This is a genomic window from Providencia sp. JGM181 (assembly GCF_018257375.1).
Classification (GTDB): domain Bacteria; phylum Pseudomonadota; class Gammaproteobacteria; order Enterobacterales; family Enterobacteriaceae; genus Providencia; species Providencia lanzhouensis.
On sequence record NZ_JAERJY010000001.1, the window covers coordinates 57,672 to 107,660 of the forward strand.

The window sequence follows — 49,989 nt, forward strand, 5'->3', positions numbered from 1 at the left end:
TGCTCATTTCAGAGGTGTAACGGAACGGCATCATAACCGCTTGAACTCGCTCTTTACCGATAGCATCTGCCGCAATCGCCACGGTTAATCCTGAATCAATCCCACCGGATAACCCTAAAATCGCCCCATTAAAGCCATTTTTGTTGATGTAATCGCGGGTAGATAAGACTAATGCTTGATATACCTGCGCAATTTGCGGCGCTTCAGGCTGCTTCGTCTGCTCAGTCACTAATTTCACATCTTCAAAGGTGACTGTCGCCACTTGCTCTGCAAATTCAGCCATTTGGTAGACTTGCTTGCCTTTATTTGCCAGCACTTTAGAGCCGCCATCAAACACAAGTTCGTCTTGTCCACCCACTTGGTTCAGATAAACAATCGGCAAACCGGTACGCTGCGCATGTTCCACCAGCAGATCACTACGAATATGCTCTTTATTTAAATCATACGGTGAAGCATTAATGGTGAGAACCAACTCAGCCCCCGCCCCTTTCACCGCATCAATTGGCTCGTCATACCAAATATCTTCGCAAATCAGTAAACCGAGCTGATAACCTTTGAATTCCACCACGCACGTTTTTTCCGCCGCCGTGAAGTAACGAGGCTCATCAAAAACGCCGTAATTAGGCAGTTCTTGCTTAAAGTAACGGGCTAATAGCTTGCCTTGGTAGAAAAATGATAATGCGTTATAAATTTCATTATCTTCGTACCACGGGTGACCCACGATGATCCCGCATTGACCGCTAGCTTGTTGTAAACGTTTTAATTGCGCAGTGCATCGCTCTTCAAAATCGTGGCGGAAAAGTAAATCTTCAGGGGAATACCCTGTTAGAGCCAGCTCAGAAAACATGACGATATCAGTGTTTTCAGCCTGTTCTTCAACAGTTTGCAACATACGCTCGCAGTTGCCTTCGATGTCGCCAACCAGCCAGTTAAGTTGTGCCAGTGAGATATTAAGCTTACGGCTCATAACGTGTTTGTTCTCCCTTAATCCTTTAGGCTATAAAGGTTTTATTCTTTAAAATCATTCGCTTCTAAATCGTGACGCCCGAGTAATTTATAAAACTCAGTACGGTTGCGTCCCGCCATGCGTGCAGCTTGGGTCACGTTGCCTTTGGTCATCTGCAATAATTTACGCAGATAATTTAATTCGAATTGGTTACGCGCTTCCACAAAGGTCGGTAGCGCCGTATTTTCACCTTCCAGAGCTTGGCTAACGAGGGCTTCGCTGATCACTGGAGATGTCGTCAATGCAACACACTGCTCAATCACGTTCACTAACTGGCGCACGTTTCCGGGCCAGCTTGCGGTCATCAAGCACTTCATCGCATCGCTCGAAAAACTGCGAACAAATGGTTTATGGCGACTCGCAGCTTCACGTAATAAATGATTAGCTAATAATGGAATATCTTCTGCGCGTTCATTCAACGCAGGGATGCGCAGGTTCACTACATTCAAGCGATAATAGAGATCCTCACGGAACTCGTTTTTTTCCATCGCTTTCGGTAAGTTACGGTGGGTCGCAGAAATAATGCGTACATCAATATCTAAATCGCGGTTGCTACCTAGCGGGCGAACTTTACGTTCTTGTAGAACACGCAGCAATTTGACTTGCAGCGGCATTGGCATATCACCAATTTCGTCTAAAAAGAGCGTTCCTCCGCTGGCTGCAAAAAACAGCCCTTCACGGCTACTGACTGCACCGGTAAACGCGCCTTTAGCATGTCCAAACAGTTCAGACTCCAGCAATTGTTCAGGTAATGCGCCACAGTTAATTGCGATAAACGGTTTATGAGCACGTGGACTCACTTTATGAATCGCTTGTGCTAATACTTCTTTACCCGTCCCACTTTGCCCATTAATCAGCACGCTCACATCCGATTGTGCCACCATATGAGCCTGTTCAAGCAAACGGATCATTAGCGGGCTACGCGTGACAATGCCAGCGCTCCACTCTTCATCGCTAATCGGTGTGGAAGATAATGCTAATGCTTCATCAATGGCTTTATAAAGCGCGTCTTTATCAACGGGTTTGGTTAAGAAACTAAACACTCCGCGCTGCGTTGCCGCAACCGCATCAGGGATCGAACCATGAGCAGTGAGAATAATCACCGGAAGATTAGGATGGGCTTTTTGCACTTCATCAAACAGCGCCATGCCATCCATTTCATCCATTCGTAAATCACTAATCACGAGATCGATTTTTTCTTTCTGGAGTAATTTTAATGCTTCAGGCCCACTTTCCGCTGTTGAGACTTTAAAACCTTCACTACTCAACCGCATACCAAGCAATTTTAGCAGGCTAGGATCATCATCCACCAAAAGTAAGTTAGCTGACTTACGACCAGTCATTGTGCTTTATTCTCCGAGGAATTCTGTTCGGCTGAAGCTGGCTTCGCTTCTGTTGGCGCAGCAACAGCGGCTTCATCTTCTTTTTCAACTTCATTCGCATTTTTCTTGCGAGAAGAGAGCTGGCGTTCAATATCCGTCAAGTTTTCTAACTTGCGGGAAGTGTTATTAAGCTCAAAACGCAACTTGGCATTATCTTCTTTTAGACGGTCAAGCTTTGCATCCATCTCTTGCTGCATACGTTTATAACGTGCATTCGCATCTGCAAGGTTGATCGCTTGAACCTGCTGCTCGCGCCACAATTGCAATAATGGGCGAATTGGTGTTGGGAAGCTCAAACTATAGGTGTTGATGCTATCGAGCATTTGGCGACGTTCAGCGATTGTTGGCTCCGCTGAACCTAATAGAATATTTTTAGTAAATGAAGTAGACCAATCATTCACTTCAATCTTTTTCGCTTCAGCGCGCGCTTTGTCAGCATCCATTCTGTCCACACAGCCCATCATGCGTAACCAATAGAGGGCATTTTCCTGTGACACAGGTTCTTGATTTTCCCAAATTGATTCACAAGAAGCGTAACGGTAATCCGTGGTTTTCACTTCAGGGATAACAACTTTGGCTAGCGTTTCTAATGGTGATTGACCGTTCTTCGCCACACACCCCGTTAAAATGAGCGAGAATAGAATTATTCCCAAAGGAGTACCCGCGCGGGAAGACTTAATACTTGTCCCACGGCGAATTGAGATTGTTTTTGTCTTCAACAGTACTGCATTACACAATACTGCCAAGAAATCTGTAGACCTGTTTTGCATTATTATTCGTTCTCTGCGGTTAAAGGCAGTTCAATTCGGAAGCAAACATCCGCTGATTTATGTGGTACTAATGATAATTCACCACCCATCTGCTTAATACAATCTTGCGCGATACTAAGCCCTAACCCACTTCCTTTGACGGCGCCTTTTCTTTGGAGGCTGCCTTGATAGAAAGGTTCAAAAATCATATTTTGCTCAGACTCAGGGATAGGCGTGCCTGTATTGGCAACCTCAATGAGTAATTTATTCCCTATTCTGCGGCTTGAGATCCAAATATTACCTGATTCGCCACCATAGTGCACCGCATTGGAGTAGATATTATCAATAACCCTTCCGAGTAAGGTCGGTTCTGCAAGGCAGCTGTCCACTTTTAAGCGAACATCCGTGGTAATATCTTTCGCTCTTGCGGGTAAATTATGGGCATTAACAATATCTTCAATAAGCTTTTTCAAATCGACTTGCTGGGCAACGGGCGGCTCATCGACTAATTTCCGATTATAGTCAAGAAGCTGTTCAATAAGTTGCTGAAGATGCTTACTGCTCTGATCAAGAATATCAACCACCTCTTTTTGCGAGCTAGTTAACGGGCCTGCAACCTCATCTGCCAATAATTCCGTTCCTTCTCGCATACTGGCTAATGGCGTTTTCAGCTCATGGGAAATATGACGTAAAAACTCATGGCGCTGGGATTCTAACCAAGCCAACCGCTCACTTAACCATATAATTCGCTGAGCAATGATCCTCAGCTCTCTTGGGCCTTTAAAGCGGTCAGTATTATTTTCCAGAGTCAGTCCCGTTCCTAAACGATTAATCATACGCTCAATGATTTTAACCGGACCGATAATCATACGAGTAAATAAGGTCACCAACAGCGCGCTCAGCAAGAAGAGGATCAGTGTTTGCCAACCAAATAATTGTCCTTTATTGGCAATGGCTTTTTGAAGCTGTTCACCGCGGCTAAAAATCACCTCTCGAGTTTGCTGAACGACAGCCGTATTTTGCGCGGAGAATTGCTCTAACACTTTGGTCGTGGCTTCCATCGGCTCATTATTTTCACAACTAATCGCTTTTAGCTTTTGCAGCCCAGTAAAGAGCCCCAGCACTTCAGGAGTCTCTGGCAAAATAGTTTTTTGACGTTCCAGCATCTGTTCATAATCAGCAAACTGCTTTTGATACTGCGTCTGTAAGGCTTTGTCTTGCAATACACAATACTGGCGATAACTGCGCTCCATTTCCAGTGCGAGGCTACTCATCGCTTCACTGCGCCGAGCATCAAGCAGCGTAGTTTTATTGATATCTGCCGCTTGGTTGCTCAATTGTTCTAGACTTTGATAAGCCTGATAAGCCAGTACCAGTAATGGCAAAAGGACTAACCAAAAAGCCATGACCACTAGCTGCCGCAATGAGCGCGGAAAAAGGCGCAATTTACTCAACGCATTCATCTCTTACCTATTTATATGTAATTCAATGGTAGCAGAACTCCCGTTAATGCGAAAAGTGCTGTTTACATTGATGATAGATAAACCAATAGACAGATAGATAGCAATGAACATGCCAAGAAAGTGAGCTAAACGTGAATGATTTCAGATAAATAGATTAAATATACTATGATTGAATGGAAGGATTAATTCGATAGAAAGAATAAACTTGATAGAAAGGAATATTGATGCCCCAGAAATGGGAAGGCGGAGGGAAGAATTGCTTCTCACCTCCGCCAGCGATACTCGGCATTACGCTTGAATGTCGATTTTTTTCATATGACTATGTCTTTCATTAAAGATAATCATATAGGTGGTGCCTCACTCCACGTGTCGCCCTGTGTTTGATAAAGCTCGAAAGCGAATATCGATGATTTGGACGGTAGGCACCTTACTTTGGCATCATTCGGGTTTTATGTGGTATGTTCCCATTTGCTAGGTTTCCCCAAGCTTGGACCTACATAAGCAATTGAATGAGCAACTGATGGATATTATGCACAACCCGTGCCAACCTTTCAATAAAATTTTTATATAACTGATTTTTATATAAATTTATTTTCTTACTTGTTTATATCATTTTTGAATTGTTATGAGTGATGAAAAATACCACTAACTCACCATGAATCTGTCTCCAATTTAAGACAGTGAATCCCATCATTTTCAAATCACTTGTTTATCAATAAGATAAATGTCTCCTTTTGGAGACACTAGCAAACCCTATTTGTCGCGAATAGTAGACACTCCAGAAAATTTACCTATCTTCTATTATTTATATTCTCTTTAAACCTATCTATTTAGCGTTGAATGGACGGTATATATCGATTCTTGAAGCCCAAATAAAATATTGCCATCCTATTTATTATCGCTATGATCCTGCGCGTTTCATTTCTGATGTACGTCAGAATTTTATGTTATTCCGCTAGCTTATCCATCCCTATATTGATATAAGACTGGCAAATGGTCTCCTACTTACTCTTGACATTACAATGATAAAAATAGCCCTTATTGATGACCATATTGTTGTTCGCTCCGGATTTGCCCAATTACTGACGTTAGAACCTGACATTAGTATTGTGGGGCAATATGCGAGTGCGCAAGAAGCATGGCCGCACCTAATTAGCCTCGATATTGACGTGGCAATTATGGATATTTCAATGCCAGATGAGAGCGGTTTACAACTGCTAACCCGTTTACGTAAAAAAAAGCCCGACTTTCGTACCATTATTTTAAGCATCTATGACACTCCTGCTTTCGTACAAAGTGCGCTCGATGCCGGTGCCAGCGCCTATCTCACCAAATGCTGCGGACCTGAAGAATTAGTTCAGGCGGTACGCTCTGTTTACCAAGGTGGATGCTACCTGTGCGCTGATGCAATGCGAGCCTTACGCCAAACACCGCAGCAAAAACAAGGTGTTCAAGAGCTTACTAACCGTGAGCGTGAAGTCTTTGATTTACTGGTAGCAGGTCTCAGTGTGAAAGTCATTGCGGAACAATTAAACCTCAGCCATAAAACAGTGCATGTACATCGCGCGAATGTTCTCGGGAAATTACAATGCGAAAACACCATTGATTTAGTGCACTATGCCTTAGAACATAACATCATTTCTCGATAGACAGACTTTCTTTCCAGTAAGGTAACGCCCTAACAAGGTAAATAGTAATGAACAAAGCGGCTCGTTTAGGATTACAGTCTCTATTCCTATTATTTACCTACTCACTGATTTGGGTGGGATTATGGATCATCGGCTTTTATCTTAGCCAAAATAGCTTCCAAGCCACTCTATTTCTACCACAAGCCTTACGACTCACCTTGATGATCTTATTATGGCGACGCTACTGGCCAACCGTTTTACTCGCTGAAGGCCTGCTGACCTACTGGCTTGCAGAAGAACAATTACTCACTCAACCTATCTTGCTGTTATCCCCAATATTGAGCCTGCTGGTTGCGATGGTCATCCAAAATATTTGGTGGCGATATACACTTTATTGGCAACGACTTATTTTGTTATTGGCAGGCGTCGCCGCCAACAGCATACTCAATGCCTTGCTGTTTGGGCTGTTATCTCAATATTCCATTAGCCAATTATTCTTAACGACATTTACAGGCGGAATTCTCCTCTCCCCCTTTGTTTATCTTATCTATGAATACTTGCACGAGCAGCACTATCATATGCTGCTCGACTACGGAACCACGGATAAGCAATTACGTACTTCATTGATTATTTGGTGTTTTCTCTTCTGCCTCGTCGGCTTAAGTGCTCAAATTTTCTTTGCCCCAGAAATTGAGCAACTGATTGTTTTGTTGGTCTTTATTCCCAATATTTTCATGGCATATCGTTATGGCTGGCAAGGCGGCGTGTTATCCGCATTACTTGGAAGCTTAATCATCACCTTCGCAAGACAGTTCCAAGGTGCCTTTGATGATCTCCAAGAACTACAGCTCTTTTTAAGCTCTCAAGCGTTGATTGGTATTGGATTAGGTATCGCTATCAGCCGCCAAAAGCAACTCTCAAGTAACTTACAACGCTACCGCCAGCGATTAGAAGAAGAGCTTCACGCCCGCCGAGACTTGATGCGCCAATTAGTGCACACCGAAGAAGATGTGAAGAAAGATATCGCCCGTGAACTTCATGATGAAATTGGACAAAATATTACCGCAATCCAAATCCAATCGATGCTGGTGAAGAAAACCGCGGCTAACGATTTAAGCTATAACGCCGCTAGCCAAATCAACGAATTGGCACTACAGATCCACCAAGCCACCCGCCATCTATTGCGCCAATTACGTCCGCCCGTGCTCGATGAAATGTCCCTCGAAAACGCACTCACCCATTTAATCGGTGAATTTGCTTTCAAGGAAAATAATATTCAATGTGACTTTCATTACGGATTAACTGAAACTCCAGCCAATGAAACGGTGTTATTCACCCTTTACCGTTTGGTTCAAGAGCTACTGAACAATATCAGTAAGCACGCCAAAGCCACAAAAATCCACATCTCACTAAATCAACAAGGTGACTCGATACAGCTAATTGTTGATGATAATGGCGTGGGCATTCCTTTTAGCAAACGCACATCAGGCTTTGGTTTGCGTGGAATTGAGGAGCGAGTCAGAGCCTTAGGTGGCGACTGGACGCTAACAACCCAAAGTGGTACCAAAATAATTGTTAACTTGCCCACATTTTGAAATGAAATAGTGAAAAACTAGGAATAATTCTTAGCCTCCTAATACCTTATCTCATCCTTTTATTTAAAAACTTCATTACATTCTGCCAAACGGGAGAAACACAATCATGACGGGTACAAGCAAACTGGATCTGGATAACAATTACCGTTTCTGGCGTCGCCGCCTGATGTTTTCCATGATCATCGGTTATGCCGCTTTTTACCTTACCCGTAAAAGCTTTAATTTTGTGATGCCCGTTATGCAGGCAGAATTGTTTTTAGACAAAAGTGATATTGGTTGGATCGCCTCAGCATTTTACCTTGCGTATGGTCTATCCAAGTTTATATCCGGTATTTTCCATGACATTACAGGCTACCGTTGGTTTATGGGGGTTGGTCTCGTAATGACAGGGATCCTCAATATCATTTTTGCCTACTGTTTATCGTTCCCTGCACTGTTAATCGTTTGGACGTTAAACGGATTTTTCCAAGGCTGGGGTTGGCCGCCCTGTGCGCGTATTCTCACTCATTGGTACTCACGTAATGAGCGGGGCTTTTGGTGGGGACTGTGGAATATCTCCATCAATCTCGGGGGAATGGCGCTACCGCTGTTAACGGCGCTGTTGGCGACCCATTACAGTTGGCAAATAGCGCTGATCGTTCCCGGAATTATTGGGGTTATTTTAGGATTATGGCTATGTCGCCAGCTTCGGGGTACGCCCAAAGAAGAACATTTACCCACCGTGGGGCAGTGGCGATATGATGCATTAGAGTTACGCCAAGAGCAGCTTTCTCCCCCGCAATCCATGTGGGTGATTTTAAAACAAACTATTGTGTTTAACCCAATGATTTGGCTGCTCGGTTTCACCTACATTTTGGTTTATCTCATCCGTATTGGGATAAACGATTGGGGAAATTTATGGCTAACCGAAACACACGGAAGCAATTTATTAAGTGCCAATGCCACGTTAGCTCTGTTTGAATTAGGTGGTTTATTAGGTGCATTGTGCGCAGGTTGGGGTTCCGACCTCCTGTTTCGAGGACAACGCGCACCGATGATTTTGCTGTTTTCCTTAGGTCTATTCATTTCTGTGAATGCCCTATGGTTAATTCCAATTCATCACTACGGGCTATTAGCTGCATGCTTCTTAGCCAACGGTTTCTTTGTATTTGGACCACAGATGTTAGTCGGTCTAGCTGCTACAGAATATTGTCATAAAAAGGCAGCTGGAACGGTAACTGGTTATCTTGGATTGTACGCTTATCTAGGGGCTGCAATCGCAGGATGGCCGCTCTCTCAAGTGATTGCCAATTATGGTTGGTCAGGGATGTTTACCTTACTTGCCAGTGCAGCTGCTTTGATGGGGCTACTACTGATGCCTCTTTTAATTGCCAATGTCAGTAAAAGAGAGCATTTAGCCGGTGCAGTTTCACCGACACATAATAATAGTTAATCCGAAAACGTGAATAAAGGACTGACAATGAAACTTAAGACTCTCTCTACACTAGTTGCAGCAGGTTTATCCCTTGCCGCTATTACGACCACTGCAAACGCAGCTGGCCGTTTAGTGGTTTACTGTAGTGCCACCAACGCGATGTGTGAAGCGGAAACGCAAGCATTCGCCAAGAAATACGACGTTAAAACCACGTTCGTTCGCAACGGTTCAGGCAGTACTTTAGCAAAAATAGAAGCTGAAAAACGTAACCCACAAGCAGACGTTTGGTATGGCGGAACCTTAGATCCACATTCACAAGCTGGTGAAATGGATCTGCTAGAGCCGTACAAATCCCCTAACCTGTCTCAAATCATGCCGCAATTCCAAGATCCAGCTAAACGCAAAGGTAACTACTCTTCTGCGGTTTACATCGGTATCTTAGGTTTTGGTGTGAATAAAGATCGCTTAAAAGAGAAAGGCTTACCAATTCCTACTTGCTGGAAAGATCTGACTAAGCCTGAATATAAAGGCGAAATTCAAATCGCGGATCCACAAAGTTCAGGGACTGCTTACACTGCGTTGGCAACCTTTGACCAACTGTGGGGTAACGAGCAAGCTTTTGATTACCTGAAAAAACTGAACGCTAACATCTCCCAATACACCAAATCAGGTATTGCCCCAGCACGTAACGCGGCTCGTGGCGAATCTGCTATCGGTATCGGCTTCCTGCATGACTACTCTTTAGAAGTTGAAAATGGTGCACCATTAGAGTTAATCGCGCCATGCGAAGGGACAGGCTATGAAATCGGCGGGATCAGTATTCTGAAAAACGCACGTAACATGGACAACGCAAAACTGTTCGTAGATTTCGTTCTGTCTAAAGAAGCCCAAGAGCTGAGCTGGAAACAAGGTCAGTCTTACCAAATCCTGACTAACACCACCGCAGAATCTTCTCCACTGTCTCTGAAACTCAAAGACTTAAACTTAATCAACTACGATATGGATAAATACGGTGACGCTGAAGTCCGTAAGAATCTGATCAACAAGTGGGTTACTGAAGTTAAAATGAGTAAATAAGATGTTGGGTGCGGCGCCTGTCGCCGCACTTTACCTGATTGACTCACGTACGACTCGCGAGCTTCGCGATTTAGTGTATTAGCTACTTACTATAAAAAATGATGCCAAATAAAAGAGTGTCTGCACCACGCAGACGGCTCCAGCTTGGCTCACTCATTAGAACGATAATATTAATTAAGTTTAAAATTATTTTCGTTATAAATCATTCCATTAACCCAATGATTAATTAACTCAATAATAATAAACTTAGGGGAAAAACAATGCCTCAGACCTTAACCCTCACAGCCTCGAAGAAAAAGGACAGCATCTTCCTTTGGATTCTGATAGCGTGGCTGGGCTTCGCTCTGCTACCCTCATGGAGCCTCGACTACGGCTTATTCGACTCAACCCAAGATGAGATCTTAGCTGCGTACGGCTGGAGCAGTGTCAATATTAGTTGGCTATGGTATTTATTGCCTTCTATTTTACTGTTAAGACCAATCACGCCAGCCGATCGTAATCAAAAATCCCGCCACTATCTTGATATCGCGGTTGCCGCTATCACGGCAGTTCTCGTGATTATTACTGCTTATTTAGAGGGTAAGGGATTAGGCTATTCCGCCATCACCTTATTTATCGCCCTTGGAATGATAATGACCCACGCCCTGACTCGATTAGAGTGGCTGGGTGGCGACCAATTTGTTATTGGCTCCCTTATCACCGTCGTCGCACTGATTGCGCTATTTATCGTCTTTCCCAGTGTGGCAATTTTTATTCCGATGTTTACTGACGGGAACGGAGATTTTGCACCATTTGCATTTGTGGCTATTTTAACCCAGTCGCATATTGTTCAGGTCATCATCAACTCCATATTCCTCTCACTAGCAGTGGGTGTTGGGTGTACCTTCTTTGGTTTAATCCTGGCGATTTACACCACTCGAATTGCTAAGCGCTCCGCGATTATTGGTCGCGTATTCTCGATTTTACCGATTGTGACCCCGCCGTTTGTTGTCGGTTTAGGCGTCACCTTAATGATGGGTCGCTCAGGCTATATTACTGAGTTTTTAGCTACCTATATGGGGCTAGAAAATACTAACTGGCTATATGGCTTTACCGGTATTTGGTTAGCGCAGGTTCTCGCGTTCACCCCGATGTCCTTTATGATCCTTGATGGTGCGATTAAAACTATCCATCCATCACTGGAAGAAGCGTCATACACCTTACGCGCTAACCGCTACCAGACATTCTTCAACGTGTTTATGCCACTGTTGAAACCGGCACTGGCGAACGCCTTCTTAATCGTGATTGTGCAATCCCTTGCTGACTTCAGTAACCCATTAGTATTAGGGGGTAACTTCGACGTTCTGGCGACACAAATCTATTTCTATATCACCGGTTCCCAGCTTGATTACCAAGCGGCCAGTACGTTAGGTGCATCCTTACTTGTCTTCTCATTGCTGGTTTTCTGTGTGCAATACATGTGGATTGGTAAACGTTCTTACGTCACCGTTTCCGGTAAATCATATCGTGGCGATGTTCAACCGCTGCCCGTTTCTCTTGTCGCAACAGTGACAACAATTCTCGGTATTTGGGTCGCGTTTAACGTCTTACTGTACGGCAGCATCTTCTACGGAAGCTTCACAGTGAACTGGGGCGTGGACTACACCTTAACACTGGACAACTTTATCAAACTGTTTGGTCAAGGTTTTGATGATGGTGCATGGCCGTCACTGTTAGACACCCTGTTATATGCGGGTATCGCTGCACCAATCACGGCGATTTTAGGTCTGCTTATCGCGTATATTGTGGTTCGCCAAGATTTCCGTGGTAAGAAAACCATCGAATTTACCACTATGTTGTGCTTTGCCGTACCAGGTACTGTGGCTGGGGTTTCTTACATCCTCGCCTTTAACGATACACCGTTCTATTTAACCGGTACCGCGGCGATTGTGATTATCTCCATGACCATGCGTAACGTACCAGTGGGTATTCGTGCGGGTATCGCAGGATTAGGGCAAATTGACAAATCGTTAGATGAGGCTTCCCTCAGCTTGCGTGCAGGTTCAATGCGGACAATTTTCCACATCCTGCTGCCATTGTTACGCCCAGCAATTTTATCGGCGCTGATCTACAGCTTTGTCCGTGCTATCACCACCGTAAGCGCTATTGTGTTCTTGGTTACGCCAGATACCCGCGTTGCGACAGCGTATATCTTGAACCGTGTTGAAGATGGTGAATACGGTGTGGCGATTGCTTACGGTTCTATTCTGATCGTGGTCATGCTCGCGATTATCTTCTTATTTGACTATTTAATTGGCGAAGCCCGTGTTTCACGTTCCAAAGCCAAAAATGCACAGTAATCATGGAGTCACTGACATGACACAGAAAAGTTTCGTTGAATTAAAAAATATAACTAAGCGCTTTGGCGACAATACGGTCATTGACGATTTAAGCCTTTCTATCCCACAAGGGAGCATGGTCACCCTATTAGGACCATCTGGTTGTGGTAAAACCACTGTACTGCGCTTAGTCGCAGGTTTAGAAAAGCCTACTGAAGGGCGTATGTTTATCGATGGCGAAGATGTCACCGACCGCTCTATTCAACAGCGCGATATTTGTATGGTATTCCAATCCTATGCCCTCTTCCCGCATATGTCGTTAGGGGATAACGTGGGATATGGATTGAAAATGCTTGGCTTGCCAAAGGCTGAAATAAAAAAACGTGTAGAAGAAGCGCTGGAACTGGTGGACTTAGCGGGCTTTGCAGACCGTTTCGTTGACCAAATTTCCGGTGGACAGCAGCAGCGTGTTGCACTAGCACGTGCCTTGATTTTAAAACCAAAGGTACTGTTATTTGATGAGCCATTAAGTAACTTGGATGCTAACTTACGCCGTAGCATGCGTGAAAAAATCCGTGAACTGCAACAGCAATTTAATATTACCTCACTGTACGTGACCCACGACCAGAGTGAAGCTTTTGCGGTTTCGGATATGGTTCTGGTAATGAACAAAGGTAAAATCATGCAGTTAGGTTCACCTCAAGAACTGTACCGCCAACCTGCTTCCAAGTTTATGGCGAGCTTTATGGGTGATGCGAACATTTTCCCTGCTACACTCAGCAGCGATTCCGTGGATATCTTTAATTACCGTTTACCGCGCCCTGCGCTGTTTGCAACAGATAAAACCCAAGTCACTGTCGGCGTTCGCCCTGAAGCCATCACATTAAGCAAACAAGGTGAAGATAGCCAACGCTGTACCATCACTCATGTGGCTTATATGGGGCCGCAATATGAGGTCACAGTAGATTGGCATGGTCAATCAATGCTATTGCAGATCAACGCAACTCAATTGCAACCGTCTGTAGGTGAAGATCTTTACCTGCAAATCCACCCATACGGGATGTTTATTTTAGAATAAAGATTTTCTGTTTTAGATATATCTCAACCGCCCGATTGGGCGGTTTTTTATGGATAACAGATAAAAAAACACCCTATAAATCAGGCGACCTATAGGGTGTTTAGTTTTTAACTTTAAATTAAAACAGGTGTTTTAATCTCAGCCTAATTGCTCACATGTATGATAAAAAATGGCGATACTTGCTATTTTCGTCACTAACACAGAATAAAAAAACGACGATTTAGTGTGACTTAGTATCACCCTTTGCTATAGTGTGACTAAGTTACACCTAATAGATATGCGAGGCTTATATGTCAACAACCAAATTAAGGCAGCAAGGCGGAGCTGTTGTTTTAACTATCCCAATTGAAGTCGCCAATATGGCAGGATGGGTTGTCGGTATGAAATTAAATATTGATGCTGTAGGAGAATCCATTTGCATAAAACCGGTAAAACGCGTGGCTAGAGGAAGAAAATCTATTAATGAGCTACTATCCGGTATTGATAAAGAAGAGATTAAGTTATTAAACAGTGAAGTCGATGATTCTGACCCAGAGGGAAATGAGGTTATTTAATGGTAAACGTGAAAAGGCCCCACAAAGGCCAGATTTGGCACATTAATGGTGATCCAGTCGCAGGTAAGGAATTCAAGGGGCCCCACTACTATTTAGTGATTACAGATTCACAAATCAACACCGCACTTGGTACGTCAATTTGCGTTCCTATTACAAGTGGAGGGAGCCGTGCCAGAACTCAAAATGTCACTGTTTACTTAGATGGTTCAAGTACAGACACGGGGAACATTACTGGCTGTATCTTATGTTATCAACTTCGCTCGTTGGATTTAATCGCCAGAAAAGCCACCTACTCAGCAACCCTAAATGAAGATATTTTCGAAGAAGTTCTCAGTAATATTATTGATATCATTGACCCTCAAATTTGAATCTTTACCATTTTTGATGAAACAAAAAACACCCTATAAATCAAGCGACTTATAGGGTGTTTTGTTTTTAGCTCTAAATTAAAACAGACGTTTTAATCTCAGCCTAATTGCTTACGTGCATTACGGAAAATGCGCATCCATGGACTATCTTCACCCCAGTTTTCTGGGTGCCAAGAGTTGCTTACCGTACGGAATACACGCTCAGGGTGCGGCATCATAATAGTCGCGCGACCATCCATTGATGTTACTGCCGTAATCCCATTCACAGAACCGTTCGGGTTCGCTGGGTATTGCTCCGTCACTTGACCGTAGTTATTCACAAAACGCATTGCCACCAGCGCGTTATTTTCTAACTGAGTTAAGTGAGCAGGTGCACGAGTTTCTACTTGGCCTTCACCGTGAGAAACCGCAATCGGCATACGCGAACCCGCCATATCTTGCAGCAGTAATGATGGGCTGTTTGCAATTTCCACTAAGCTGAAGCGCGCTTCAAAGCGCTCTGAACGGTTACGTACAAAGCGAGGCCAATACTCAGCACCAGGGATCAGGTCATGCAAGTTAGACATCATCTGGCAACCATTACATACACCTAATGATAAAGTGTCTGGGCGGTTGAAGAAGGAGGCAAACTCATCACGAACACGGTTATTGAACAGAATGGACTTCGCCCAACCTTCACCCGCGCCTAATACGTCACCGTATGAGAAACCACCGCATGCCACTAGCGCTTGGAACTGTTCAAGAGACAAGTTACCCGCCAGTAAATCACTCATGTGAACGTCGATAGCATCAAAGCCTGCACGATCCCATGCCGCCGCCATTTCAACGTGGGAGTTAACCCCTTGCTCACGCAGCACAGCCACTTTAGGACGAACACCAGACGCGATATACGGAGCAGCAATATCCTCTGCGATATCGTAAGTCAGCTTCACATTCAGACCTGGATCTTGATTGTCTTTCTTCGCTTCGTGCTCTTGATCTGCGCACTCTTCGTTATCACGTAAACGCTGCATCTGCCATGTAGTTTCAGCCCAGCACTCACGCAGAGCACTACGGGAACCGTTGTAAACTACCGTATCACGGCTATTAATGATCACCGCGTCGTCGTGCGTTGCAGAACCCAGATAGTGAACACAGCCAGCTAAGCCAGCATCGGCAAAACACTGCTCTACGTATTGGCGATCAGCACCTTGGATTTGGATCACTGCACCCAACTCTTCATTAAACAGCGCCGCTAAGGTGTCTTCATCAAATGAACTGATATCCACGTTAATACCGCAATGACCCGCAAATGCCATTTCCACTAACGTGACAAACAACCCACCATCAGAACGGTCATGGTATGCCAGTAGTTTTTGTTCAGATAACAGTTTTTGAATGGTATTAAAGAAGCCTAACAACAGCGCTGGGTCACGAACATCTGGCGCTTTATTACCTAATTGACGATAAACTTGCGCCAGTGCAGAGCCACCAAGCGCATTGTGACCTTGACCAAGGTCGATTAATAACAAGCCGTTATCTGCCGTAGTTTTCAGCTCTGGTGTAACCGTTAGACGAACATCTTCAACGCGACCAAATGCACTGATAATCAATGATAATGGCGACGTCATTTCACGCTCTTCACCATTTTGCTGCCAGCGAGTTTTCATTGACATTGAGTCTTTACCCACTGGGATAGTCAGACCTAATGCTGGACACAACTCTTCACCGACCGCTTTAACCGCTTCGTACAGACCCGCGTCTTCCCCTGGGTGACCCGCCGCAGACATCCAGTTAGCAGACAGCTTCACGCGCTTAAGATCTTGTACATAAGAGCACGCTAAGTTGGTTAATGCTTCACCCACAGCCATACGCGCAGAAGCGGCGAAATCCAACAGAGCCACTGGCGTTCTTTCACCAATAGACATTGATTCACCATAATAGCTATCCAAACTTGCGGTTGTCACCGCGCAGTCAGCCACTGGGATCTGCCAAGGGCCAACCATTTGATCACGAGCAACCATTCCTGTCACAGTGCGGTCACCGATAGTGATTAAGAAGGTTTTTTCTGCCACAGCAGGTAAATGCAGAACGCGCTTAACTGCTTCAGTTAAATCGATGGCGGTTCTATCCAGTGATTCAGGCTCTGCTATCAGTGTTGTCACATCACGCAACATTTTCGGCGTTTTGCCAAGTAGCACATCCAGTGGCATATCGATTGGTTGGTTATCAAAATGCTCATCATTAAGAGTTAAATGACGCTCTTCCGTTGCTTCACCGATCACAGCAAACGGCGCGCGTTCACGCTCACAAATTTCAGTGAATAATGCCAGTTGTTCCGGAGCAACCGCCATCACATAGCGCTCTTGGGATTCGTTACACCACACTTCCAATGGGCTCATTCCTGGTTCATCATTAAGAATTTTACGCAGTTCAAAACGCCCACCACGACCGCCATCGCTCACCAGTTCAGGCATTGCGTTGGATAATCCCCCCGCACCAACATCATGGATAAACAGAATTGGGTTTTTATCACCTAGCTGCCAGCATTTGTCGATCACTTCTTGGCAACGACGCTCCATTTCGGCGTTATCACGTTGAACAGAAGCAAAATCAAGATCCGCCGCAGATTGACCGGATGTCATGGATGATGCAGCCCCGCCCCCTAAACCGATATTCATCGAAGGGCCACCCAAAACGATGAGCTTAGCGCCAACGGTAATTTCACCTTTTTGAACGTGATCCGCACGGATGTTACCAATACCACCCGCTAACATAATTGGCTTATGGTAACCACGTAATTCTTCACCATTATGGCTATTCACTTTCTCTTCATAGGTACGGAAATAACCTAATAATGCGGGACGCCCAAATTCGTTGTTAAATGCCGCCCCGCCTAAAGGACCTTCCGTCATAATATCGAGTGCAGTCACAATACGTTCAGGCTTGCCGAAATCTTCTTCCCAAGGTTGTTCAAAACCCGGAATACGTAAGTTTGAAACGGAGAAGCCCACTAAACCTGCTTTTGGTTTTGCACCGCGACCTGTTGCGCCTTCATCACGAATTTCACCACCAGAACCAGTTGCAGCCCCCGGCCATGGAGAGATTGCCGTTGGGTGGTTGTGGGTTTCCACTTTCATCAAAATATGTGCATCTTCTTGATGATAACGATAAGTACGTCCATCTGGCTCAGGGAAGAAACGACCTACTGAGGAACCTTCCATTACTGCCGCATTATCTTTATAAGCAGACAAGACGTGATCTGGCGTTTTTTCAAAGGTGTTTTTGATCATTTTAAACAGGGATTTTGGCTGTGTTTCCCCGTCAATAATCCAATCCGCATTGAAAATTTTATGGCGGCAATGTTCTGAGTTTGCTTGCGCAAACATATATAGCTCAACATCCGTTGGGTTACGTTTTAACCCTGTGAACGCCTCTAATAGATAATCAATTTCATCGTCGGCTAACGCTAAGCCCATCTCTTTGTTAGCCGTATCGAGTGCTTGGCGTCCGCCTGCGATAATATCAATCACTTTCATTGGGGCAGGCTGCTGCTGAACAAATAGCGCTTCGGCTTGTTCAAAAGAGGCAAAAACCGTTTCCATCATACGGTCATGTAACAGACTGATGACTAAGTCCCACTGCTCGCTTGTCAGTGAATCGGCTTGAATATAGTAGGCAACGCCGCGCTCAATACGTTTAACCTGTGTTAAGCCACAGTTATGTGCGATATCCGTTGCTTTAGAAGACCAAGGAGAGATAGTTCCTGGGCGTGGGGTGACTAAAATCAGTTTTCCAAATGGCTCATGCTCTGCCAGAGAAGGACCATATTTTAATAAACTACTCAGTTTACCTTGCTCACTGCCACTTAATGGGGCTGATAGCTCAGCAAAATGCATATATTCAGCATAGATATCCGTTACTGGGAGCTGTTTTTCAGCAAACAGCGCCAAAAGGCGGGTAATACGAAATGCTGATAGTGCCGGTGAGCCACGCAAAATTTCCATAGTCTTAAATTCTCTCTTTTAAACGCCAGCCCTGATCACGAAAGCAGGGAAACCGGAGTCCATTATAGAGCAATGTTCATCAATACGAAACCGTTTGCGTGACTAAAAATAGAGCGATTAGTTAAATATTAATATGTGCTAAATACGATAATATTAGTTGCACCGATCATCATTGTTAGAGCAAAATACGAAACCACTGGATTTATAACCATGATTAAACAGTTTTTATTAAGCGCACAACACCAGTTCCTACACGAGAAATAATTATTTGAATAACCTAAAAGTTAACTATTTTATTATCGTGGTCATCGCTTTACTTGCCACCATGATCATTGGCTTCAATGTCCGATGGTCTAATACGCAAAACACCCAAATCGACAAAATTATCTCTCGGGGTGAGTTACGTATTAGCGCAGTAAGTTCACCACTCATTTATATTGATGAGCAGCGTCAGCTACGTGGCTTTGACTACGAGCTTGCTCAAGGCTTTGCCACGTACCTAGGCATTAAACTCAAAATTATTATTCGCCCGACTATTGAACAGATTTTCGAAGATCTCGATAACGACGATGCCGACATCGCTGTGGCGGGGCTGCTGTATAATAAAGACCGTTTGGAAACCATGAAAACGGGTCCAAGCTATTTGAGTGTTACTCAGCAATTGGTTTACCGTAAAGGCACTACGCGCCCAAAAACCTTTAATGACCTGAAAGGGAAATTAATGGTTATCGCGGGGAGCACTCATGCAAGCACGTTAAAAGCACTTTCAGCGCAATATCCTAATCTTAAGTGGGAAGAAAGCAGCAACTATACACCAAGTCAATTATTAGAAATGGTGGCCGAAGGTGAAATTGATTACACCCTTGAAGATTCTATTGCGGTCTCTTTGCAGCAACGTATTCATCCTAAAGTCGCCGTGGCATTTGATTTGCGCGATGACCATGCCATTACATGGTATTTAAGCCGCCAACATGACAACAGCCTAGATGCCGCCCTGCTCGATTTTTTTAATCTCAGCAATCAGAACGATCTTCTTGCTCGCTTGATTGAAAAGCATTTCAGCCATGTGGAATCCTTCGATTATTTCGATACCATAACGTTTATTAGCGCCATAAATAATAAACTGCCGGATTATCAACCTCTCTTTGAGAAATATGCTGAGACCGTTGAGAGCATCGATTGGAAATTACTTGCTGCAATAGCTTGGCAAGAATCTCACTGGAATCCTCTTGCAACCTCACCGACTGGCGTTCGTGGGATCATGATGCTCACCAAACCAACGGCTGCAACTATGGGAATTGAAGACAGGTTAGATCCAGAGGGGAGCATTAAAGGTGGGGCTGCGTATTTAGCCTATATTATGAAACGCTTACCCGATTCTATCGCTGAAGATGATCGCATTTGGTTTACCCTTGCTGCCTATAATATGGGTTATGGGCATATGCTGGATGTGCGAAAACTAACGCAAAGACTTGGCGGTAATCCTGACCGCTGGCTTGATGTTAAAGCAAATTTACCCTTGCTAACTCAGCAAAAATATTATTCCCAGCTCACTTATGGTTATGCCCGAGGACACGAAGCTTATCGCTATGTAGAAAATATTCGTCGCTATCATCAAAGCTTAGCGGGTTATTTGCAAAGTCAGGAGAAAAAGCAGAAAACACTCGAAATTGCCAAGAAATCTCACGTTTACGTTGTAGTGCCAAATGAGAACTCGCCGCTTTCATCTTATGTGATGCCTGATGTAGTGTCAGCAAAAGTGGAGATCGCGCCCAAAGCGTCAGCAAATCTCGGTGTGTTTAATGCCAAGGAAAATACTCGTGCACCAAACGACTCTCTAGGGAAATATATTTTGGCAAAACCAACGCGTTCGAGTTCCACCGATAATAACGTAGCCCTACAAAAGGAAACATCAATTGAAGACTAGCTTTCGGGATTTTGAGCCTGTTTTTCTTGACGTCTCTGCTCTTTAATTTGTGCTCTGCGCATTCTAAAAAAATCGCTGAGCATGGATGAGCAAGTTTCTTCAAGTACACCACTCGTCACTTCAACATAGTGGTTTAAACCTGGCTGCGACATGATATTAATGAAGGAGCCACATGCCCCCGTTTTAAAATCGTTCGCGCCATACACCACTCGACCGATGCGGCTATGGATCATCGCCCCTGCACACATAATGCAAGGTTCTAAAGTGACATACAGCGTTGTGTCTAATAAACGGTAATTCTGTAGTGCGGTGCCCGCTTTTTGTAAGGTAATAATTTCGGCATGGGCGGTAGGGTCGTGATTTTCAATGGAGTGGTTCCAGCCTTCTGCTATTAGTTGGTTATCTTTGACCAGTAACGCACCGACAGGAATTTCCCCTGCATCTTGAGCTTTTTTTGCTAGCTCAAGAGCTTGAGCCATCCAATACTCGTCGATTTCTAATTGCGTCACTCTAGCCTCTCATTCATCCACACTCGAAAAGTTGATTATTACGAAATGTTAAAGTGACTGCAAATTGAATCTGATATTAATCAACAACTAATTACTAAAAATGGCAAGTTTTGCTGCGAACCCCATAAAGAATGCACCGACAGTGCAATTTCCCAATTTCGCCAAAATCTGCTTTTCCCGTAAAAAGCGCGCTATCAAGTAGCCACTGAATATCAATAAGCTTAGATACAAGAAGCTAACCGTCTCTAAGATAACCGCTAATACCATGTACGGCACCCAAGCATGGCTATAATTGAAGTCGATAAATTGAATAAAGAACGAGATATAGAACAAAATTGCTTTCGGATTCGTTAAGCTAAGTACCAACGCACGAGTGAAGTAATTTTCTTTTCTTACTTCAATCTGCTCAACCCCTGCTGATAACGATTTTTTCTGCCAAAAAGTTGCATATAAGATTTTGCACCCTAAGTACAAAAGATAAGCTGCCCCTAAGTATCTTACGATGGTAAACAGCGTTGGAGAGGCTTTGATCACCGAGGCAACACCAATGAATGAAAGAAAAATCAGTATTGCATCGCCAGTGAAAACACCGATTGCAGCGCGATATCCCGCTTTTGTCCCATGTGAAGTACTTGATTTTAATACATACAGTGAGTTTGGACCGGGAACAATGATGATAAGCACCAACCCCGCTAAGTAAGTCCAAAAATTCAATACCCCTAGATTTTCAAACATGACCACTTCCTAATTGTTTTTTCTTATTACTATCACAGTTGCGATCCATTGTGAATATTCTACTTTTATTAATTTTTAAATCATTTGAATATATAAAACGAACTAATAATTAACATTATTTTTAAAATCTCTCTCATTAAATATGATTAACCCGCACTTAAGTTTTCATAATTTAAATAAGAGGAATAAACATGGCTTTTATTAGAAGAACCGTGCAATCAAGTATCTTTGAAGAGTTTTACCCAACAACGCTTGCATTCAGCGCTGCTAAGAAAAATTACTTCTTAGGGCATTCAAAAGATAAATCCTACATGATCTATAACATGACAGATGCCGGCAAAATTGAACCTACCGTTGTCGTACAAAAAGGTAAATTAAAAACCTATCTGCAAAATATTCAAGCTTTCTACGATCCAACACAGAACAAACAGTATCTGTACGGTTATAATCTCGATGAGAAAGTTATCGATGTTTATCAAATCGCTGATAATGCCAGCATCGTGCTAATGTATTCTGAGGAGTTCAACGTTGAAGACTCTATAAAATCAGCGACCTTCTTTATCATTAATGGTGTACTGTGCTTCTATACGCAATCTGATAAAACTAAGAGCTGGTATATCTATAACTTAATTAATTATTAATTTAATATTTGCTATTAACTATTAATTGCTTTCTTCCATAAGAGCTTAAATTAAGCTCTTATTCTATTTGTATAAATAGAGCCTTTTTATATTATTAATTCGACTTTATTTACAAACTATCCACTTTAAATAATACTTAGAACTTTCAATTATTCTGCTTGTTTATCACTGTTTTTTAGTTGGTCATCTCCGTTCACTCGCACATAATTCAGTGTCTAATTGATTTACTTCAGTGTAAAATGACGTTCGAAGACGTATACTACTGGTTTAAATCTGATATAACTAATTGAAATGGCACTATTAATTACTAAAAAATGCATTAACTGCGATATGTGTGAACCTGAATGTCCAAATGATGCGATCTTCATGGGGACGGAAATCTATGAAATAGATTCAAGCCTGTGTACTGAATGCGTTGGGCACTATGATAAACCCACTTGCCAATCAGTTTGCCCTATCACTAATACAATTATTACAGATCCTGAACATATTGAATCCCAGGAACAGCTTTGGGATAAATTTGTCATGATCCATCACGCCGATAAAATCTAATTTCATAAAGATGCGGAACAGACTTGTTGAAACGACGATGGTTGAACTCTGCGTTATTTAGCTTTGTTTTACTAAAAACCCATCCGTTGAAGTGCTCTTTCATTAAAAGACTTTTTCATTGAGCTACTATTTCATTGAAACATTGCCGACTGCAGATAAGCCGGCAATGAATAATGACTACAGACTTTCAATAATCACCGTTGCAGCCGCATAGTGTCGTTCATCAGTAATTGAAACATGAAAATGCGTGGCTTTTAAGCTATTGGCTAATTTTAACGCTTCACCGCTCAGTGACAGTAATGGCTTGCCTAGCTCATCGTTTGTGACTTCAAACTGATTAAAAGCCAAACCATTACGGATCCCCGTACCTAATGCCTTAGCCGCCGCTTCTTTCACTGCAAATCGCTTAGCAAGAAAACGCGCAGGCTTAGTTTGTTGCTGGTATTGCGCATATTCATGCTCTGTTAAAATACGCTTCGCTAAGCTATCTGCGGAGCGCTCGATAACAGATTCAATACGCGTAATCTCAACAATATCTGTACCTAAACCTACAATAGCCATTATTTACGTGCTTCTGTGAGTAAGTTTTTCATGTCAGACACCGCTTGAGCTAAACCGCTAAACAGTGCACGCCCAATAATCGCGTGACCGATATTCAGCTCATAAATTTCAGGCAGCGCTGCGATACGTTGAACATTATGGTAAGTCAGTCCATGCCCCGCATTCACTTTAATACCTTTACCTGCAGCATAACTTACGCCATCACGAATACGGCGGAACTCAAGCTCTTGCTCTTGTTCAGTTTTGGCATCCGCATATGCGCCTGTGTGAATTTCAATAAATGGCGCTCCACACTCTTGAGCAGCATCAATTTGTTCATGATCCGCATCGATAAATAAAGAAACTAAAATACCTGCTTCGGTCAGCCGTTTTACTGCGGATGCGACTTTTTGTTTTTGCCCTGCGACATCAAGTCCGCCTTCAGTGGTCACTTCCTCGCGCTTTTCAGGAACCAAACAGCAATAAGTCGGCTTAATACGACAAGCAATGTCAATCATCTCATCTGTGACTGCCATTTCAAGGTTCATACGCGTTTGAATGGTTTGGTTGAGCAGTTCAACGTCTCTATCGGTAATATGACGGCGATCTTCACGTAAGTGAATAGTGATCCCGTCGGCTCCAGCTTGCTCAGCAACAAATGCCGCTTGAACAGGGTCAGGATATTGTGTTCCTCTTGCATTTCTAACAGTTGCAATGTGGTCAATGTTAACGCCCAATAACAGCTCAGCCATGTTTAACTCCCTATGAATAAACAGTCACTTATTTCTTGTCTGCCATATCCTACTGCAATTTATGGTGTTGGGGGAAAAAATATCTCTTTCTTCCTTACTGATTCCAAACTAATAATAATATTTCATCAATTACATTCATTTTTTGGGAAGCGCCTCGAAGAAAGTAAATAGCACAAAAAATTTGTCTCGCTCACCTGCCGTTTTATGGTTACAACAGTTTGGATGACAGCCATTTGCAATTACAACAGATAAAAAATAGCGCCATAAAACAAAATCAAATAATTGCTATGACTTAGCCATGTTCTGAGAAGGGATAGTAAATTGCCTGAAAAGTTCACGGCTTTTAAGAGGTTTACCACCTAGGTAAGGTTTTAGTGCCATGCGGGTAAACCGTTTAGCAGCTTTTAAGGTGTCGGCATCTGGGAATTCTCGGTCGGCTAACGCTCTTAATTGCTTCCCCGTGAACGTGAGTTGGTCAACAACTAGGCTGCCGATAAACCCTTTTTCTTCACGGTAACGGTAAGTCATGGTGTCTGAAACTGGCTCACCACTGCCCGCACAATGTAAAAAATCTACGCCATAACCGAGATAAGACAGCAAAGCGAGCTCGAACTGGCGTAACGCAGATTCAGGCGTGCGTTCACTCCCTGCTAAAACTTGCAAACAATTGAGGTAATCAAAAAATAGAGATGAATAAGGTGTACCGAACTCAATAACCCGAGCGGTAAGTTCATTAAGATATAAACCGCTATATAAAACAGTGCCACTGAGAGGGAGAGCAAGAGAGACAGGGTCAGCATTGATGAGAGTTTTGATTTCACCTTTGCCACTCCAACGGATCAACAAAGGTGTAAAAGGCTGTAAACAGCCTCTTAATGGTGAGCGGTTGCGTCTCGCACCCTTTGCTAGCAAACGAATTTTACCTTCCCCTTCCGTGAAAAAGTCAATTAATAGACTTGTTTCACTGTAAGGACGGGAATGGAGCACAAACGCGCGTTGCCAACCACTCACGGTGTCACCGATTATTTTAAATCGTCAACATAGCCCAGACTGCGCAGTGCTCTTTCATCATCTGCCCAACCGGATTTAACTTTAACCCAAAGCTCTAAGTGAACTTTCGTTTCAAACAGGCGTTCCATATCAATACGAGCTTCTGTACCAATGGTTTTCAGCTTGCTACCTTTATTACCGATAACCATTTTTTTCTGGCCTTCACGCTCAACTAAAATCAGACCGTTGATATGGTAGCCGCCTTTATCCATCTCTTTAAACTGTTCAATTTCAACAGTCACAGAGTACGGTAACTCATCACCTAAGAAACGCATCAGTTTTTCACGGATAATTTCAGAAGCCATAAAACGCTGAGAGCGGTCTGTAATATAGTCTTCAGGGAAGTGGTGAATAGCTTCAGGGATATGCTGTTTCACAATCTTCGCGATGGTATCAACGCCAGTGCCTTTTTCTGCACTGATTGGTACGACATCCAAGAAATTCATTTTTTGGCTGATCATACCGATGTGTGGCAGTAAGCTGGTTTTATCCACCACATTATCAATTTTGTTGATCGCCAAAATAACTGGGCAACGTAAGCTAGATAGCTTGTTCAGCACCATTTCATCATCTGGTGTCCAGTGGGTACCTTCAACCACAAAAATAACCAATTCAACATCGCCAATAGAGCTAGATGCTGCGCGGTTCATCAAACGGTTAATCGCTCTTTTTTCTTCGATGTGAAGACCTGGGGTATCGACATAGATAATTTGGTAATTATCTTCTGTGTGGATCCCCATAATACGGTGGCGAGTTGTCTGCGGCTTTCTCGATGTGATCGAGACTTTTTGCCCCAGTAACTGGTTTAACAGTGTTGATTTCCCAACATTTGGTCGTCCAACTATGGCAACAAAACCACAGTGGGATTGTAATTCACTCATTCAATCTCCAAGATTTTCAATGCTTGTTCTGCTGCGGCTTGCTCCGCTTTACGACGGCTTGAACCTATGCCGTTAATCGGCTCTTCAATGCCGCTCACTTGGCAATGGATCGTAAATTCTTGATCATGAGCTTCACCTTTCACATGTACCACTAAATAGTTTGGCAGTGGAAGATGACGCCCTTGCAGATATTCTTGTAGCCGCGTTTTCGGGTCTTTTTGTTTATCACCCGGACTAATTTCATCCAATCTTACTTTGTACCATGCCAGAATGATCTCTTCGATAGTTTGAATATTACTGTCGAGGAAAATCCCACCAATTAAGGCTTCAACGGTATCCGCTAAGATTGATTCTCGGCGGAAACCGCCACTTTTTAATTCACCCGGTCCTAAACGTAAACATTCACCGAGTTCAAATTCACGGGCAATTTCCGCCAGTGTATTTCCACGCACTAACGTTGCGCGCATACGGCTCATATCACCTTCATCCACCTTAGGAAAACGATGATAGAGATCGTTAGCAATCACAAAACTGAGAATTGAATCACCCAAAAATTCCAGTCTTTCATTATGTTTGCTGCTAGCACTTCTATGAGTTAATGCCTGAATTAATAAATCATTTTGCTGGAATGTATATCCCAGCTTACGCTGTAATTTTTCTAACAAAGAGGGGTTCATGTGCGCCCAACCATTCTACGTTTAATAAAAAAGCACACGCAACAGACCTGTAAAATCAGCTATTTTACAAAACTGTTGCGTTTGCACTGACTTCCGTCGACCATCACTCGTAAGCAATTGATATTCGAAAAATAACTTTTATGAATTATCGGAATTTAACGAGGATAGTTAATAATTAGGAAGTCAATAATGTTTAAAACAACATTATTGTACACTGGGTAAAATAATAATGCTTATGATAATGCGAGTTTTCTAATGAAAACTCGCATTGTCTGAAATGAATTATAGAGGACCAATTCGGCTAAAGCGAATACCTGTAGGCCATTCGTTCTCTTGTTTATCTAAACTTAACCAAATAAACACTGCACGCCCCACTAAATTTTGCTCAGGAACAAAGCCCCACATACGGCTATCAGAACTGTTGTCTCTATTATCACCCATCATAAAATAGTGTTTCTCAGGCACAATCCACTCATTAAGTGGTAAACCTGGTTGTACATATTTTGATTGAGTAATGTAGTTATTAATCGTCAAAATTTGGTGCGTAACGGTATCTAACTTCTCACTTCGACCATATTGACGCAGTGAGTTATTCGGTAACGCTTGGTCTACTGGGATTTGATAATTACCATATTGATTATCAACCACAGAGCTATTTTCAAATACCATTGTCCATTCACTTGGTTCTAATGGACCATAAGTGACCGGCAATTTTTCTGTGCATTTATTGTCTGCACAGTTAGGGTAAATGGTCAGCTCTTTCGCTTCTGGGTTATAAATGATTTTATCCCCCGGCAAACCAATAACGCGTTTCACGAAGTCTACATTTGGCTCTTTCGGATATTTAAATACCGCGATATCTCCACGATTAGGCTTACCCGTTTCGATTAATGTGGTTTGAGTAATAGGATCTTTCAATCCATAAGAAAACTTCTCAACCAGCATAAAATCACCAACTAAGAGCGTTGGCATCATCGAACCTGATGGGATTTGGAACGGCTCATAAATAAACGAACGAACAATCAAAACAATGGCTAACACAGGAAAAATTGAGGTTCCCGTTTCCAGCCACGACGGACGACGAACCGCTTTAGCAAGTTCATCTTCGTTCATTGAGCCGTTTGTTACTTCCCGCAATTTTTTAAGTTTCGCTTTACGTGCTGGCGCAAACTTAAATTTATCTAAGCACCAAATAATCCCTGTCACCAGCGTAGCCAGTGTGAGGATCAGGGCAAATGTGTTAGCCATTAAGACTCCTTGTAAACTTAGCTGTCTTTACCAACGTGCAATATAGCAAGGAACGCTTCTTGTGGGAGTTCAACGTTACCCACTTGCTTCATACGTTTCTTACCGTCCTTTTGCTTCTGTAACAGTTTCTTCTTACGGCTAACGTCACCGCCATAACATTTGGCAAGAACGTTTTTGCGCAGCTGTTTCACTGTAGAACGAGCAATAATGTGGTTACCAATTGCTGCTTGGATAGCAATATCAAACTGTTGACGTGGAATCAGCTCTTTCATTTTTTCCACTAACTCACGTCCGCGGTACTGCGAGTTGCCACGGTGAGTGATCAGCGCTAAAGCGTCGACACGTTCGTTGTTGATTAACACATCCACACGCACCATGTCTGACGTTTGGAAACGCTTGAATGAATAATCTAAAGAAGCATAACCACGAGAGGTTGATTTTAAACGGTCAAAGAAATCCAGTACCACTTCTGACATCGGAATTTCATAGGTAAGAGAAACCTGATTTCCGTGATAAACCATGTTGGTTTGTACGCCACGTTTTTCAATACACAGAGTGATAACGTTACCTAAATACTCTTTAGGCATCAGCATATGACACTCAGCGATAGGCTCTCTTAACTCTTCGATGTTATTCAGCGGTGGTAATTTCGACGGACTATCCACATAAACAATCTCGCCGTTAGTTTGCTGAACTTCATAAACTACCGTTGGTGCCGTGGTGATCAGATCAAGATCGTATTCGCGTTCTAAACGCTCTTGAATGATTTCCATGTGCAGTAAGCCAAGGAAACCACAACGGAAACCGAATCCTAATGCTGTTGACGTTTCTGGTTCATAGAACAAAGAAGCATCGTTCAGGCTTAATTTACCCAATGCATCGCGGAAAGCTTCATAGTCATCAGAGCTAACAGGGAACAGACCCGCATAGACTTGAGGTTTAACTTTTTTGAAGCCTGGTAATGCTTTATCTGCTGGGTTACGAGCACCAGTTAAAGTATCCCCGACAGGTGCGCCAGTGATGTCTTTAATCGCACACACTAACCAGCCTACTTCACCGCAGTTAAGCACATCACGGTCAACTTGTTTTGGTGTGAAAATACCGAGGCGATCCGCGTTATACACATTGCCCGTACTCATCACTTTAACTTTGTCACCTTTTTTCAATGTTCCGCTTTTAATACGGATCAGAGAAACAACGCCTAAATAGTTATCGAACCAAGAGTCGATAATTAGCGCTTGTAACGGTGCATCGCCATCACCTTCTGGCGGTGGGATTTCTTTTACTAAACGTTCGATAACATCTTGGACACCGATACCGGTTTTCGCAGAACAACGAACAGCATCATGGGCATCAAGACCCACAATGTCTTCAATCTCTTCAGCAACACGCTCAGGATCAGCGGCTGGTAAATCAATCTTGTTAAGGACTGGAACGACTTCCAAGTCCATTTCAATTGCGGTATAGCAGTTCGCTAAGGTTTGAGCTTCAACACCTTGCCCTGCATCCACAACTAATAATGCGCCTTCACACGCCGCCAATGAACGAGAAACTTCATAGGAGAAGTCCACGTGTCCTGGAGTGTCGATAAAGTTCAGTTGGTAAGTTTCACCATCCGCTGCTTTATAATCGAGCGTTACGCTTTGTGCTTTAATGGTGATACCACGTTCACGTTCCAGATCCATAGAGTCTAAAACCTGAGCCGCCATTTCACGGTCAGTTAAGCCACCACAGATTTGAATAATACGATCTGACAACGTGGATTTTCCGTGGTCGATATGTGCAATGATCGAAAAGTTTCTAATGTTTTTGATTTTCAAGGTAATATCTTCTTTTAAATTGCCTTACAAAATCAGTTTTGAGCAAATTTTGCCACAAAACTAAAATGCTATGATTATCACAAGATTGCTAATTAGCAGCATTTTACATACAAGAACCCACTAACACAAAGATTCAATGTAAAACAACTGTAAACTAGCTAAAGTTGAATGAGTTACTTATTTCATTTTTCTTCATTTTTGAACGACTAAAAACAAAATCGCCTGTAGTAAAAAGCTTATGTCGTGAAAGCTTAGCTACAGGCGATGATGTGAGACAATGGCATTCAACCATGTGTTTGAACACTGATTTCGCCGGGGGGCAGCCCTATTTGTAAAACGATAGGCTGAAAATCGATTTTATTGCGCCAACGTGAAGCCATTTCTCTCGCAGTGAAAAAGCCAGCAAACCCACCGAAAATGCCTGCTAATGCAACCCATACCTGCTCAAATTCAGCTAATTGAGCCAATGCGGCAAATATAAACAATCCAACCAATGGCGTTAAATAGACTAACATAGCAGAACGTAGCAAGCTTCCTTCAGGAATACCTACTTCAATTTTTTGTCCAACAACCAAAGGCTGTTCAACTTCAATTTCCAATTCGTGCTCTGTGTTAGGTCCTATTTTGTTTAAAGCATATGAACCGCAAGCAGCACGAGCGCTGCAACTTCCACATCCGGCTGAAGAGCCATAACGCAATAACGCTCGCCCTTTCTGCCACCTAACCACCGTTGCCCATTCTTTTACCATGATTTACTCCCGAAACTGAATGCTACTCGCAATTAACTGGGATGTTGATAGCGGTAGCTCCCCTATTATCGTAATCACATTTTGCTTTTGAGTCATGGTGTAAATTGTGCGGCGACCATTTTGTAGCGGCTGATCCAGTAAAGGACCTTTCGATGTTTTTGTCACATTAACCGAAAAGGTGAATAACCCATCGCTGAACATCGCTGTTTCAATGATGTCATCATCACTCAATTTTCGCGTAGAGCGAGACACTTCCTCAAAGCCTGGAGGCAGCATTCCCACCCGCCATTTAAATGATGGGTTTTCATTTTTTGGCGATACCAATAATGGTGGTAAATTCACATTACTGAGGGATTTCAATGAATCTTGTACATTTTTGCTATCTAAAACAGTCGAAATTACCCGGAACTGTTCCAGTGTTTGATTATTGTTGTCGAGCAAATCAACACGCAGTGGCAATTTAGTTTCTTCATCGATTAGTAACACATAATTAAATCGAGAATTATCTTTTGAAATAATACGGATGACTAATGCGGGTCTATCACCAATGTGCGTACGGCCAGCATCAATAAAATTATAATAAGGCTGAATTTTTTGGTAATCAGCAAAAAGGACCGTAGGTAAGTTATCAATGATATGTTCGCCATTCAGGCTAAACGCATCGAATCCCGGTTCAAAATAACTAATTCGGTTGCCATTTTGTACTATTTCTCGGCGAGATGAATCCATTTGGATCATTTGAGAAATAGGAACACCATTGATAATCGCATGGCGATAGCGCACTGGAACGATATTTTGCGGATTGAATGTCATAAACGACATTTCATATGACAGGTTCTGGGCAGCCGTTCCCATTTCTTTGAAAAGAACATCGGCATCCGTAGATGATGCCGATGCTTGATTAGATATAATCAGGCTGCCCGTCAGGCAGAGGACGGATAACCATTTATTCATTATTGCAGTTTAACCCCTGCTGATGCGGTATTTTTATCACTGTCTTGATGTGGCTGATTCAGCATCGAACGTCTTTCAATTTCATACTGTTGCAGCATGGCATTGATACGTTGATTCTGTTGTTCGATTTGCTGAGACTGTTGCTCAGTACCAAACAATTGGCTATCTGAAATATTTAAGCTAACTGGCGCACCACGTCCGACAGGAACAGTATTAAATACAGGATCATCCACAGTAGAATCGACGTTATTGCTTTGATTGTATTGTTGAACACCCACAATTACAGCGAGTGATACACATGCAGCCACACCGATTTGCGTAATTTGGCTAGCCCATGGACGAATTTTGCTCCAAAACGGGAAACCACTCCAGCTTGCAGGTTCTGGTTGTGATTCAACAACTGCTTGAGGATTAATTCGCACCGGTTCATTTTCCAGCGCTGCCGCAACTTTACTTGCAATATCAAAATGAATGACATCGCCTGTATCATTACGCAGAGTATCACGAACAAGATGATAGCTCTCCCAACGTTGCTTTAACGTTGAATCACATGAAATGGTGTTAATAAGTTCTAAATCTAGAGCTTCACCATCCATCATTGCGGAAAGTTTCTCTCTTTGCATGCCCAATTACCTTCAGTTAATTGCTCACAGTTAAATGGTAACTCGCGACCCAACCAATTAATGTTGTTGGATCAACGGCTGAACTTTTTCATCAATTGCTTCCCTTGCTCTAAAGATCCGTGATCGAACGGTACCCACAGGGCAATCCATCACTTCGGCTATCTCTTCGTAGCTTAAGCCATCAAGTTCACGTAGCGTGATTGCCATTCGGAGATCTTCTGGCAGTGACTCAATGGTACGGAAAACAACTCGCTTTAATTCATCAGACAACATTAAGTTCTCTGGGTTCGAAATTTCTTTTAATGCGCCGGCTGATTCGAAGTTTTCTGCGTCGCTTGCTTCCAGATCTGACGCGGGAGGACGTCTATCTTGCGCGACTAAGTAGTTCTTTGCCGTGTTGACAGCAATTCGATAAAGCCAAGTATAAAAGGCACTGTCGCCACGGAACGAGCCGATTGCACGATAAGCCTTAATAAACGACTCTTGTGCAACATCAGGCACATCCGCTTGCGGTACATAACGAGAAACGAGACTTGCAACCTTATGCTGGTATTTAATCACCAGTAAATTGAAAGCTTGTTGATCGCCTTTTTGTACTTTCTCAACCAATATTTGGTCTGTCAGCTGCTCGCTCATTCCAGGAACCATCTCCTGAACACAGATTGATAATGACTTAACTTGTTCATCTTCTCCCTTCCTTAAGCAAGCCTAACTTCGAGTAATAAAAACTGATGAAGTTCAATTTATTCCAAAAATAATCGAAAATAATTTCAAAAAATGGGATCGATATTTCTTAATCGATCCCATTGATCCTTGTGAGCACTACCTAATAGTATACACAAAACAGGCATATCTACGGCATGATTACGTGGAATTTATTCATTCTCATTGGCACTTTTCATTTAGCCAATGGTTTTTCCCAAAATAAATGATGATTTTCCAAATAAACTAAAGTGTCGCTAAATAATATAGTTCTTTAAGAACTCAAAATGCGATTAATACATAGTCACAGGCAGCTCGATAGGCTAACATAAAATTCTCTATAGAAACACAACACACAAACACTTATGAACGCATCCACACAGCATGACACTGATATTTTAATCATTGGAAGTGGTGTCGCAGGATTATCAGCCGCACTCCGGCTTGCACCCTTTCATCAAGTTACTATTCTCAGCAAAAGCACCCTCAGTGATGGTGCATCTTATTACGCTCAGGGCGGAATAGCCGCCGTTTTCGATGACACCGACAGCATAGAATCCCATGTTAATGACACGCTTGTGGCTGGCGCGGGGATCTGCGAAAAGAGCGCCGTAGAGTTTATAGCATCAAACGCCAAACATTGTGTTCAATGGCTGATTGACCAAGGGGTTTTATTTGATACCGAAGTCAACGAAACAGGGGAAACGCAGTATCACCTCACCCGAGAAGGCGGACACAGTCATCGCCGTATTTTGCATCACGCAGATGCCACCGGAAAAGAGGTTGAAACCACCCTTGTTAATCTTGCTTTTAAGCATCCGAATATCCAGATCAAAGAACGCTACAATGCGGTTGATCTGATCCTCGAAGATAAAACCCAAAAGAACGCCCGCTCCCGCATTGTCGGCGCCTATGTTTGGAACCGCCAAAAAGAGCAAGTCGAAACAATCCGAGCAAAAACCATCGTTTTAGCCACGGGTGGCGCTGCGAAGGTTTACCAATACACCACCAACCCCGATATCTCATCCGGTGATGGTATTGCCATGGCATGGCGGGCAGGCTGCCGCGTAGCTAATTTGGAATTTAACCAGTTTCACCCAACTTGTTTATTCCACCCTCAAGCTCGTAATTTCCTACTCACCGAAGCTTTACGCGGTGAAGGCGCCTACTTAAAACGCCCTGATGGCAGCCGATTCATGCCAGATTATGACGCGCGTTGTGAATTAGCGCCGCGGGATATTGTCGCCAGAGCCATCGACCATGAAATGAAACGCCTCGGGGCAGACTGCATGTATCTGGACATCAGCCACAAATCCCCTGAGTTTATTCAGCACCACTTCCCCACCATTTATGCCAAATTACTCACCTTAGGTTTAGATTTAACCCAAGAGCCGATCCCAATCGTTCCCGCAGCCCACTATACCTGCGGCGGCGTCGTTGTTGACCCGACAGGCATGACAGATGTGCCGAATCTTTATGCTATTGGTGAAGTGAGTTATACCGGGCTACATGGTGCCAATCGCATGGCGTCCAACTCATTACTTGAATGCCTAGTTTATGGGTGGGCTGCCGCAGAAAATATCATCAAAACGATCAACCAGATCCCTGAGGTTTCTGAACTCCCTGAATGGGATGAAAGCCGAGTTCATAATTCTGATGAACAAGTTGTCATTCAGCATAACTGGCATGAATTACGCTTATTTATGTGGGATTACATGGGGATAGTAAGAACCACAAAACGCCTTGAACGCGCTTTGCGTCGTATTCATCTACTTCAACAAGAAATTAATGATTACTATGCTAATTTCCGCATCTCCAATAACTTACTGGAACTGCGCAACTTAGTCCAAGTTGCAGAACTAATGGTGCGCTGCGCCTTAGAACGTAAAGAGAGTCGCGGTTTGCACTATACCTTAGACTACCCTGAGCTTTTACCCGATTCTGGTCCAACCGTTTTAACCCGCTAATATTCACCGCCTATCTGTGCATTAGCCGCAGATAGGCTTTTAATACTTAAGATAAAATGGCTGGATCAACGAGATAAACTCATCCGTATAGCTATCATCTGGTTGTTTCAATGTTAAAGACGAAATAACCGGTTCCATCATCTTAATCGTCAACCCTAATAGCATCCGATGATATGGTGTATGGGCTTTATCCTGAACTTGCGCGCGATAGGCTAAATACCAACCACTCGCCATTGCCATCGCTTCGACTTTCTGCCCTACATCATAAGGCAATACCAAACAAAAAATCCCGTCTGGTGCCAAGCATCGTTTCGCGCTATCTAATAATACTTGGTGAGTAAGTGTTCCGGTATAGCGAGCTTGATCGCGTTTTTCATCCCGACACGCTACCGCGGGCTCAAAATAAGGAGGATTACTCACGATTAATTCATACTGATGGTTAGGCTGTTCGCTAAACGTAATAATGTCCTGATGGAGCACTCGCAGCCGTTCAGACCATGGAGATTCATCAAAATTTTCCTGTGCTTGTAACGCCGCAGCGTCATCAAGTTCAACCGCATCAACCTGCACTTGCTCACTACGCTGAGCTAGCATTAAGGCTATTAATCCGCTCCCACTGCCTATGTCCAACGCATATTTTGTTGCATTAAGAGGCGCCCACGCACCGAGTAATACCCCGTCAGTACCGACCTTCATCGCGCAACGATCATGAGCAACAAAAAATTGCTTGAAGGTAAACCCGCCTTTTCGATAACTCTTTTTTTGTTCGCTCATACTGCCACTCTGGTTTAAATAGGATTTACGTGAATATTCTCAATTTCAACCCACAAATCTGCAAATTTAATCTAATTCTAATAATATTATTCTCGCATAATGAGAATGTGATTTGTTAGTGATTTTTTTTACTGCTAAGTTCGAGAAAAAGGAGATGCCATGAACAGTATTAATAGAACACTAGATATCTTATCGTTTGTCACGACTTGCGCGTCTCCAATCACACCGCAAACCATTTCCAAAGAATTAGATATTCCGCTCTCAACGGTTTATCGGCTTTTAACTATTCTCATAAACTGGGAATTTATAACTTACTCTAAGCAATATGGCACTTATACCGTTGGTGCGCAGAGTATCAAAACTCAAGAAAAATACTATCACCACAGTTTGTTGATGACCTCGTCAAAATCAGAGCTTCATGCATTAGCGAAAAAGACCCAAGAAACTGCGGCAATTATCACCGCCAACCTACGGGAAACCATCTGTGTTGATAAAATTGATAGTGAACAAGCCGTACGCTGCTCTTTTATTGTGGGACATGGCAATACCGTGATCCGCGGCGCTAGTGCAAAAACCCTCTTAGCTTACCGTGATGAACAATACCAAGAATTGGTCTTCGAAACCCACGCCAAGCAGCTACACAAAGATAACTATTTACAGAAATTAAAACAGGATCTAATCCAAATCCGTCAACAGGGCTATGGCATTTCTGTTGGTGAAATTGATGCGGGTGTTTTTGGCGCATCAGCACCTGTTTTTAAAGGCAATGATATTTTAGCTGTCGTCTCTGTCATGGCACCCGAATTTCGTGCCATCAACCGCGTCGATGAGCTGATTAAAGCCACATGCCAAACGGCCCAAAATATAACAAAACTGATTAACTTGGAGTAACTATGACACAACCTTTTCAATGGCAGGGTCGTACTGATGGTGAAACACAGGAACATTTACGCATTCACCAAGTCATCAACCAGCGTTTACCTGCGGAGTTTGCCATTATCGGCTTCGCTTCGGACGAAGGTGTTCGCCGCAATAAAGGTCGTCAAGGCGCTAAAGCCGCCCCTGATGCCATCCGCCGTCAACTTGCTGGCCTGCCTATCCACCAGCCACTAGCTATTCGTGATGTGGGAACGGTAAGTTGTGATGATGGTGATCTGGAAGCGGCTCAACGCCGACTGTCCGATGAGATAATCTCAGTGTTAGAACAGCGCCAAAAACCCATTGTTTTAGGTGGCGGTCACGAAGTCGGCTTTGCGAGCTTCCAAGGTGTTTTCGATTTCGTTCAAAAACATCAGCCAGAAAAAAACATTGGGATCATCAATTTTGATGCACACTTTGATTTACGTGAAGCCCCAGAAGCCACATCTGGTACGCCATTTTTACAATCGTCGCAATTGTGCGCTAAGCATCAGCGTCCTTTCAATTACCTGTGTTTAGGCATAGCAGATCACGGTAATACCAAGGTGTTATTCGATACAGCAGACCGCTTAGGTTGCCACTATATTCGCGATAAAGCCTTAACCGCGAGCTTATTACCCCAAGCGATTGAACAGATTAAACAATTTATAAATTCTGTGGATTACCTGTATGTCACTGTGGATTTGGATGTGTTCTCTGCGGGTATCGCACCGGGAGTCAGCGCACCAGCCGCTCGAGGGATTTCTACTGAAACATTTGATGAATTATTTAGTGTCATCAAATCTAGCGGCAAGATTGCACTGTTTGATATCGCTGAGTGCAATCCTGAATTTGATATTGATAACCACACATCAAAACTAGCAGCTTACTTGGTTTACCAATATTTATTCTAAAAACAACAAACACAATAAAACGACTGATAAACAACTTACCTTGTCTTTCAAAATATAAATAAAAGCTTAGTCAACTAAGCAACTAGTTAAAAATAAACAGCATTGTGCCCCTAAAGCTGTAGCACGAAAAACAATTTTATCGTGTCTTTAACAAGACATTTATACCCTTGGATTTCGAGTTACAGCTAGGCGGCTAGAGAGGATATCCCTAGGAGCATACATAAGTATGTGACTAGGGTAGCCGAACGCGGCCAACAACGCTGTAGATTGAAAGACATGGTATAAATAAAGGGAAAAAAATGACATTCCAAATCGACACACTCACCACCCTCTTCCTGACTGTAGTTTGCCTACTGATGGGTGTTCACCTCAAAAAACGTATTGAATGGCTGCAACGTTTCTGTATTCCTTCACCGGTTATTGGTGGTTTTTTGGTCAGCTTGCTTATTTGGGGATTAAAATCTTTCGATCTCGCTGAAATTACGTTCGATACCAGCTTACAAACATTCTTGATGGTGGCGTTCTTTACGACTGTTGGTATTGATGGCAGTTTCCGCGTATTAAAAAGCGGTGGACGCTTACTCATTACTTACCTGTTAATTTGCTGGACATTGGTTATTTTCCAAGACACCTTTGGTGCCGGTCTGGCGCATTTATTAGGTATCGACCCGGTTATCGGGATCATGGCTGGCGGTGTTTCTTTAACAGGTGGACACGGTGGTGCGGCGGCATTTGGTGGTATGGCCGAAGGTCTTGGCGTACAGTCTGCAACTGTTGCGGCGATTGCAGCGGCAACGTTTGGTCTGATTTCAGGAAGCTTATTAGGTGGCCCTATCGCGAGCTATTTAATTAAAAAACACAAAGTCACTATTCAAACCGAAGAACACATTGAAAGCGTGAAAGTTGAAGAGAAATTGGCTGGCAAAATCGACTCTATCGATGCCCATGCATTCTTAAAAATGTTAGCGCTTATTTTAGGTGTAATGGTTGTCGGTCAATTTGCTTCTGCGCAATTTACTAAAGCCACGGGATTCTCTTTACCAAGCTATGTCGGTGCAATGATTATCGCGATTATTGTGCGTAACATTAACGACCAAGTTGAAATTGTTCGTATTAACCAAAAATCCATCAACCTAATTTCAGATGTTTCACTGGGCTTATTCTTAACCATGGCGATGATGTCGCTTAAGATTTGGGAATTGAAAGTCATCGCCCTGCCATTATTCATCATCTTACTGGCGCAAACTATTGCCATCATCCTGTTCGTTGTTTTCGTCGTCTTCAGGCTGTTAGGCAAAAACTACGATGCTGCAGTAATGTGTTCAGGCATGATGGGACATGGTTTAGGGGCTACACCGAACGCAATGGCAAACATGTCATCAGTCTGTGAGCGCTACAAACAAGTTTCTATGAAAGCGTTTATGATTGTGCCATTAAGCGGTGCTGTACTTATCGACCTCGTGGGAATTCCTTACCACACTTGGTTAATTAACATGCTCAGCTAATTCCACTTCATCCCTCTTACCAACCATACGACAGAGTTTGGTAAGAGGGAGCATTATCAGTAAGCCACTTCCTTATATACCCCCCGCCAACAAAAACAGGTAAACTCTGCACAAAGCTGATTTTTGTGGTGAACAATTTTGCTAACCTGTTTATAATCAGCGCCCCAAATAGAGGTATATCATGACTGCATCCACTTTTTCTGAACTTGAGCTTGATGAGAGCCTGATCACCGCGCTGACCAATAAAGGTTACGAGCGCCCGACGGCCATCCAAGAAGCGGCTATCCCTCCTGCAATGGATGGACGCGACGTTTTAGGTTCAGCCCCAACCGGAACAGGTAAAACTGCGGCGTTCTTATTGCCAGCCATTCAACATTTACTTGATTTCCCAAGAAAAAAATCAGGTCCGCCTCGCGTTCTGATTTTAACACCAACTCGCGAACTCGCTATGCAAGTCGCTGATCAAGCTAAAGAGTTGTGTGCACATAATCATTTAGACGTTGCCACCATTACAGGCGGCGTTGCGTATATGAACCACGCTGAGGTTTTCAGCGAAAACCAAGATATCGTCGTCGCAACCACCGGACGTTTGCTGCAATACATTAAAGAAGAAAACTTCGATTGCCGCGCCGTAGAGATTTTGATCCTCGATGAAGCTGACCGTATGCTGGATATGGGTTTTGCGCACGATATCGAAACTATCGCAGGTGAAACCCGCTGGCGCAAGCAAACCATGTTGTTCTCTGCCACTCTTGAAGGTGAAGCAATTCGTGATTTTGCTGAGCGTCTACTCGAAGATCCTATCGAAATTGAAGCAGATCCTTCACGCCGTGAACGCAAGAAAATCCAACAATTTTACTATCGCGCTGACACGTTAGAGCATAAAACTGCGCTGCTGTGTCACCTTATCAAGCAAGAAGACGTCACCAAATCGATTGTCTTTGTGCGTAAGCGTGAACGCGTTCGTGAAGTTGTCCAATGGCTGCGTGAGGCAGGGATTGAACCTTGCTATATCGAAGGTGAAATGGTGCAAGCGAAGCGTAACGAAGCTGTTCGCCGCTTAGTGACTGGACAAGTTAAAGTCCTCGTTGCAACAGACGTGGCTTCTCGTGGATTAGACATTGAAAACGTCAGCCATGTTTTTAACTTTGACTTACCGCGCACCGCGGATGTCTATTTGCACCGTATCGGTCGTACCGGTCGTGCTGGACGCAAAGGAACTGCTCTTTCTTTAGTTGAAGCGCACGATTTCCCTCTACTGGGAAAAATCACTCGCTACATCGAAGACCCAATTAAGATGCGTGTGGTAGATTCATTACGCCCAACAACCAAAGCGCCTTCTGAAGCAATGCTGAATAAGCCAAAACCCTCTAAGAAAGTGCTGGCTAAGCGTAAAGAGAAGAAAAAAGAAGAGCAAAGCAAGAAAAAAGAAAAAGTACGCCATCGCGATAAGAAAAATATCGGTAAACGTCGCACTCCAGCTATATCATCTACAACTACGCCATCTGCAACTGCGTCTGCGCCATCTAAAGCTGCACCGTCTGCAAGCGCAGCAGATAGCAATAAAACCAAGTAAAACTCAATCGAGTGATACTGACAAAAGCGGGCTTCGGCCCGTTTTTCATTTATTAACTTAAGTTCATTAACTTATAGACCTTCTCTCTCATAACCCGACTTTCATTGGTTAACGCTTCTGCTTTTATCATATGATTATCTAAAATATCTCGGCAGTTATAACCCTGATTATTTTCCATTCGCCAATCTGCGCCATTTGATAATAATAATTCAGCAACATCTAAAGAGTGGCTATTTAAAGCATCATGCAACGGGGTATTTCCCAAATTATCTCTCACGTTGACCATTAAACCATTACTCAGCAAAATTTCTGATTGAGCCACTCTCCCGCTTTGAGCCGCTAAATGTAAAACTGTTTTTTGCTGAGCTAACTGCATTTTTTTAATTCCCTGCCCGTATGGAGATTCCAATAATACTTTTATAAATTGGCTATTACCCGCACGAACAGATTGCATTGCGAGTTTATCAATATCGCAGTGCTTATTTTTCATTGAAAGCAGCACTTTAAATTCACTAATATTTTCTTTCTTAATTGAATTTTTACAGCTTTCTTGCCAATTAAAACTTTGTTTCTGCTCTACGTTTGGAAATTCATTCAACATAGAATCCGCTGTTTTATCAAATTCACCTGTAATCGCATTCCAATTATTCCATGGTTTATGTTTGCACATCATCCTAATAATCTTAACCATTGAATGTGCAATAAAGCTCCTGGTCAACAAACGGTGTGGTAACCAGTCTTTCCAAGAATTATGTTCGCTGTAAGCCATTTTGATACGGTTTCCCAACGCAGAAGGGATTGGTAACGTGTTTTGAAGTGCATCAAGCCAATCATATTGAACAGTATAAAAGCGTATCAAACCTTCATCTGCTTGTTGCTTAGCAATGTTATAATCCATTCCAATTTTATGAACTGTGTTTTGAGCAAGCCCTGAAGGACTAAATGAAATACAAGGTGATTGACTCGCCAATGCGGCTATTGATGCAAGACCGCCCCCTAGAGAGTGCCCTGTGCAGATAATATTACCTTTCACGGCTCGATATAGAATATTTGTTAACCCTACCGCCTGAAAGAATTGAGGTTCGTAATATCCTAGGCCTTGCCGAATGTTGGCATAAAAATCGACAATATCATTTGTTCCCGCAAAGCAAATAATATACAGACCATTAAAACAACAAATATTCGATTGAAAACCTGTAAATTCATTATTTAAAAGTTCTGCATCTATACCTAATTCATTAATTTTTGACGTGCTGAGTTTTTCTATTCCTTGAATATCACGCCAATTACTATGATAGGCACCTTGTGATAGTAACGCTAAAAGATAATCTTTATTCTGTGCATCTCTTCCTAGAAACTCCTCTCTCGTAACATTTTTAGACCATTTATCACGGGGGCTACATAATGAATCCGAAAATGTATTTTGTTGATATAAATTTAAACCTTCTTCAACAAAAGAAAGTTCGTCCTTACTTACTGTCTGCTGTATTGCTGTACTGAATGGCATAAATTCTCCCTAACAAATGCTGTATGCTGGAAGAATATTGAAATATAAATAACCAAGGGGGGAAATAATCAACTTTGTTAGGGGTAAATAAAAAAGCCATTGAGAACAATGGCTTTTAGAATTTATTAAGATAAGAGATCTATTGACCCCTTAATGTTTATTACAGGCTTTCAGTGAAAGTACGAGTAATAACGTCACGCTGTTGTTCAGGTGTTAATGAATTAAAACGCACTGCATAACCAGAAACACGGATAGTTAATTGCGGATATTTCTCTGGGTTTTTAACTGCATCTTCTAATGTTTCACGGCTTAATACGTTAACATTTAAGTGCTGACCACCTTCTACGCGAACAGTTGGTTTCATTTCCAAAGGAACTTCGCGGCTCTCAAAAGCCCCCAATTCATCTTTAGGAACAACCTGACCTTCGCTATAATCTGCTTTCGCACACACGCAACGAGCTTCATTTGTCTCGCTATCGATTAGCCAGAAAGAGTTCAGCAGTGCTGCATTATCACTTTTAGTAATTTGAATACCAGTAATCATCTCGACCTCCACGTTCGAATCAGATTTTGATCAATCTTTGCTAACTGTTTTTAATCGCTATTGATTGGATAATTGGTCTAACCAACCTGTTTATCTAATATATACCAGCTAGAACCCCCGGATTCTTTGATATTTATCAAATATTTCGTATGGTAATTAACCATGGCGGCGCATCTTTATGATTTAAATCAATATTCACATTTGGGCTTTTTAATTATTTTTGTAAATTTTCAAATTAATTTGAAGTGCTTTTAGGGAGTTAGCGCGGAACAACACTTTATCTATGCGCCATGAACCAGTAAGCTACGAACTATAAAATACATCACTATGGGATCATTCATGTCAAATACGATGACTTGGCACGACGTAATCGGTGCGGAAAAATCACAAACCTATTTCAAAGAGACTCTCGCGTTTGTCGCGAACGAAAGAGAAAGCGGAAAAGTAATCTACCCACCGCAAGAAGATGTTTTCAATGCGTTTCGCTATACCGAATTAGCGGACATCAAAGTCGTTATCTTGGGACAAGACCCCTATCATGGACCAGGGCAAGCACATGGATTATCATTTTCTGTACGTCCGGGTATTAAAGCGCCGCCTTCACTCGTCAATATGTATAAAGAGCTTGAGAAAGATATTCCAGGATTTGTCCGCCCGGAACATGGATACCTGCTCAGCTGGGCTCAACAAGGGGTTTTACTCCTCAATACGGTATTAACTGTAGAACAAGGCAATGCGCACTCACATGCACACCTAGGCTGGGAAACGTTTACAGATAAAGTGATTCAGGCGATTAATGATCATACTGAGGGCGTGATTTTTCTTTTATGGGGCTCTCATGCACAAAAGAAAGGTCGCATTATCGATACTAAGCGCCACCATGTACTTAAAGCACCTCACCCATCACCACTTTCTGCTCATCGAGGCTTCTTAGGATGTGGCCATTTCTCGAAAGCTAATCAATTGCTTGAACAGCAAGGTCGCGCACCTATTGATTGGTATCCAGTTATTCCTGAATAAATGCATTCTATAGCGATAAAATGTATTGGTGATGAAGTTCTTAGAAGTTCGCAATAGAAAAATGGGATGCTCAGCATCCCATTCTCGTTATATACCCTAAAACTATTTATGCTCTAAACTTATTTAGAAACAATGACCATTGCAGGGCGCAACAGACGGTTATTCAAGGTATAACCCTTTTGCATCACGTTGATCACTTGACCTGCGCTATGGTCAGGAGATTCAATCATGGTCATTGCCTGGTGAACTTCAGGGTTGAATGGCACATTTGCCGCATCAACAGGCTCAATACCAAACTTAGAAACGGCATCTAAGAACGTTTTCAACGTAAGATCTAAGCCTTCTAACATCGCTTTGGATTCTTCGTTGTCACGATCAGCTGCCTCAATTGCACGCTCTAAGTTATCAATAACAGGCAACAATTCATTGGAAAACTTCTCAAGCGCAAACTTGTGGGCTTTTTCAATATCTTGTTCTGTACGACGACGAATGTTTTCGATTTCAGCGTGAGCACGTAACATTGCTTCGCGTTCAGTTTTACGGGAAGCTTCAAGTTGCTGTTCAAGCTCAGCAATACGCGCTGCTAACGCTTGTTCTTCGGCTTGTAAATCTGCTTGTTGAGTATCAACTTCTTGCTCTGCTTGCACTTTTTGTGTTTCATTTTGCTCAGAAGCTTGCTCATCATGCATGTTTTGTTCTTTACTACTCATGAATATCTCCGCGTATTTAGCAATAATTCTATCTATGAGAGTATTATGGGGATCTAATACAGGGATTCAAGGGAAGTCATACAACGAGGAGTTAAAAAAGTATGCAAAAGGCTAAGATGACACCATCTTCACAATTTAAAACTATCGGTATTGTCGGACACCCAAGGCACCCTGAAGCATTGGCAACCCATGAACTTATCTATCATTGGCTGATTTCAAAAAATTACCACGCAATAATTGATAAACAAGTGGCTAAGGATTTGAAATTAAAAGATGCCAATACAGGAACTTTAACAGAAATCGGTCAACAAGCCGATTTAGTCGTTGTGGTTGGCGGCGATGGCAACATGCTTGGAGCTGCGCGAATTTTATCCCGCTATAACAATAAAGTTATTGGTGTCAACCGAGGTAATTTGGGATTTTTAACCGACCTGGACCCCGACAATGCCCTTCAGCAACTGTCCTGTGTTCTTGATGGGGAATATCATGAAGAGCAGCGCTTTTTATTAGAAGCTCAAGTTATCAAGGCGAATCAAAAAGCCCGTAAAAGTAGCGCCATTAATGAAGTGGTTCTTCACCCAGGCAAAGTCGCGCATATGATTGAGTTTGAAGTTTATATTGATGAAAAATTTGCCTTTTCACAACGCTCAGACGGCTTAATTATTGCGACCCCGACAGGCTCAACAGCCTACTCTTTATCCGCTGGGGGACCTATCCTTACGCCGAATCTAGACGCTATTGTACTCGTGCCGATGTTCCCACACACCCTATCGTCTCGCCCATTAGTTATCAGCAGCGACAGCAGTATCCGCTTAAAATTTTTACGGACCAATATTGATTATGAAGTGAGTTGCGACAGTCAAATTATGCTACCTATACAGGATGGCGAAGAGGTGATTATAAAGCGCAGCTCGAAGAGTCTGAATTTAGTTCATCCAAAAGATTACAATTATTTCAATACATTAAGTTCAAAACTCGGTTGGTCTAAAAAAACTTTTTAAATTTTTTGCACTGCCTCTTTACTGTATAAAAAAACAGGTTAAACTGTATGAAAACACAGGTGTGTATTTAAACAGGAGAGCGCAGATGCTAACCCAACTAACCATCAATAATTTTGCTATCGTTCGTGAGTTAGAAATCGATTTTCGTAGCGGTATGACGACAATTACAGGTGAAACCGGTGCGGGTAAATCCATTGCTATCGATGCTCTTGGTTTATGTTTAGGTAACCGAGGTGAAGCCAACATGGTTCGTCCTGGTGCTCAACGTGCCGACTTGTGTGCTCGCTTTTCACTGTCTGACGCTCAAATGGCAGCAAATTGGCTCATTGAGCATCAACTTGATAATCAAAATGAATGCTTACTACGCCGTACTATCGCAACCGATGGTCGTTCTCGAGGCTTTATTAACGGTGTCTCCGTTCCCTTATCGCAATTACGTGAACTTGGCGCATTACTGATCCAAATTCATGGTCAACATGCTCACCAGCTATTATTGGATAATGATCATCAACAATCCCTACTTGATGCCTATGCTAATCAGCAAGCATTACTCGCTCAAATGAAGCAGACGTGGCAAAAGTGGCATGAATCTTGTCAGCAATTAGCTGTATTTCAAAAACAGATGCAAGAGCGTGAATCTCGCCAGCAATTGCTTGATTATCATTTAAAAGAGTTAAATGAGTTCCTACCCGTTCAAGGGGAGTTTGAGGAAATTGATCAAGAATATAAGCAGCTTGCTAATCATGGGCAATTTTTAACTATTGGGCAAACAACAGCACAAATTCTGACAGAAAGTGACGATGCAAACGTCATCAGCCTTCTCAATATGGCAAAAAATGAGCTTTCAGATTTAGTCACTCTGAACCCTAAATTTTCAGGGTTATTGGATATGCTGGAAGAAGCAGCCATCCAAGTTAATGAAGTGAGTGATGAAATTAAACATTACTGCGATCAATATGAATTAGACCCAAATCGTTTATTCGAATTAGAGCAGCGAATTTCCAAACAAATTAGTTTGGCACGTAAGCATCACGTTACGCCTGAAGCACTGCCTGAACTTTTTCAACAATTAGTTGAAGAACAAAATCAGATAGCTAACCAAAATGAAGATTGTGAAGCTTTAAATGCGCAGGCCATTGCTGACCACCAAAAAGCTCTAGAATGTGCGGAACGTTTACATCATGTACGTCTGCATTATGCACAAGAGCTCAGCCAGCTAATTACTAGCAGTATGCACCAACTTTCAATGCCTCATGGCCTTTTCACGATTGATGTAAAATTTGTCCCTGAACATTTACAAATCGATGGCGCCTGCAAAGTCGAATTCAATGTCACTACTAACCCAGGACAGCCACATCAAGCTTTGGCTAAAGTTGCATCAGGTGGTGAGCTATCTCGCATCGCTTTAGCCATTCAAGTGATCACCGCGAAAAAAATGGATACTCCGGCTTTAATTTTTGATGAAGTGGACGTGGGGATCAGTGGTCCAACCGCCGCTATTGTCGGGAAATTACTCCGTGAACTTGGTGAATCCACCCAAGTTATGTGTGTAACTCACTTGCCACAAGTTGCGGGCTGTGGTCATCACCATTTTTATGTTAGTAAAGAAACGAACGGTGTAGAAACCGAGACTCACATGCAATTATTGGATAAAAAATCTAGATTACAAGAGCTTGCACGGTTACTTGCTGGCTCAGAGGTAACGAAAAATACATTGGCTAATGCAAAAGAGTTGCTCGCAGCTTAAATTTCGACAACTTTTTTTATCTCCTGTTGTCTTAGAGTCGATCTGGAAGGTTTTAAATTGTATCAATGTCGATTATCATTGATGTTCTGACTCCAAAAGGAATGAGATATCCATGCGTTATAAATTGTTAACTGCTGCAGCGCTATCATTCGCATTAATGTCCACGGGCTGTTCAATGATGGAACGTCTTGTCTATCATCCGGATATTAACCAAGGTAACTACCTCACGGCGAAAGATGTTGCGAAGATTAAAAAAGGAATGACACAGCAACAGGTTGCTTATGCTTTAGGCACGCCAATGATGACTGACCCGTTTGGTTCTCAGACTTGGTTTTATGTTTTCCGCCAAGAGCTGGGGCATGACCCAGTGAAGCAAGAAACATTGACGCTGACGTTTGATCGCAACGGTATCCTCACAGATATCAAAAATGAGAAAAACCTTGAAGCACAACAAGCCATGGAAGCTGGTGAAGTTAAAGCATCAGAACCAAAAGCAGCGGAATAACACCCTATATAGCGTAATGCTTGAGCGTGTATAACTTGAGTATATAAGTAACTACCTGCCCAATTATATGATGGGATAACAAACAGGTAGTTACTTTAGTGCTTTTATTTATCCCTTTATAGCTTCTCGCCAATACATAAAAGCGCCATCCTCTACGTTCTAGCCTATCAATCGACGCATCCATCGCACCCGCAAAGAAAAAACCTATATATTTGAAACAAAAAAACCGAGCTTTCACTCGGCTTCATATATAATTGATTCGCTCACTGCGCAATATCTTATTTATTATTCTCTTTCGATTTTTCAGCTCGTTTGCGGCGTAGCTCTTTCGGATCGGCAATCAATGGGCGATAAATTTCAATTCTATCCCCTTCTTGAACGACATCACCCAATTTCGCAGGCCGACTATAAATACCCACTTTATTTTTCTTTAAATCGATATCCGAACGCAACGTTAAAATACCCGATGCAATAATTGCATCTTCAATCGTGGTTCCTTCTGCAACTTTTACAGAGAGTAAAAATTGCTTTTCAGGTAACGCATATGTCACTTCAATGTTGATATCAGACACGGTAAACGACCTTAGCACGAGACGTAAATGCTTGAACCATATTGTTGGCCAGCTCTTTGAATATCTTACCGAATGCCAACTCAATCAGCTTATTGGTAAATTCAAAATCGAGATGAAACTCTATTTTACAGGCGTCAGCACTCAAAGGAATAAACTGCCATCCCCCAGATAGAGTTCTAAAAGGGCCTTCCACTAACTGCATTTGGATACGTTTATTATCTTCCAGCGCATTTTTAGTAATGAAGGTTTTGCTAATTCCCGCCTTTGAAACCTCAACTGATGCCGTCATTTCTTCTGAATTTTGGCTAATGATTCGGCTTCCAACGCATCCCGGTAAAAAACTTGGATATGAAATTACATCATTCACAAGTTTATACATTTGTTCTGCGCTAAAAGGAACTAACGCAGAGCGACTAATCTGTGGCATATCAATTCCTATCCCCAAAAACTGCGCATATAATAGCACCATTGATGGGTTACTCAAAAAACAAAACCCGTGCAGGGCAAGAAATGCACAATCGCAAAAATATCAGTGTTGAACGATTTCATTCAACGCATCTTAACGTATAATGAATGAACTATGACAAAGAAAAAACCATATAAACCCGGTTCAGCAACAATTGCTATGAACAAACGTGCTCGCCACGAATATTCTATCGAAGAGGAGTTCGAGGCGGGTTTATCCCTACAAGGTTGGGAAGTTAAATCATTACGCGCGGGCAAAGCCAACATTGGTGATAGCTATGTTTTACTGCGCGATGGTGAAGCCTATCTGTTTGGTGCCAACTTTACACCACTGACAGTCGCATCATCCCATGTTGTCTGCGACCCAACCCGCAGTAGAAAACTACTTCTTAATCAACGTGAATTAGATACCCTTTACGGTAAAGTTAACCGCGAAGGCTATACTGTCATCGCTCTTTCCTTATATTGGAAAAACGCGTGGTGCAAAGTGAAAATTGGCGTAGCCAAAGGTAAAAAAGCCCACGACAAGCGTTCTGATATCAAAGATAGAGAGTGGCAATTAGATAAAGCACGTATAATGAAACATTCTAATCGCTAAGTCCTAGCTTTATAGAGTTATTTTCTGTTATACTGCACTCACAACTTGGGGCTGATTCTGGATTCGACGGGATTTGCGAAACCCAAGGTGCATGCCGAGGGGCGGTTGGCCTCGTAAAAAGCCGCAAAAAAATAGTCGCAAACGACGAAAACTACGCACTAGCAGCTTAATAACCTGCTTAGAGCCTTCTCTCCCTAGCCTCCGCTCTTAGGACGGGGATCAAGAGAAGTCAAACCCAAAAGAGATCGCGTGGATGCCTTGCCTGGGGTTGAAGCGTTAAACTTAATCAGGATAGTTTGTTGGTGGCGTGTCTGTCCGCAGCTGGCAAATGAAATTAAAGACTAGACTAAGCATGTAGTACCGAGGATGTAGAAATTTCGGACGCGGGTTCAACTCCCGCCAGCTCCACCAAATTTTAACTGTCAGTGATGTGACAACAACTTTAAAAACAGTAGGTTAGTAAAGTTGAGCAGACAGTAACATTACCCAGAATGGACTTCGAAATGCACGTGAAATGCACGCGCACTAGAAAAATAGAAAAGCTCACTTCGGTGGGCTTTTTTATTCTCTATCGTACTAAGAGATAAATCTAATGAGAAAGGCTTGTATTGAATTACATTCAACAATGCAATATCGATGAAATAAATTTAATGATTTAAAAACAACAAGTTATCTTAAACAGGTCATTATTTAAACACAATTCTTATAC

The 49,989-nt window shown here is 42.7% G+C and carries 45 protein-coding genes and 1 other RNA gene (1 of these 46 cut by a window edge); 22 read left to right on the forward strand and 24 right to left on the reverse strand.

Annotated elements, in window-relative coordinates; all coding sequences use genetic code 11:
- The 4 genes in view from JK188_RS00265 to JK188_RS00280 are tightly spaced (at most 41 nt apart) and all read right to left on the reverse strand, a layout consistent with a single transcriptional unit that may run on beyond the window.
- On the reverse strand, nt 1–967 hold the 5' portion of the coding sequence (locus JK188_RS00265; RefSeq protein ID WP_211886157.1) for an NAD+ synthase. It extends 656 nt beyond the left edge of the window; the window shows 967 of its 1,623 coding nt (coding positions 1–967); the start codon lies at nt 965–967; the stop codon falls past the left edge of the window.
- Between the two features lie 41 nt (nt 968–1,008).
- Nucleotides 1,009–2,349 (reverse strand): two-component system response regulator GlrR, encoded by a 1,341-nt coding sequence (gene glrR, locus JK188_RS00270; RefSeq protein ID WP_132495578.1) that lies wholly within the window; start codon nt 2,347–2,349, stop codon nt 1,009–1,011.
- Nucleotides 2,346–3,158 (reverse strand): two-component system QseEF-associated lipoprotein QseG, encoded by an 813-nt coding sequence (gene qseG / locus JK188_RS00275; RefSeq protein WP_211886158.1) that lies wholly within the window; start codon nt 3,156–3,158, stop codon nt 2,346–2,348. The genes glrR and qseG overlap by 4 nt, the downstream gene beginning before the upstream one ends.
- Nucleotides 3,159–3,160: 2 nt before the next feature.
- On the reverse strand, nt 3,161–4,600 hold the full coding sequence (locus JK188_RS00280) for a sensor histidine kinase (RefSeq protein ID WP_211886159.1): 1,440 nt from the start codon (nt 4,598–4,600) through the stop codon (nt 3,161–3,163).
- A 1,022-nt stretch (nt 4,601–5,622) separates the two neighbouring features.
- Here JK188_RS00280 and JK188_RS00285 point away from each other — a divergent pair.
- From JK188_RS00285 to JK188_RS00320, 8 genes are all read left to right on the forward strand, one after another.
- On the forward strand, nt 5,623–6,249 hold the full coding sequence (locus JK188_RS00285; RefSeq protein WP_036949460.1) for a response regulator transcription factor: 627 nt from the start codon (nt 5,623–5,625) through the stop codon (nt 6,247–6,249).
- Between the two features lie 47 nt (nt 6,250–6,296).
- Entirely contained in the window at nt 6,297–7,823 is a 1,527-nt protein-coding gene (locus tag JK188_RS00290) for an MASE1 domain-containing sensor histidine kinase (RefSeq protein WP_187129381.1), read from the forward strand.
- 106 nt (nt 7,824–7,929) lie between these two features.
- Nucleotides 7,930–9,255, forward strand: coding sequence for an MFS transporter family glucose-6-phosphate receptor UhpC (uhpC, locus tag JK188_RS00295; protein WP_211886160.1), 1,326 nt, complete (start codon nt 7,930–7,932; stop codon nt 9,253–9,255).
- Nucleotides 9,256–9,282: 27 nt separating this feature from the next.
- On the forward strand, nt 9,283–10,314 hold the full coding sequence (locus tag JK188_RS00300; protein WP_211886161.1) for an ABC transporter substrate-binding protein: 1,032 nt from the start codon (nt 9,283–9,285) through the stop codon (nt 10,312–10,314).
- A 260-nt stretch (nt 10,315–10,574) separates the two neighbouring features.
- A complete protein-coding gene (locus JK188_RS00305) occupies nt 10,575–12,653 on the forward strand; it encodes an ABC transporter permease (RefSeq protein WP_211886162.1) in 2,079 nt (692 codons plus the stop codon).
- 16 nt (nt 12,654–12,669) lie between these two features.
- Entirely contained in the window at nt 12,670–13,710 is a 1,041-nt protein-coding gene (fbpC, locus tag JK188_RS00310; protein ID WP_132495586.1) for a ferric ABC transporter ATP-binding protein, read from the forward strand.
- A 290-nt stretch (nt 13,711–14,000) separates the two neighbouring features.
- Nucleotides 14,001–14,264 (forward strand): AbrB/MazE/SpoVT family DNA-binding domain-containing protein, encoded by a 264-nt coding sequence (locus JK188_RS00315; protein WP_132495588.1) that lies wholly within the window; start codon nt 14,001–14,003, stop codon nt 14,262–14,264.
- Nucleotides 14,264–14,632, forward strand: a complete 369-nt coding sequence (locus JK188_RS00320; RefSeq protein ID WP_211886170.1) for a type II toxin-antitoxin system PemK/MazF family toxin — start codon at nt 14,264–14,266, stop codon at nt 14,630–14,632. Before JK188_RS00315 ends, JK188_RS00320 begins: the two co-directional genes overlap by 1 nt.
- A gap of 98 nt (nt 14,633–14,730) precedes the next feature.
- Here JK188_RS00320 and purL read toward each other — a convergent pair whose 3' ends face one another.
- Nucleotides 14,731–18,618: a phosphoribosylformylglycinamidine synthase gene (gene purL, locus JK188_RS00325; RefSeq protein WP_211886172.1), complete on the reverse strand. Its 3,888-nt coding sequence runs from the start codon at nt 18,616–18,618 to the stop codon at nt 14,731–14,733.
- Nucleotides 18,619–18,886: 268 nt separating this feature from the next.
- Between purL and mltF the strand changes: the two genes are divergently transcribed.
- On the forward strand, nt 18,887–20,545 hold the full coding sequence (mltF, locus tag JK188_RS00330) for a membrane-bound lytic murein transglycosylase MltF (RefSeq protein WP_211886174.1): 1,659 nt from the start codon (nt 18,887–18,889) through the stop codon (nt 20,543–20,545).
- On the opposite strand, the gene tadA is transcribed toward mltF, so the two are convergent.
- Nucleotides 20,542–21,054 (reverse strand): tRNA adenosine(34) deaminase TadA, encoded by a 513-nt coding sequence (tadA, locus tag JK188_RS00335; protein WP_132495596.1) that lies wholly within the window; start codon nt 21,052–21,054, stop codon nt 20,542–20,544. The two genes, mltF and tadA, sit on opposite strands and share 4 nt — an antisense overlap.
- An 87-nt stretch (nt 21,055–21,141) precedes the next feature.
- Nucleotides 21,142–21,789, reverse strand: a complete 648-nt coding sequence (leuE, locus tag JK188_RS00340; protein WP_036949445.1) for a leucine efflux protein LeuE — start codon at nt 21,787–21,789, stop codon at nt 21,142–21,144.
- A gap of 191 nt (nt 21,790–21,980) precedes the next feature.
- Here leuE and JK188_RS00345 point away from each other — a divergent pair, with 191 nt between their 5' ends.
- The gene (locus JK188_RS00345; protein ID WP_108478528.1) at nt 21,981–22,430 is read left to right on the forward strand and encodes an XRE family transcriptional regulator; all 450 of its coding nucleotides are present in this window, start codon (nt 21,981–21,983) and stop codon (nt 22,428–22,430) included.
- A 291-nt stretch (nt 22,431–22,721) separates the two neighbouring features.
- The gene (locus tag JK188_RS00350) at nt 22,722–22,982 is read left to right on the forward strand and encodes a YfhL family 4Fe-4S dicluster ferredoxin (protein ID WP_211886176.1); all 261 of its coding nucleotides are present in this window, start codon (nt 22,722–22,724) and stop codon (nt 22,980–22,982) included.
- A 177-nt stretch (nt 22,983–23,159) separates the two neighbouring features.
- Here JK188_RS00350 and acpS read toward each other — a convergent pair whose 3' ends face one another.
- The 11 genes from acpS to rpoE form a co-directional block, all read right to left on the reverse strand.
- Nucleotides 23,160–23,543 carry a holo-ACP synthase gene (gene acpS / locus JK188_RS00355; protein WP_036949441.1) on the reverse strand — a complete coding sequence of 128 codons (384 nt, stop codon included), beginning with the start codon at nt 23,541–23,543 and terminating at the stop codon, nt 23,160–23,162.
- Nucleotides 23,543–24,274, reverse strand: coding sequence for a pyridoxine 5'-phosphate synthase (pdxJ, locus tag JK188_RS00360; protein ID WP_132495600.1), 732 nt, complete (start codon nt 24,272–24,274; stop codon nt 23,543–23,545). The genes acpS and pdxJ overlap by 1 nt, the downstream gene beginning before the upstream one ends.
- A 285-nt stretch (nt 24,275–24,559) precedes the next feature.
- Nucleotides 24,560–25,285 (reverse strand): DNA repair protein RecO, encoded by a 726-nt coding sequence (gene recO, locus JK188_RS00365; protein WP_132495602.1) that lies wholly within the window; start codon nt 25,283–25,285, stop codon nt 24,560–24,562.
- Nucleotides 25,286–25,296: 11 nt separating this feature from the next.
- Nucleotides 25,297–26,205, reverse strand: a complete 909-nt coding sequence (gene era, locus JK188_RS00370; protein WP_036949437.1) for a GTPase Era — start codon at nt 26,203–26,205, stop codon at nt 25,297–25,299.
- Nucleotides 26,202–26,882 carry a ribonuclease III gene (gene rnc / locus JK188_RS00375; protein WP_036949435.1) on the reverse strand — a complete coding sequence of 227 codons (681 nt, stop codon included), beginning with the start codon at nt 26,880–26,882 and terminating at the stop codon, nt 26,202–26,204. Before rnc ends, era begins: the two co-directional genes overlap by 4 nt.
- Nucleotides 26,883–27,164: 282 nt before the next feature.
- Nucleotides 27,165–28,130 carry a signal peptidase I gene (gene lepB / locus JK188_RS00380; protein WP_036949433.1) on the reverse strand — a complete coding sequence of 322 codons (966 nt, stop codon included), beginning with the start codon at nt 28,128–28,130 and terminating at the stop codon, nt 27,165–27,167.
- Between the two features lie 17 nt (nt 28,131–28,147).
- Nucleotides 28,148–29,944, reverse strand: a complete 1,797-nt coding sequence (lepA, locus tag JK188_RS00385; protein ID WP_211886453.1) for a translation elongation factor 4 — start codon at nt 29,942–29,944, stop codon at nt 28,148–28,150.
- A 290-nt stretch (nt 29,945–30,234) separates the two neighbouring features.
- Nucleotides 30,235–30,699, reverse strand: coding sequence for a SoxR-reducing system protein RseC (rseC, locus tag JK188_RS00390; RefSeq protein WP_036949432.1), 465 nt, complete (start codon nt 30,697–30,699; stop codon nt 30,235–30,237).
- A 3-nt stretch (nt 30,700–30,702) separates the two neighbouring features.
- Complete coding sequence (gene rseB, locus JK188_RS00395) at nt 30,703–31,653, reverse strand: sigma-E factor regulatory protein RseB (protein ID WP_036949430.1); 951 nt, start codon at nt 31,651–31,653, stop codon at nt 30,703–30,705.
- Nucleotides 31,653–32,276 carry an anti-sigma-E factor RseA gene (rseA, locus tag JK188_RS00400; protein ID WP_211886178.1) on the reverse strand — a complete coding sequence of 208 codons (624 nt, stop codon included), beginning with the start codon at nt 32,274–32,276 and terminating at the stop codon, nt 31,653–31,655. The genes rseB and rseA overlap by 1 nt, the downstream gene beginning before the upstream one ends.
- Before the next feature lie 57 nt (nt 32,277–32,333).
- Entirely contained in the window at nt 32,334–32,912 is a 579-nt protein-coding gene (gene rpoE / locus JK188_RS00405; RefSeq protein WP_006661282.1) for an RNA polymerase sigma factor RpoE, read from the reverse strand.
- 431 nt (nt 32,913–33,343) lie between these two features.
- Here rpoE and nadB point away from each other — a divergent pair, with 431 nt between their 5' ends.
- Nucleotides 33,344–34,945, forward strand: coding sequence for an L-aspartate oxidase (gene nadB, locus JK188_RS00410; protein ID WP_211886180.1), 1,602 nt, complete (start codon nt 33,344–33,346; stop codon nt 34,943–34,945).
- Between the two features lie 39 nt (nt 34,946–34,984).
- Here nadB and trmN read toward each other — a convergent pair whose 3' ends face one another.
- Entirely contained in the window at nt 34,985–35,719 is a 735-nt protein-coding gene (gene trmN / locus JK188_RS00415) for a tRNA(1)(Val) (adenine(37)-N(6))-methyltransferase TrmN (protein ID WP_211886182.1), read from the reverse strand.
- 159 nt (nt 35,720–35,878) lie between these two features.
- Here trmN and JK188_RS00420 point away from each other — a divergent pair, with 159 nt between their 5' ends.
- The 4 genes from JK188_RS00420 (at nt 35,879) to srmB (ending at nt 40,611) form a co-directional block, all read left to right on the forward strand.
- Nucleotides 35,879–36,610: an IclR family transcriptional regulator gene (locus JK188_RS00420; RefSeq protein WP_211886183.1), complete on the forward strand. Its 732-nt coding sequence runs from the start codon at nt 35,879–35,881 to the stop codon at nt 36,608–36,610.
- 2 nt (nt 36,611–36,612) lie between these two features.
- Nucleotides 36,613–37,530, forward strand: coding sequence for a formimidoylglutamase (gene hutG / locus JK188_RS00425; protein ID WP_211886184.1), 918 nt, complete (start codon nt 36,613–36,615; stop codon nt 37,528–37,530).
- 299 nt (nt 37,531–37,829) lie between these two features.
- Nucleotides 37,830–39,035 carry a sodium/glutamate symporter gene (gene gltS, locus JK188_RS00430; protein ID WP_211886186.1) on the forward strand — a complete coding sequence of 402 codons (1,206 nt, stop codon included), beginning with the start codon at nt 37,830–37,832 and terminating at the stop codon, nt 39,033–39,035.
- A gap of 181 nt (nt 39,036–39,216) precedes the next feature.
- Nucleotides 39,217–40,611 (forward strand): ATP-dependent RNA helicase SrmB, encoded by a 1,395-nt coding sequence (srmB, locus tag JK188_RS00435; protein WP_230082521.1) that lies wholly within the window; start codon nt 39,217–39,219, stop codon nt 40,609–40,611.
- A 52-nt stretch (nt 40,612–40,663) separates the two neighbouring features.
- Here the strand turns inward: srmB and JK188_RS00440 are convergent, their stop codons facing one another.
- Together JK188_RS00440 and grcA are read right to left on the reverse strand one after the other, a co-directional pair.
- On the reverse strand, nt 40,664–42,118 hold the full coding sequence (locus tag JK188_RS00440) for an ankyrin repeat domain-containing protein (RefSeq protein WP_211886188.1): 1,455 nt from the start codon (nt 42,116–42,118) through the stop codon (nt 40,664–40,666).
- Nucleotides 42,119–42,278: 160 nt separating this feature from the next.
- Entirely contained in the window at nt 42,279–42,662 is a 384-nt protein-coding gene (grcA, locus tag JK188_RS00445) for an autonomous glycyl radical cofactor GrcA (protein ID WP_108478520.1), read from the reverse strand.
- Nucleotides 42,663–43,001: 339 nt separating this feature from the next.
- On the opposite strand from grcA, the gene ung reads away from it, so the two are divergent.
- Nucleotides 43,002–43,682: a uracil-DNA glycosylase gene (gene ung, locus JK188_RS00450; protein ID WP_211886190.1), complete on the forward strand. Its 681-nt coding sequence runs from the start codon at nt 43,002–43,004 to the stop codon at nt 43,680–43,682.
- A gap of 119 nt (nt 43,683–43,801) precedes the next feature.
- Here the strand turns inward: ung and grpE are convergent, their stop codons facing one another.
- Nucleotides 43,802–44,392 carry a nucleotide exchange factor GrpE gene (gene grpE / locus JK188_RS00455; RefSeq protein ID WP_036949413.1) on the reverse strand — a complete coding sequence of 197 codons (591 nt, stop codon included), beginning with the start codon at nt 44,390–44,392 and terminating at the stop codon, nt 43,802–43,804.
- 116 nt (nt 44,393–44,508) lie between these two features.
- Between grpE and nadK the strand changes: the two genes are divergently transcribed.
- The 3 genes from nadK to bamE all read left to right on the forward strand — a co-directional run bounded on the left by nadK (nt 44,509) and on the right by bamE (nt 47,645).
- Nucleotides 44,509–45,393 carry an NAD(+) kinase gene (gene nadK / locus JK188_RS00460; RefSeq protein ID WP_181478775.1) on the forward strand — a complete coding sequence of 295 codons (885 nt, stop codon included), beginning with the start codon at nt 44,509–44,511 and terminating at the stop codon, nt 45,391–45,393.
- 85 nt (nt 45,394–45,478) lie between these two features.
- The gene (gene recN, locus JK188_RS00465) at nt 45,479–47,140 is read left to right on the forward strand and encodes a DNA repair protein RecN (RefSeq protein ID WP_211886191.1); all 1,662 of its coding nucleotides are present in this window, start codon (nt 45,479–45,481) and stop codon (nt 47,138–47,140) included.
- 112 nt (nt 47,141–47,252) lie between these two features.
- Entirely contained in the window at nt 47,253–47,645 is a 393-nt protein-coding gene (bamE, locus tag JK188_RS00470; RefSeq protein WP_036949409.1) for an outer membrane protein assembly factor BamE, read from the forward strand.
- Nucleotides 47,646–47,923: 278 nt separating this feature from the next.
- On the opposite strand, the gene JK188_RS00475 is transcribed toward bamE, so the two are convergent.
- Together JK188_RS00475 and JK188_RS00480 are read right to left on the reverse strand one after the other, a co-directional pair.
- Entirely contained in the window at nt 47,924–48,217 is a 294-nt protein-coding gene (locus JK188_RS00475; RefSeq protein ID WP_211886192.1) for an RnfH family protein, read from the reverse strand.
- Complete coding sequence (locus JK188_RS00480) at nt 48,210–48,644, reverse strand: type II toxin-antitoxin system RatA family toxin (RefSeq protein WP_036949406.1); 435 nt, start codon at nt 48,642–48,644, stop codon at nt 48,210–48,212. The genes JK188_RS00475 and JK188_RS00480 overlap by 8 nt, the downstream gene beginning before the upstream one ends.
- A 153-nt stretch (nt 48,645–48,797) precedes the next feature.
- On the opposite strand from JK188_RS00480, the gene smpB reads away from it, so the two are divergent.
- On the forward strand, nt 48,798–49,280 hold the full coding sequence (gene smpB, locus JK188_RS00485) for an SsrA-binding protein SmpB (protein WP_006814817.1): 483 nt from the start codon (nt 48,798–48,800) through the stop codon (nt 49,278–49,280).
- A 47-nt stretch (nt 49,281–49,327) separates the two neighbouring features.
- Nucleotides 49,328–49,691, forward strand: a transfer-messenger RNA (tmRNA) gene (gene ssrA, locus JK188_RS00490).
- Nucleotides 49,692–49,989 lie beyond the last annotated feature (298 nt).

Bases quoted from the DNA above. Each gene is read 5' to 3' on its own strand.
- glrR (WP_132495578.1), bottom strand. From the start codon at position 2,349: ATGACTGGTCGTAAGTCAGCTAACTTACTTTTGGTGGATGATGATCCT.
- qseG (WP_211886158.1), bottom strand. From the start codon at position 3,158: ATGCAAAACAGGTCTACAGATTTCTTGGCAGTATTGTGTAATGCAGTA.
- JK188_RS00280 (WP_211886159.1), bottom strand. From the start codon at position 4,600: ATGAATGCGTTGAGTAAATTGCGCCTTTTTCCGCGCTCATTGCGGCAG.
- JK188_RS00285 (WP_036949460.1), top strand. From the start codon at position 5,623: ATGATAAAAATAGCCCTTATTGATGACCATATTGTTGTTCGCTCCGGA.
- JK188_RS00290 (WP_187129381.1), top strand. From the start codon at position 6,297: ATGAACAAAGCGGCTCGTTTAGGATTACAGTCTCTATTCCTATTATTT.
- uhpC (WP_211886160.1), top strand. From the start codon at position 7,930: ATGACGGGTACAAGCAAACTGGATCTGGATAACAATTACCGTTTCTGG.
- JK188_RS00300 (WP_211886161.1), top strand. From the start codon at position 9,283: ATGAAACTTAAGACTCTCTCTACACTAGTTGCAGCAGGTTTATCCCTT.
- JK188_RS00305 (WP_211886162.1), top strand. From the start codon at position 10,575: ATGCCTCAGACCTTAACCCTCACAGCCTCGAAGAAAAAGGACAGCATC.
- fbpC (WP_132495586.1), top strand. From the start codon at position 12,670: ATGACACAGAAAAGTTTCGTTGAATTAAAAAATATAACTAAGCGCTTT.
- JK188_RS00315 (WP_132495588.1), top strand. From the start codon at position 14,001: ATGTCAACAACCAAATTAAGGCAGCAAGGCGGAGCTGTTGTTTTAACT.
- JK188_RS00320 (WP_211886170.1), top strand. From the start codon at position 14,264: ATGGTAAACGTGAAAAGGCCCCACAAAGGCCAGATTTGGCACATTAAT.
- purL (WP_211886172.1), bottom strand. From the start codon at position 18,618: ATGGAAATTTTGCGTGGCTCACCGGCACTATCAGCATTTCGTATTACC.
- leuE (WP_036949445.1), bottom strand. From the start codon at position 21,789: ATGTTTGAAAATCTAGGGGTATTGAATTTTTGGACTTACTTAGCGGGG.
- JK188_RS00345 (WP_108478528.1), top strand. From the start codon at position 21,981: ATGGCTTTTATTAGAAGAACCGTGCAATCAAGTATCTTTGAAGAGTTT.
- JK188_RS00350 (WP_211886176.1), top strand. From the start codon at position 22,722: ATGGCACTATTAATTACTAAAAAATGCATTAACTGCGATATGTGTGAA.
- acpS (WP_036949441.1), bottom strand. From the start codon at position 23,543: ATGGCTATTGTAGGTTTAGGTACAGATATTGTTGAGATTACGCGTATT.
- pdxJ (WP_132495600.1), bottom strand. From the start codon at position 24,274: ATGGCTGAGCTGTTATTGGGCGTTAACATTGACCACATTGCAACTGTT.
- era (WP_036949437.1), bottom strand. From the start codon at position 26,205: ATGAGTGAATTACAATCCCACTGTGGTTTTGTTGCCATAGTTGGACGA.
- rnc (WP_036949435.1), bottom strand. From the start codon at position 26,882: ATGAACCCCTCTTTGTTAGAAAAATTACAGCGTAAGCTGGGATATACA.
- lepB (WP_036949433.1), bottom strand. From the start codon at position 28,130: ATGGCTAACACATTTGCCCTGATCCTCACACTGGCTACGCTGGTGACA.
- rseC (WP_036949432.1), bottom strand. From the start codon at position 30,699: ATGGTAAAAGAATGGGCAACGGTGGTTAGGTGGCAGAAAGGGCGAGCG.
- rseB (WP_036949430.1), bottom strand. From the start codon at position 31,653: ATGAATAAATGGTTATCCGTCCTCTGCCTGACGGGCAGCCTGATTATA.
- rseA (WP_211886178.1), bottom strand. From the start codon at position 32,276: ATGCAAAGAGAGAAACTTTCCGCAATGATGGATGGTGAAGCTCTAGAT.
- rpoE (WP_006661282.1), bottom strand. From the start codon at position 32,912: ATGAGCGAGCAGCTGACAGACCAAATATTGGTTGAGAAAGTACAAAAA.
- nadB (WP_211886180.1), top strand. From the start codon at position 33,344: ATGAACGCATCCACACAGCATGACACTGATATTTTAATCATTGGAAGT.
- trmN (WP_211886182.1), bottom strand. From the start codon at position 35,719: ATGAGCGAACAAAAAAAGAGTTATCGAAAAGGCGGGTTTACCTTCAAG.
- JK188_RS00420 (WP_211886183.1), top strand. From the start codon at position 35,879: ATGAACAGTATTAATAGAACACTAGATATCTTATCGTTTGTCACGACT.
- hutG (WP_211886184.1), top strand. From the start codon at position 36,613: ATGACACAACCTTTTCAATGGCAGGGTCGTACTGATGGTGAAACACAG.
- gltS (WP_211886186.1), top strand. From the start codon at position 37,830: ATGACATTCCAAATCGACACACTCACCACCCTCTTCCTGACTGTAGTT.
- srmB (WP_230082521.1), top strand. From the start codon at position 39,217: ATGACTGCATCCACTTTTTCTGAACTTGAGCTTGATGAGAGCCTGATC.
- JK188_RS00440 (WP_211886188.1), bottom strand. From the start codon at position 42,118: ATGCCATTCAGTACAGCAATACAGCAGACAGTAAGTAAGGACGAACTT.
- grcA (WP_108478520.1), bottom strand. From the start codon at position 42,662: ATGATTACTGGTATTCAAATTACTAAAAGTGATAATGCAGCACTGCTG.
- ung (WP_211886190.1), top strand. From the start codon at position 43,002: ATGTCAAATACGATGACTTGGCACGACGTAATCGGTGCGGAAAAATCA.
- grpE (WP_036949413.1), bottom strand. From the start codon at position 44,392: ATGAGTAGTAAAGAACAAAACATGCATGATGAGCAAGCTTCTGAGCAA.
- nadK (WP_181478775.1), top strand. From the start codon at position 44,509: ATGACACCATCTTCACAATTTAAAACTATCGGTATTGTCGGACACCCA.
- recN (WP_211886191.1), top strand. From the start codon at position 45,479: ATGCTAACCCAACTAACCATCAATAATTTTGCTATCGTTCGTGAGTTA.
- bamE (WP_036949409.1), top strand. From the start codon at position 47,253: ATGCGTTATAAATTGTTAACTGCTGCAGCGCTATCATTCGCATTAATG.
- JK188_RS00480 (WP_036949406.1), bottom strand. From the start codon at position 48,644: ATGCCACAGATTAGTCGCTCTGCGTTAGTTCCTTTTAGCGCAGAACAA.
- smpB (WP_006814817.1), top strand. From the start codon at position 48,798: ATGACAAAGAAAAAACCATATAAACCCGGTTCAGCAACAATTGCTATG.